The organism is Akkermansia biwaensis (assembly GCF_026072915.1).
Classification (GTDB): domain Bacteria; phylum Verrucomicrobiota; class Verrucomicrobiia; order Verrucomicrobiales; family Akkermansiaceae; genus Akkermansia; species Akkermansia biwaensis.
Genome location: NZ_AP025943.1, coordinates 1,498,994 through 1,556,664, shown reverse-complemented (window position 1 = coordinate 1,556,664; position 57,671 = coordinate 1,498,994). Strand labels below are relative to the sequence as shown.

Below are 57,671 nucleotides of genomic sequence, written 5' to 3'. Positions count from 1 at the left end.
GACTGGTGAACACCCTTTCCGGCGGCCTTCTCGCCCGCCACATGAGGGACGGCCAGCGCAGCTACAACATGGAGGAACCGCTCTCCGCCGTCACCCTCTCCAAACTGGAGCACGTGCTCCAGACCGGCTCCATGCCCCCCACCTCCTATACCATGGTTCACTGGGGCAGCACGCTCACTCCCCTGGAAAAAGCGGCCATGCAGAAGTGGATCAGGGACGAGCGCCTGAAGATCTTCGGCGACATGGTGGGCGAGGAATACGCCATTTCCCCCATCGCACCCATCCCGGACAAGCTGCCCGCAGACCCGGCCAAGGTGGAATTGGGCTACAAGCTGTTCCATGACGTACGGCTCTCCACGGACAATACCGTTTCCTGCGCAACCTGCCATTCCCTGGAAAAGGCAGGCACGGACAACCTGGCCACTTCCACGGGCGTACGCGGCCAGAAGGGCGGCATCAACGCTCCCACAGTCTTTAACGCCGCCTTCCACACCAAGCAGTTCTGGGACGGCCGCGCCGCCAACCTCCAGGAACAGGCCGGCGGTCCTCCCCTGAACCCCGTGGAAATGGGTTACGAACACCCGGACGACTGGAACAAAATAGCCGCCAAGCTGAATGCGGACACCGCCTTTGCCGCGGAGTTCAAGAAGGTCTATCCCCAGGGGTTCACCGGAGAAACTATCACCAACGCCATCGCGGAATATGAAAAAACCCTCATTACGCCGAACAGCCCGTTCGACCGCTACTTGAAGGGTGATGAAAACGCCATCAGCGAGAACGCCAAGAAGGGCTACCGCCTGTTCCTCAAGCTGGGCTGCCAAACGTGCCACACCGGTCCCGCCATGGGCGGCCAATCCTTTGAATACGCCGACCTCAAGGGCGACTTCTTCGGTGGCCGCGCCAAGACCAACGACGACAACGGCCTGATGAACTTCACCAAGAAGGAAACGGACAAGCACAGATTCCGCGTTCCCACCCTTCGCAACGTGGAGCTCACCTGGCCCTACATGCACGACGCCTCCGCCCAGACGCTGGAAGAAGCCATTACCAAAATGTACCACTACCAGCTTGGTTACGACAAGCTGGACAAAACCGAAGTGCGTCTGCTGGTCGCCTTCCTGAAAACCTTGACGGGTGAATATCAGGGCAAGCCCGTCCGGGGTGAAGTATGCCCCGCTCCGTAAGGACCTCTTCCCTCTTTTCCAGCCGCGCCATGAATCGTTCATGGCGCGGCTTTTTTGTTTTCCCGTGCCTCGGAAAACAGGCAGGAGAGCCAGCCGCCGACGTTTCCTGCCCGTAAATGAGAATCGTTCTTAATTTACCCTTTAATTCAAATCTTGTCGGACTTAGTTTTAACTAATGTATAAAACTCTAATAATGAATCAATAAAAAAAATTCATAGTGAAACGGACATATAATATCATTGACTTGTTGTTTGTTAAGACTAACTTTCGTTTCGGATTTGATTCAAAAACATATCATGCCACTCTCCATGCTCAATATCGGCGATATCCGCCACGTCAACAAGATTCACGGCAAGAACGACACCAGGCACTTTCTGGAAAGCCTGGGGTTCGTAGCCGGTACCACGGTCTCCGTCGTCTCGGAATGCGACGGGAACCTGATCGTCAACATCAAGGAATCCAGGATAGCACTCAGCAAATTGCTTGCCAGCAAGATTTTCGTCTCCTGAATTCACATTCCATTCACCACGCACCATCTATGACAACGCAACGTACACTACGGGATGCAGCCATCGGGGATACGGTCACCGTCAGCAAGCTGTCCGGGGCAGGCCACATTAAAAGGCGCATCATGGATATGGGGGTAACCAAAGGCACGCAACTCTTCATCCGCAAAGTAGCGCCCCTGGGAGATCCCATTGAAGTCACCGTCCGCGGCTACGAACTTTCCATCCGCAAATCGGAAGCCGAAAACATTCACATCAGCTAATACCTTCTTCCGCCGCACGTTTCCTGACCTGACAGCAAGACGTCGGATATTCCCATCTCAAGATACAAGGAAACATCCATGGACAACATAACTATCGCTCTTGCCGGCAACCCCAACTGCGGCAAAACCACGCTTTTCAACGCGCTGACAGGCGCCAGCCAATACGTGGGCAACTGGCCCGGCGTGACGGTCGAACGCAAAGCCGGAAAGCTGAACGAGTACCCGGAAATTGAGGTTCAGGACCTTCCGGGCATTTATTCCCTTTCCCCCTACACTCTGGAAGAAGTCATCAGCCGCGACTACCTGGTCCGGGACGAACCGTCCGTTATCGTCGACCTGGTGGACGCGACGAATCTGGAACGCAATCTTTACCTGACTACCCAGCTTCAGGAGCTGGGACGCCCCATCATCGTCGCCCTCAACATGGCGGACTTGATGGCCAGAAGGGGCATCACCATTGACAAGGCCAGGCTGTCCCAAGCGCTCCACTGCCAGGTAGTGGAAATAAGCGCCCTCAAGGGAACCGGGATCAAGGAACTGGTAGAGCTGGCCGTCAAAACGGCCAAAAACCCGGAAGCCAGCCCGGCGCAGCCCGTCCGTTTCGACGATACGGTGGAAAAAGCCCTTTCCCGGATTGCGGAATACCTTTCCTGCGATCCGGATTTGAAGCGCTGGTACGCCATCAAGCTTTTCGAACGGGACCCGAAGGTCGTGGAACATCTCCATCTGGACGGGCAGGCTTCCCAGGCCATCGAGCAAATCATCATTTCCGTGGAAGAAGAAATGGATGACGACAGCGAAAGCATCATCACCAGTGAACGGTACACCGCCATTGCCGCCATCGTCAAGGAAAGCCAGACCAAGAAACACATGGGGCTTTCCGTCAGCGACAAGATAGACAGGATCGTCACCCACCGCATTCTGGCCCTTCCCATTTTCTTCCTGGTCATGTGGGCCGTTTACTATCTTTCCATCAATACGGTGGGCGACTGGGGCACGGGCTGGGCCAACGACACCTTCTTCGGGGAAATCGTCGGCCCCTGGGTGGACGGCTTCATCGGCACGGCCCCGGCAGGGATCGGCCTGGTGGCCTTCATTGCCGTCATTCTCTCCATGATCATGCTGTTCCCGCTTCTCCTGCGCCGGCTGCACGACCTGAATCTCAAGGGGGCATGGATGTATCTGACCATCATTCCCTTTATTCTGGCGTTCATCGTGATGCCCAACGTTGAGGAGGAAGAGGCTTCCGAAGAAAACACCGTGCCCATGGAAGCTCCCGCCGCCATCCCCGCCGACTCCCAAAGCACGGCAGCGGAAGAAGGGGAAACCTCCAATGCTCACACTGCCGTTGCCACAGCAGCCGACGCTCCCGCCGGAGAAGCGGCGGAACCGGCGGAAGAAGGAGAGAAAAGCGATGAAGGAGCCGTCATCGGCACCCTTTCCTCCATCATGGAATTTTACGATTCCTGCGTGAAAGGCCTGACCTCCGCACTGGGAGCCGTTCTCCTGTTCCTCTACAAGCCCCTGATGTGGGTACTGGCTGCGGCCAACGCCGCTCTTCTGGCTCTCTGCCTGTTCAAGCCCGGCGCCAGGAACAAGAACGAATTCGGACCCGTTCCGGACAAGTCCCCCTTCTCCCGCAAGAATCTGGCCCACATTTTCTCCCTTAAAGGGCGCACGGGCGTCGCCTCCTTCTGGGTGCAGTACATCGTGCTCTCCCTCGTCTCCTTCGGCATAGCGCTGCTCGGGACGCTCGCGCTGAACTGCGACCACAAGCTGGTGGACTTCGTCCAGAACGCCATTGTCAACGGGGTGGGCGCCGTGCTCGGCTTCCTGCCTCAAATGGCGGTGCTTTTCCTCTGCATGGCCATCCTTGAAGACTGCGGGTACATGGCGCGCGTAGCGTTCGTCATGGACCGGATTTTCCGCAAATTCGGCCTTTCCGGAAAGTCCTTCATCCCCATGCTCGTTTCCATGGGTTGCGGCGTTCCCGGCATCATGGCCACCCGCACGATTGAAAACGAGAAGGACCGCCGCATGACGATCATCCTGACGACCAATATGCCCTGCGGGGCCAAAATCCCGATCATTGCCGTGCTGGCCTTCGCCTTCTTTCCGGAAGACACGGGCCTCGTCACCACCAGCGCCTACTTCATCGGCTTGGCTTCCATCATCGTCTCCGGCATTATCCTGAAAAAAAGTTCCCTCTTTGCCGGGGACCCCGCGCCCTTCGTGATGGAGCTCCCCGCCTACCATACTCCGGCGGTTTCCAACGTCAGCCTTCGGGCGATCGAACGATGCAAGGCGTTCGTCCAAAAGGCAGGTACGGTTATTTTCCTTGCCTGCGCCCTCATCTGGTTCCTTCAGAGCCATGACTGGAGCATGACCTATCTGGATGAAGACCATGCCGAAGCCACCGCCTCCACGGAGGAAGGTTCCGCCACTCTCCCCATTGAAAAGAGCATGCTGGCGGGCATCGGCGGCGCGGTCTCCCCCGTGTTTGCCCCCCTGGGGTGGGCGCAAGCGGGAAATGACGTGCGCGACTGGAAGCCCACGGTAGCCACGATTACGGGCCTGATCGCCAAGGAAAACGTGGTAGCCACCATGAGCATGCTGTACAGCACAGACATTGAAGAAGAGGAGGAGGAAGCCCCGGCGGAACCGGAATTCAGCCTCTTCACACAGGGCAACGCTCTCAGCGCCCTGACAGTAGCCGCCCTGGACACATGGAATTCCAGCCGGACCCGGGAAGAAGCCGCCTCCGTTCCGGAAGGGGAAGCTCCGGCATCCGCCGCCGATGAACCGTCCGGCAGCGAACAAGCTTCCGCCGCGGCTGAAGAAGAAGCGCTTGATGAAGAGGCTCAGGAAGAAAAAGCCACCGCCGGGGTGCTCCGTGCCGCCAATGCACTGGGGGGCGACTCCATCGTGGCATTCTCCTTCCTCCTCTTCAACCTGCTGTGCGCTCCGTGCTTTGCGGCCATGGGCGCTATGCGCCGGGAAATGAACAGCGCCAAATGGACATGGTTCGCCATTCTCTGGCTCTGTGGCTGGGCCTATTACGTGGCCTTCCTGGTGTACCAGCTGGGCATCCTTGTCCGAGACGGCACGTTCGGCACGGGACAGGTCGTCGCCCTGATCGGCCTGGTGGGAGGCCTTTACCTGATCTTCCGCAAAGCGGCCCCCAAGAAATCAATCCATTAATTCCTATTCATCATGGCTACATATATCATCGGAACCCTGATTTTCCTGGCATTCTGCTATGCCATTTACCGCACCTTTTTCTCCAAGGGGAAATCGTGCTGCGGCGGTTGCTCCGGCTGCTGCCGGTCAAAGGCTCCCTCCTCTGACGGGGAAACCGGCAACAAGCATTCGTGCCATTGCGGTGACCATCACGGCCACCATTAACAGCCTATGAAGTCAGGCGCATCTTCAAGGGTGCGCTTCTCCCGAAAGCCTCCGGAAGATGTTCCGGGGGCTTTTGAATTCAAGGCAGGTCTTCCGCCCCAAATGCTACCCCGGAAGGACAAAAAAGCATTCCCCTGCGAAAAGTCCGCCGGGCAAGCGCCGCCGTCCCGTTTCCGGCAATCTCACATCCAGCCGTGTTCGTAGGCCATCACGGCCACAACTACCATCGCAATGAACAGGAACACGAACCACATGACATTGTGGTGGTGACGGTATTCCACGGCAACCAAGGGTTCCCATTCCTTTTCCACAAAGGAGAAATCGTCCCCGTTCGCAAAACGGTCATACAGCGTTTCCAGCTCTTTTCCCGTCACCCCTTCCGGAGCAGCGAATACGGGCGGACAGCAACCATCCGTCTTGAACACGATTTCACAGTGGTAAATGCCTTCCATTTCCTTATAGGACTGGAGGCAGGCTCCATCGCGGGCGCACACCACATGGCCGGTCGTCCCTTCCTGAAGGCGGCGCAGAGCGGTATCGCGGTCGGTCACTTCGTTATTTGAAATTTCCCATTGCACCTTACTCATTCTGTCAGTTTAGAACGCTTTCCGTGCAAGTCAACATGGTTTTGAACGGTTCGGAACGCCGGAAACGTCATTAATTGTCATAAATCCGCCCGTCCGCAACGTGCTGTCCCTAACATTCTTTTCCATGTTTAATTCACCTAACTTATTGTTAGTCAAACCAAAGAACTTTCAACAGCCCGGCTCCGGTGCTACTCTAACCATCAGCGGCCACAACCAGCCGCGAATAATACGATGATGAACAAGTACGCATTAATCATGATGGGAGCCGGCTGTCTGCTCGCGGCCGCCTGCCAAGCCGCCTCCGTCCGTACGGAACCCGTCCGGAAAGCGCCGGCCGCGGCTTCCGCGGAGGGCCGGTCCTCCGCGGCCCCGGCCGACCAGCAGGACAGGAAAGCCCAGGAACACAGGCGTTTCAAGCGCCTCTCGCTTCCTTTGAGATAACACAGCAAATAAGCAACGCCGCACCCCCTACCTGATTGAGAATGCGACGTTGCCAGGTCATGCAGACCTCTTCAATGCCGGTGCATGCGGGAATCCGCATTCCACATGCAGGGCGGCAGGGAAGCTGGAACCGTTACCGTGGTTTCACAGGCGTGCGGGCACGGCAGCCTAAAAAGTAATCACGCACTGAACGGAAAGGATGTTGGCGGAATTGACGTCATCCCGCCCAGAGGGATTCTTCACGTACTGGTAGGAGGGCTGGATCAGGCAGTACGGCGTGATGGAAAAGCTGTACGTGCATTCCAGAATCATTTCCCGGTCGTGTCCCGGACGCGTTTCCGCAAGCGTATCGGAATCCGGCTTGCTTACGGAAAAACCGACGCCGAAGAAGTTGCCGTCCGCCTCTTTCATACCGGTCATGACTTCAAGCGGTTTCTTGAACACCACCCCGGCGGAAGCCTGGGCTTCCGCCCCGCAGATGTTGCCTGATTCCGCACTGCTCCACCCGGCGCGGGCGAACAGGGCGAAGGGGCTGCTGCCCAGGTCCTGTTCCAGGTTGAACGCCACGCCGCCGTGGTTCCTGCCGGCAGCGTGGAACATGAAGGGCTGCAGACGGTAGGTACCGGTGCCGATGCCGAAGGCCTTTTCATGCGTCCAGCCGATTTCGCCAAGCAGGTTGAAGGATTTTCCCGTCGTGTTGTGGAAGGGGTTGCGCCGCGGCTCATTGTCCATCATGTTGCCGCCTATCTGGAGGAACCAGTTGTCATTGAACTGGTACTGGCCCACGAAACCGAAGTTGGAGTCGCCCAGCGGAAGCACCTGGTTGTTGACGAAGGGAGCCCCGCCGAACTGGCCGAAGGTAGTGTTGGCATACGTGTTGGCGTCAAAGTAGTTGGTCTGGTTGATCATGCCGCCCATGATGACGAGCCGGCCGTCCAGGAAACCCTGGGAAACGAGCAGTTCCGGCAGGTAGAAATAACCGTCTTCAAAAACGTCGCAATTGGCCGGGCCGCTAGCTCCCCAGGAATCGTCCAGGGTGGTGCGGTGGGTGTGCCTGTTGAGGGCCACGGAGCCGGAAAGCTCACTCTTGATCCAGGTGCCCTGGTGGCGGCCGGACTTGAACAATTGCAGCCCGGCCTGGGCGTGCAGCTTGTACCAGCTCTGGCTGGAACCGGAAGTCTCTTCATTGGGGGCGGCGTGATGGCCCTTGGTATAGAGGAACGCCTGTTCCAGCAGGAACTGGAATCCCGCCTTTTCATAAGCTCCCTTGTGCAGATCCGTGAGGGCACGGGTGAGCGCATCGTTCGGGATGGGCGTGCTTTCGTCGCCGTACTCGTCTCCGAACAGATCGATATCGTCCAAAATGGACCCTTTGCCTTCAGCCTCCTCCACGGCCGGAGCGGCGGCGGGAGTGGCTACGGATGCCGTACCGGCCATGCACAAGCCGGAGCAGGCGAACAGGGCGGGTATCATGTAGCTTTTCTTCATAGTAATGCTGTATTTTGAGTCTTCCTCGTCATTGGCAGATGTTCAGCCCTGCCCGGAACCGGAGGAATATTCCTGTTTCCGGTCTGCGGAGGACCGTGTTTCCACGTTTTTGCCGCATGCGCCCCTACAGAATAGGCAGTCTCCGCAGAGCAGGAGGTACCGGGGACGCCGGACCAGCAGGCCGGCAAACTTCCAGTACCGGCAGGCCCGGTGAAGGAAACGGTGATATCCTGTATAAGTCAGGTTCATGCAACGGCCATAAGTTAGTTAAATCTAACTTTCAAGTCAATTCTTTTTCTCAAGTTTGATTCGTCTGTTGAATAAATTTCTTTACTCAGGAGAAAACATAATTTACTTATTGTAAATAATTTATTTTCTATCAGAAATATATTTTCCTCCACCGGAAAAAATTAGTTCAGACTAATTCCACCAAGCCGGGAAAGAAGAATCCGCCACACAAATTCCCTCCGATCATTTGTTTTCCGCAGGCATCAGCACATCTCCGGCGGCCAGCCGGCTCCCCGCGCCTCCCACCACCGGCCGCCTCACCAACAAGAACTCCGGGGCTTTATTTCCGGCATCAACCTTTCCCTGATTCTTCCAGGCGTTTCCGGATTCATGGCGCCGGTCCTGCAGGCATTCTTTTACAACGCCTTCACACTTTACGCCAGCGCACCCGGCGCCAGGCCATGTCTGGCTGCTCTCCAGGCCGGGGAACGCGTGATCCCGCAGAAAGGGATATATTCACGCCCACCACACGAACAAAACGGCTCTTTTTGCGGGAAACCTCCTTTTTCATGGGAGCCTCTCCGGCAATGCCGTTCATCACTTCCCGCATTTCCGGACATGGTCCGTGAGCAACTGGAATCTGGAAATTTCCTCCAGAGACATGATGTGCTCAATGCCGCAGGCCACTTCATCCGCGCGCGGTTCTTCCATATGAAGCACCGTCATCAAGAATTCCTTGACCATGGTATGGCAGGAGATCACGCGGTCGGCTTCATGGCGGCCGGATTTGGTCAAGACAATGGGAGAATACTGCGTATATTCCACTAAGCCACGTTCCTTCAACTGCTTCATGGCCAGGGAGACGGACGGTTTTTTCACGTTCAGGGCCTCCGCAATCTCCCCGACGGTGGCACATCCTTTTTCCAGTTCAATATTGCGCACGGCTTCAATATAGTCTTCCAAGCTGTTACTCAATTCGGGGAAGGCATTCTTTTTATTCATCATCTCAAAATTATTAGATTTACCTAACACAACAATACTTTAAGTTTCAATGAAGTCAATTTCTTCCCGGAGAAATATTAGCTCAGCCAAACTTTTTTTCTTGCAAACACAGTTAGTTTATACTAACTTTTGCATATGGTCAGCCCGATCCCGGAAAAAAACCAAGGGCGGAAACGCTCCTCCGGTTCTCCCAACGGAACCGGCAGTTTCTTCTCCCGCCTTTTTTCCCCTGCACGCTTCTGCTGCTGCCGGGAATGCACACAGAAGTGCTGCGGAAAGGCCTGCACGCCTTCCCGGGAGGAAGCGCAGGAACGGCCAGCCCCTTTGGGGAACGCGTCCAAAAACTGTATGGACTAGTCATCCGGTGCTCTAACACATTATCGCCAAATCCGGACGCGTTCCCCTTCCTTTTTCCCGCCCCAAGGGGTAAATTCTCAGCGGACAGCCCTTGCCGGGCCTTCATATCCCGCAGGCGTATAGCTGCGGACGGTCACCTCACCTTCCGCCGTCAGATCAGCCGCATAGCACGCGGCATGGTGGAAACAGGCTCCCAGGTTGACATACCGGCGCCCTCCCCGGCCGCCGCTCACCAGGCGGCGGTGCAAATGGCCGAAAAAGACCGTCTCCGCTTCAGGAAAGAAACGGTCGGCAAACCGACGCATGCGCGGCATCATCGTCAGCCATGCCAGGAGAATCTGCACGGGCCGCTCCGGAGGCCATGCGGAATGCGCCAGAAAGCGCGCCAGCCTGTTCCTGTAAACCCGGGAACGTGTGTAAATGGGCGGAACCAGAACACTCATGGCGCGGGCCAGCTCCAGACGGCGGCTCAGGTCCGCATCCGCGTCCGGAAAGGCGGCAATCAACTCGCGGGATATACGCTTGTTTTTCAGGTATTCCCACCCCCACGGAGCCACTTCCTTGAACAGGGCATGACCGTGGAGCGCGTAAAAACGGCCGCCCTGCAATTTCAGCAGGCTGAATTCCTCATCGGGGTCATGGTTGCCCGCCAACAGGACGGGCTGCACTCCGGCCTCGGCGCACATGTGCAGAAAACGGGCGCGTTTTTGCAGCCCTTCAGCCTGATAGGGGCTTGCGCGGGTTTCGCTCAAGTCCCCGCATACGACCAGATGGGTACACCCTTCCAACAGGAATTTCAATTCTTCCGGTTCCCTGACCAGGGCCTTGGCATGGCCGAAGTGGATGTCGGAAACAAACCGTACGCGTTCTCCCGGAGAAAGGGAAAGTTCCTTAATCATGAGCGCAGAATGGCGGAGTAAAAAGAATCAGGAAAGGGACCGCTGGCGCAGGATTTCATACAGGCACACGCCCGTAGCCACGGATACGTTCAGGCAGGGCACGGAACCTTTCATGGGAATCCGCAGGAGAAAGTCGCAATTCTCTTCCGTCAGCCGTCTCATGCCTTCCCCTTCCGCGCCCATCACCAGGGCGGCGGGGCCGGTGAAATCCGTTCCGTACAAATCCCGGTCTCCCTTGTCCGACGTGCCGAATATCCAGATGCCGCGGCTCTGGAGCTGCTTCATGGTCCGCGCCAGGTTGGTGACCTGGATGAAGGGGACCTTTTCCGCCGCCCCCACGGAGATGCGCAGCACGGTTTCCGTGATGCCCACGGACTTGTCCCTGGGGGCGATCACCGCGTCCACTCCCGCTCCGTCGGCCGTTCTCAGGATGGCGCCCAGGTTGTGCGGGTCCTGCACGCAGTCAAGGATCAGCAGAAGGGGGTTGGCCGCGCCGTCCAGGATTTCATCCAGCGCATCCTCGCCCAGCGCCCTGACGGCGATTTTTGCCGGAGCGCTGCGGACATGCTTGTTCCGGCGCGCTTCCTGTTCATTCCCTTGGGGTCTCATGCGCATGAATTAGCGTGTTTCCTGCCTTTTTTCCAGACAAATATGCCCCCTGCCCCCATCATTGGGCGTGACTTGCCGCCCCCCCGCATGTTACAGTTCCGTACCATTCAAGATGAAGACGAGCGACTTTTTAGTCATTGGGGCAGGTGTTGCCGGATTAAGTTTCGCCTTGAGAGCTGCGGAACACGGCAGGGTTGCGGTCATAACCAAGGGAAAATTTCTGGATTGCAGTTCCGCGAAGGCGCAGGGCGGCATAGCCGCCGTGTGGGACCATGACGACTCTTTCGAGGACCATGTCGCGGACACGCTGGACGCCGGAGCCGGGCTGTGCAATGAACAAGTCGTCCGCACGATCGTGGAGGAAGGCCCCGGAGCCATCCGGGAACTGCTGGAATGGGGAGTCAACTTCGACCAGGCGACGCAGGGAGAGGATTACGAGCTGGCCCGCGAGGGAGGCCACACCAAACGGCGCATCCTGCACGCCAAGGACGCCACCGGCCTGGAAATCACCTCCAAGCTGCTGGAAGCGGCCAAGCTGCACCCCAACATCGAACTGATGGAAGACCGGTTCGCCATCGACCTGATCACGACGACCAAGCTGGGCCTGGTTACGGAAGACAGGGTGCTGGGCGCCTACGTGCTGGACCGCAATTCCGGGGAAGTGGAGATTTTCCGTTCGGACCGCGTTCTGCTGGCCACGGGCGGCTGCGGCCGCGTGTACCTGTACACCACCAACAACGATTCCGCCACGGGCGACGGCGTAGCTATGGCTTGGCGCGCGGGGGCCACGATTGCCAACATGGAGTTCGTCCAGTTCCATCCCACCTGCTTCTTCAACACGCGCGCGGAAGGCGCGGAAGCCCGTTCTTTCCTCATTTCCGAGGCCGTTCGCGGCGAAGGCGGCGTGCTGATCGGCGCGGACGGCAGGGAGTTCATGCACAAGTACGATCCCCGCAAGTCCCTGGCTCCGCGGGACATCACCGCCCGGGCCGTGGACTCCGAGATGAAAAGGACGGGCAGCATGTGTGTTTACCTGGACATTTCCCACAAACCGGACGGCTTTGTCCAGGAGCGTTTCCCCCTGATTTACGAAACTTGCAACCGCTACGGCATCAACCCCGCCAAAGAGCCCATCCCGGTAGTCCCCGCCGCCCATTTCCAATGCGGCGGAGTGCTGACGGACGTCAACGGCCAGACCACGCTGGACGGCCTTTACGCCGCCGGGGAAACCGGCTGCACCGGGCTGCACGGGGCCAACAGGCTAGCCTCCAATTCCCTGCTGGAATGCGTGGTGGTGGCCAAGCGCGCCCTGAACGCCATGCTGGCCCAGCAGCCCCTGCGGAAAGACGCCCCTACGGGCTACAGCATTCCCGCGTGGCACCACGGAGATACGGCCCTGCCTGATGAACTTTCCGTCATTTACCACAATTGGGATGAAATCCGCCGCCTGATGTGGGATTATGTCTCCATCGTACGGACCAACAAAAGGCTGGACCGCGCCGCAACGCGCCTGCGCATGCTGCACCGGGAGGTGAAGGATTTCTACTGGGGGTACCGCATTACGCCGGATATTCTGGAACTGCGCAACCTGGTAGCCGTGGCCTCCCTGATCGTGGATTGCGCCATGCGCCGCAACGAAAGCCGCGGCCTGAATTTCAACACGGATTATCCCGGTAAGCTGGATCACCGTTTCGTCACTCAACTGCACCGATGGTAAATCACAGGCAGCGTCAACAGGCATCATGGAAGGGTTCCTGCTGGAATCCCTCTCTTGCCGCATGCCTGCTGCCGCTGCTGGCCGCCATGTCGGCGGGCAATGCCCGAGCCGACATCCAGGCCGGACGGACCGCCGCCCGCGCCCTGTCCAGCACGGAACGGCCCAAAGGCCCCGTCGTCATCACCCCCACGCGCCGGGACCCGCTGCCCGGCGTCGTCGTCAAATCTCCTACGGCGACCGGAGCGGGCAAGCGACCGGCGCCCCAGCCGCGCATCCTCCCCCGGACGGCTCCGCAAAGCCCCGGAACCTATCCGTGGCGGCTCAACATCACCGCCACCGTGTTCTGGGTGGGGGAAGACGCCACGGAGCGCAATCCGGTAGCCAACCACAAAAGTTCCTGGGATTCCGCGTGGAAGGAAAGCTTCGGCGGGTTCGACAATCCGGACCCCCTGCACCGCACGATGGATTTCCGGCCCAAGACTTTCATCCCCAGGCAGAATCCCTTTTATGTGGCCCTTCCCTACAACGACGTCTGCAAGGGGGAGCACAAGCCGGAGGCCTCCCGCGTCATCCCCTGGTTCCACCGGGAATTCTCCGGGAAGGGGCAATCCGTCTGCAAGGGAAGATGGGTGCAGATCATCTACAACAAGCGGAGCTGCTTTGCCCAATGGGAGGACTGCGGCCCGTTCACCACGGAGGACTGGCCCTACGTCTTTGGCGACAAGCCCCCCGTCAACACGCACAACAAGGGAGCCGGAATCGACATTTCCCCCGCCGTGCGCGATTATCTGGGCATTCCCGGCGGAACGGCCATTGTCCACTGGCGCTTTGTGGAATTCTACCGCATTCCCCGCGGCCCCTGGTCCAAGTGGGGAGACAACAACCCCTTTGTCAATCCCGATCTGGGTCCGGGCAAAAGGGCCCTCCAGACCAAGGAAGATCGCCTGCGCCAGCAGCAGGAAGCCATCCAGAGGGAATTGATGAAAGACCCCGCAAAACTTAGGAGGCAGCTCCAGGGGTAGATGGGCTTCTTGTCAAGGATACTCCTTTTTCCAAAGAATTGCCCGCCCTTCGTTCCAAACCTCCCCGGCAGAAAATTTTATCAGCCTCCAGGCTTCCAATTTGCCATTGACCTGATATTTTAAATCCATTATCCAAGCTCATGCCTGAGTTCCGTATTCTTTCCATTTTCAACCGGTACCTGCAATACGGCGGAGAAGAAACCATGGCGGCCAAGATTGCAGAAACGCTTTCCCAAAAAGCCCTGGTCAGGGAATACAATTACTCAACGCAGGAATGGCTGGATGCGGGGAAATTCACCGCTCCCTTCCGCGGGCTGAAAAATCGGCACGTTATCCGCCAACTGCGGCTTTTGCAACGGGAATACAAGTTCGACTTCTGGCTGATCCACAATGTTTTCCCCGCCATGTCCCCCGCCGTTTACCGGGAAGCCCGGCGGCTGAACGTTCCCGTCATCCACATGCTCCACAATTACCGTTTCGGCTGCTTGAACGGATTGCTGTTCAGAGAGGGGCGGGAGTGCCGGGAATGCCTGAAAGGCAGTTTTCTGCCCGGCGTCAAAAACCGCTGCTGGCAGGGAAAGCTGATTCCCAGCCTGTATTCCGCCTGCTTTCAGACGGCGGCCAGGAAATCGGGCATTCTGCACAATGCCGCCCGTTTTATCGCCCTTTCCGGCAGGCATGCGGAACTCTTAAAAACCACAGGCATTCCGGAGGAAAAAACTTCCATACTCCCCCTGTTTGTAGAAACGCACCTTCTGCCTTATGTACCGGCGCCGGAAGGGGGGGACATCCTTTTCGTAGGGCGGCTTACACCGGAGAAAGGCCTGATGCCCGTTCTGCAGGCATGGGAACGCCTTGATACGGAACGGCGCCTCGTCATTGCCGGCGACGGTCCCCAGCGCCAGGAGCTGGAAAACTGGGTTAAGGAACATAACGCGCGCAATATCCTCTTTAAAGGGTTTGTTCCATTGGAAGAACAGGAGCAGCTCTGGAACACGGCATCCGCTTCCATCGCCCCGTCCGCCTGGCAGGAAGCGGGAGCCACAACCATTCTGGAATCCCTGGGGCGGGGGCGGCCCGTCATTGCCTTTGCCAAGGGAGCCGCCTGCGACCATCTGGCAAATCCTCTCCACGGATGGCTCATGAATCCGGACGATCCCGGTTCCCTGACCCATACGCTTCAAACCGTCCTGGACACTCCTGCGGCCCGGATCAACGTGATGGGGGAACAGTGCCGGGCTTTCATCCGGGAGTACCGGTCTCCGGAATCCTGGCTGGGCGCTTTCATGGAAATTGCGGAACAAGCAGCGGGGCCGGGCAGCCTCCCGGAAAAGCACACGCAAGAATCATGAATCCATAAGCGCGCGCGCTTCAATCCAGACGTCTTTCCATTTCCGTTCCGCCAGGGCCCCATACAAGGGGTGGCTCCACAACCGGGAGCGCATGGCTGCCGGAGACGCCAGCCCCAGCAAAAACCGCGTCATTTGGGAAGGCCGGGACAAGGCGGACTTTCTTTGACCGGCCAGTTCCATCACCGCCCCGCGGAGCTCCTCCGACCATGGTTCTTCTTTTTCCTCCTCCATCTTCCCGGGCACCGTGCCGCAGCAGGCGGGGCAATGGCCGCAGGACGGCCCGGCCTTTTCAAACCCGAAGTATTCGTCCAGCCTTCTGTTGAGGCAGGCTTCCGCCGTCAGGGCGGAAACGCAGAGTTCCCAGCGTTCCAGCCCATGATGCAGGGCGCCGGTGAAGTACCGCATCAATTCCTCCACAGCCTCATTCACGGGAAATCCTCCCGAATAAAGGAGCAAAGCCGTTTGCCTCTGTTCCACTTTCCATTCACCTGAAAGGGCCAGATCCTCAAGCCGGGCTGCCACCTCTTCCCACGAAATCCCGCATTCAACGGCCAAATCCAGCACTTGCCCTTCGCGGTGGCCATCCAGCCATTGCAGAAAGGCGCTTTCTTCTTCGTCGCGCCCACACAATATTTCCTCCATGCGGAACAAGGGGCGAACCTTGTAGTATTTATACCCGGCCCCCCGTTCCGTCAGGAGGCCCCGACGTTTCAGGTCAAACAGAATCCTGTCCACAACCACATCAGGTAGGTCGTGAACGGCGGAGGCCTCATACAGGGAGATAATATGCTCCCCCTTGGCCGCCAGAGAGGAAAGCAGCCCCTTCACTCCGGATCGGTCCGGTACGGAAGCCCGCAAACGGTTTTCCACTGCCACGCCGTCCCCTGAAGACAGCATCACCAGGCTTGCGGAGGGCAGTCCGTCGCGTCCCGCACGGCCGGATTCCTGAACATAGGCCTCCAGGCTGGACGGCGGATGGTAATGAACGACGGAACGCACGTCCGGCTTGTCGATTCCCATGCCGAATGCGATCGTCGCCACAAGGACGTCCGCCGTTCCCTTCAAAAAATCGTCCTGAACTCCGGCTCGCGTTTCCGGAGGCATGCCCGCATGGTAGGATTTGGCGGCAAATCCGGCACGGCCCAGTTCATAGGACAGGCTTTCCGCATCTTTCCGGGTGCGTGCATAGACCACGGCGGGACGGTGGGCTTCGTTCCTTAAAAATTCAATCACCCGCGCTGTTTTGTCCCGTTCCGGCAGAACTTCCACATGCCGGAGGATATTTTCCCGGTAGGGAGCGGCCCGGAAGACGCATTCCTCCTGCACGTCAAACAGTCCGGACAAATCGCGGCAGACCCGTTCCGTGGCCGTAGCCGTAAGAGCCATGACGCTCCGGAAACCGTATTTTTTAAAGAAATCCGGCAATCCCAGATAATCGGGCCTGAAACTGTGGCCCCATTCGGACAGGCAATGGGCCTCGTCCACAACGAACAGGCCGGGAGAAACATGCTCCAGCGCTTGTTTCATCCATGAAGATTCCAGGGATTCCGGAGCGGCGAACAACAGACGGACGCCGCCTGATTTCAAGGAAGCCATCAAGGCCTCCTTTTCTTCATCACTCAGGGAGGAATCATACCGCGCCGCGGCCACTCCCAGTTTTTCCAGTCCCGATACCTGGTCCCGCATCAGCGCAATGAGGGGGGAAACGACCACAGCCACCCCGTCCATCAGAACTGCGGGAATCTGGTAGCAAAGGCTTTTGCCGGACCCCGTGGGAAGAATGCCGATACAGGAACGGCCGCGCAGGGCGCATTCCATCAGCTCCCGTTGCATGGGGCGGAATTCCCGTTTGCCGAACCGGCGCAACGCATCTTCCAAAGGGGAGAAATACATGGCGGTTATTGTACCATAACGCAGAATCACGGCAAAAGGAATCCTATGACATTGACATGGTGCGTGCGTTCTATATCCTTCACCACTATGAGCTCTCTAAAAACCATCATCGCCGGAACGCTGGTCCTGCTGGCGGCCTCTCCCCTGATGGCGCAGACTGCGTCCGAAAAGAATAAAAAGCCGAACATCCTGTTCATCATTACGGATGACCACGCCTACCAGACGCTGGGCACCAGCAAACAGGATTCCCCCGTTGCCCTGCCCAATTTCAACAAGCTGGCCAAGCAGGGCATGGTCTTTGACCGCAGCTATTGCGCCAATTCCCTATGCGGCCCGTCGCGCGCCTGCATCCTGACCGGGCGGCATTCCCACATGAACGGTTTCGTTTTCAACGGCCAGCATCCTCTGGACGGCTCCCAGCCGACTTATCCGAAAATGCTGCAAAAGGCCGGCTACCAGACGGCCCTGTTCGGGAAATGGCATTTGGAATCCAACCCCACCGGATTTGATACTTGGGAAATTTTCCCCGGCCAGGGCAGCTATTACAATCCTGACTTCATCATCCCCAAGCCGGACGGGAAGGGACGCCAGACGAAGCGCTTTCCCGGATATGCCACGGACGTCGTAACGGACAAGTCCATCCAGTGGCTGGAAAACCGCGACAAGGACAAGCCCTTCCTACTCGTGGTGGGCCACAAGGCTCCCCACCGCGCCTGGTGCCCCGCCCTGCGCCACCTGGGCAAGGTAAACACGTCCAAACTCACGCCACCCGCCAATTTCCACGACGATTACGCCAACCGTCCGGAGTTCCTGAAGAAAAACCAGCAGACCGTCGCCAGACACATGGCGATCTATTCCGATCTCAAGGTTCTCAAGGACCAGGTACCGGAAGAAATGCGCAAGAGCATCGTCTCCCCGGGCTACGGCTGGGATTTGGGGGAACTGGGCCGCATGACGCCGGAAGAACGGAAGAAGTGGACGGATTATTATGCCAAGCGCACCAAGTCCCTGGTGGACGGCATGAAGTCCGGCAAGCTGAAAGATCCTAAAGCCTTCGCCGAATGGAAATGGCACGCATATATGGAAGACTACCTGGGCTGCCTGCTTTCCGTGGACGACAGCATCGGGCGCCTCATGAAATATCTGGACAAGGAAGGCATTTCCAAAGACACGCTGGTCATCTATTGCGGGGACCAGGGCTTTTACATGGGTGAACACGGCATGTACGACAAGCGCTGGATTTTTGAAGAATCACTCCGCATGCCGCTCATCATGAAATGGCCCGGAAAGATTCCCGCGGGCACGCGCAACAACACGATGGTGCAGAACATCGACTATGCCCCCACCATCGTATCCGCGGCCGGGGCCGACACGCCGGAAAACATGAACACGTTCCAGGGCATCTCCCTGCTCCCGACGGCTTTCACCAACAAGAAGCCGGACCAATGGAGGGATGCCATCTACTACTGCTTCTACGAGAATCCCGGCGAACACAACGCTCCGCGCCACGACGGCATCCGGACGGACCGCTACACACTTTCCTACATTTGGACAAGCGACGAATGGATGCTTTTCGACATGCAGAAGGACCCCATGCAGATGAAGAACGTCATTAACGATCCGGCCTACAAAACCACGGCGGAACAGCTCAAGAAGCGCTACCAGGAACTCCGGAAGACCTACAAAGTCCCGGAAAATTGTCCCGGAGGAAAGGGTACGCCCATTCCCAAATTTGACGCCACCTGGTAACAGGGCGGCCTGTCAATCCTCCCTTTCCAAGCGCCGGAATTTTCCGGCGCTTTTTTAGTGCAAAAATGTCATGTCAATTGGCTTATTATCGTTTTTCCCAGCGTAGAAATGATATCCATTGTTCTGAATTGGCACTTCGAGTACCGCAGACAGCTCTGATAAACGTTCTCTTTCTTTTCTCTCTTAACGGAAACATTCCTGCCCGGTTTCACTGGAGCCGATTCTTTATAAACCAGTACCATTGGTTCCATAAAACACCTGGAACAAATTTCCACATGCGTAAAATATCAGTTACATGGACATTTCCCTACCGCCGTAATTTTTCATTTAAAATAAACGGCAATGCTCCCTATCTTTTACTTGAAGCTTTCCGGAATTATTTTTAGATAATGGAATGCGTTCCATGTTTTTAAAAATGATATCCATTGTTCTGAATTGGCACTTCGAGTACCGCAGACAGCTCTGATAAACGTTCTCTTTCTTTTCTCTCTTAACGGAAACATTCCTGCCCGGTTTCACTGGAGCCGATTCTTTATAAACCAGTACCATTGGTTCCATAAAACACCTGGAACAAATTTCCACATGCGTAAAATATCAGTTACATGGACATTTCCCTACCGCCGTAATTTTTCATTTAAAATAAACGGCAATGCTCCCTATCTTTTACTTGAAGCTTTCCGGAATTATTTTTAGATAATGGAATGCGTTCCATGTTTTTAACATTCTTCCTGCTTTTGGGGACGTTTCCCCTTTCAGCCATTGCCCAAGAAAAGAAGCAGGAAGATTCAAGCGCACCTCCTCCTTCCTTCTCCATTTCTCATCTGGAGAATTTAATTCAAAATCACCACTATCAGGAAGCTTCACAACAAATCCGGATTCATTTGCAGCTTGCACAAAACGAATCCGCCTGCCGCATGTTGGACACTTACATGCAGTCCATGAAAAAACTGGATGTCCCTTGGGACATGGATACTTTCTTTGAGGAACAGCTGTCCGTCGCCCGTGATAATCCTTTTGTTCTAAGAAAAATTTCCCAGTTGTACCGCCATGCCATCCACACAGCCTTTCTGGAAAATGGAAAATTAATGCGAACCAGCAAGCGGGCAACTCTGGATACGGAGAAGCGTGACAAGGCCATTTCCAAAATATTGCTTTTCAATGCGGCGGAAACGGCCCGGCAGCAAGGGAATATGGCCTTCAGCGCCGGCTGCCTTCTGGAGTTGGCAAACATGATGGCGGCTTCCTTCGACAGGCCAAGCAACTTGCCTGACTTCCATGATATTCCCATTCCAACCATTCCGGACCAGCAAACCTTTATCCCGCCCTATGTCCCTCCTCCGTTTACTTTATTCAGGGTACCTCCATCTTTTGAACAGGCCGCCAATGATGGAGAAAGGATATTATGGCTTTTCTCGGAAGCAGAGCAACGAGATCCGGAATTGAGGGATGAAGTTTTACTGCAACAAGGAAAATTCCTGCTTGGCGCTTACAATTTCCTGCCCCGTTTCAGGTTGGAAGACATACTCTCCAAGCTGCCTCATGTGATACAAAACGAATATGAGGCCCCCCTTCCGGCGAAAGATCATCAGCTCCGCCTGGTTAAGGAAACCAGCCAAGGCCGCGTCACTTACGTTTTTACATTGCCTGAAGAATGTGATGCTCTGGAATACTTCAATCGAATATCTCCTTTCTCGGAACAAATGGTGGAAGCGGCATCTCTTCTTGTCCGTGAATACGCTTCACGCGGCCAGCAGGAAAAAGCAGAGGAAAAGCTCAAAGGAGCCATAGCTCTCCTTCAATCATCTCCGGACAAACATTCAAACCCGGCGACACTTCGTCATCTGAATAATCTTCTATCCTCCATTACCCAACCCCGTGGCTGCTTTTTGAATAATTATTTCCCCATTCCCGAGAAAGACGGAATCAAATACGCATTCGCCTACAGAAATGCAGACCAGGTGAAATTAAATATTCAGCGTTTAAACCTGATTGACCTGATCAAGGAACATATGCGCGCCTTCCGCTCTCAGCACCATCCACGCGCGAAAATAGAAAAGCTAGATTATTTTTTCTCTAATTCGAACATAATCAATCCTCTAAAAAATACTTCACCTCTAGAAGAATCCGCCGCCAATCCGGTCCCCTCTCTGGAAAAAGATATTTCCCGCCAGTCTTGCAGATTGAATGCGCCTCCCGGCCATCAAGACACCGCAAACATGCTTCTTCTACCGATCACCCGCACAGGCTCCTACCTTGTCCGGGCACAGGTATCCGAAGACTGCATTTCATACCTGCTGGTGAATAATTACTCCATCCAGGCCCATTGCATCCTTACGAAAAAAGGGCTTCTCTGGTACATTTCCCGCACCGGGTCCCATGAACCCATCCCCAGTGCGGACATACATTTGCTATGCGTTGGAAAGGACAACGCCACCAGGAATATTTCAGGCAAGACGGACGCGGAAGGGAAATGGATTCTGCAACCGGCCATGAAGCCAGGGTTCCATTTCATGGGATGGGCGTCTGACCGGAAGGGGAATTCCTGCCCCATTCTTCCCGCTTATTGCTCGGAGCTTTATGAAGGAGCTTTCCCGAGTCCATTTCACAACCATCCGCATCCACCCGATGCCTATAAAAGTTCCTGTCTGGAACCTTCTTTCACGATCACGAGCCAGCCGGCCTACCAACCGGGCCAGACCGTGCATATCAAAGGAATGCGGTGGAAGACATCCGCCACGCATCCTTCTCCATCCCAGACTGCCCGCCAGCGCCTGAAAGTTAAAATCGTCCCCCAGGGAGGACAAGCCATTCTGGAAAAAAACGTCACAACGGATGACTGGGGAGAATTTGAATTGTCGTATGATTTGCCGGATTCGGTCCCCATGGGAATTTACACTATTGAGACAGCTCCGAATTCGTCCCGTTCTCCAGATGAAGAAGAGGGAATCTCCTCCTGGATGCCCAGCAGCTCCTTTATAGTAGGAGATTTCCGCACTCAGCCCTTCAGGGTGAAGGTTTCAGCCTCACCAGATTCCTCCAGAGCAGGATCACCCATCCGGATACACATACATGCGGCCAGCAATGATTATTCCCAGGCAGTTCCAGGCCGGGTACTGATTACTGTACAAAGGAATTTTAGAGATTTCAATTGCTGGCGCCCCGTACCACATCTTTTAAAAGCCATTTTTGGCAATATGGTTCACCACAATATGATTGAACTGTCCTCAAATAAAGGGAAAACGCCCATCGTTTATCAGGAAGAAATGCAATTAAATCCGGAAGGTTCAGCATCTCTCGTTTTCCAACCCGCGGAGAACATTCCCCATCATGAGAATTACAGCGTTTATCACATTTCCGCAGATGTAATTGCAGAGACAGGGAAACACGCTGCCGGGTCAACCATTATCTGTCAACCGGAGAAAGATTTTAATATCTTTTTTTCAGGTGACCGGCAATTCGCAACAACAGGAAAACCATTCACGGTTACTATTACTGCTGCAAGAAGCAATGGAGCCAAAATTCCGTACGCGAAGGGGAAAATAGAATTGCTGCGTGCCAAATTCACACCGGACCGACTGGACAACCCGAACATTTCCGAAGAACCTGTAGCTTGCAGTTCTCTGGAAACGGACATGGACGGACAGGCCACTTTCACGTTCATTCCTCCTGAATCAGGAGAGTATCATCTCCATGCGGCCTTGGAAGACAGCAGCGGGAATATCATTACTTCCCGGCAGCCTCTGCTTTCTGCCGGAAATGGCGCTTCATTCCCCTTCCGAAGCGATTACATCAAGCTGACCGCCGACCGCCTGACATACCAGCCCGGTGATACCGCCAAAATTCTCGTCACGTCTTCCCAACCGGATACGTGGGCCTTGCTTGCCTTGCGCCCATGCTGGAAGGATGAAAGCTGGAAACTGGTTCGTCTCCGGAACCAGCAGGCAATTGTCGAAATACCTGTCCATACGGGAGACATACCCAACATGCATGTAGAAGCCTTTCTACCTGCCATGAATACATTCGCCCGCCATTTCATTGAGCTCTCCATTCCCCCTGCGGATAAAAGGCTTTCCATACAGATCAATTTGGAACATCCGCAAGAGAAGGCAAATACCTCAGGATACGCCACCATCCTCATCCGTGATGAACAGGGAAAAGCAGCTTCCGGCTGCCGTGTCACCGTCGCCCTTTATGATCAACCTCTTTCCAGCCTGCCTCTTCCGTCCCTCACTGCTTTTACGTGGGGACGGTCCAACCGGCTTTGCTGGTATGACGGAGAACATAACACACACATGTACACGAGAAAGGACTACCTGCCGGATCACAGCCTGGATAATCCGGAGCGCCAGCCTTTCAAAAAGGCATCCTGCTATGAACCTCTTTCGGGAAGTCTTCCCGTCATTCCAGAAGGGATTATTTTTCCTGAAGAACGAGGCTTCAGTACGGTGTTCAGGGAATTCGACGGGGAGCATCTCCAATTTTCCTTCCTCCAATCCATGGTCGTTGACGAGCCTTTTACCTGCCGATCCCTGCCGCCGGAGTTTCATCGCATGCTTCCTTCTTGCATTCAATGGCATGCCACTCTGACCACGGATCAAAATGGGAAAATCCGTATTCCTGTAAAATTCCCGGAACATGCCGCCTTCTGGACCATCAGAGCGTGGGCGCGCACCAAGGATCTTAAAACAGGAGAAACTTCTGTGGAAATCCAAACCGGTAAAAACTGACAAGACGGCAAAAAACTTCCGCGGCCCGTTTCCAGGCTGCGGAAGAAAAACCTTTCACAATCAGTACCGGTAAAAGTCCGGCTTGTAGGGGCCTTCCACGGGAACGCCGATGTAATCCGCCTGTTCCGGGCTAAGGACGGTGAGCTTGCAGCCGATCTTGCCCAGGTGCAGGCGGGCGACTTCCTCGTCCAGCACCTTGGGCAGCACTTCCACGCCCACGGAACGGGTTTCACGGGTGTTCCACAGTTCAAGCTGGGCCAGGACCTGGTTGGCGAAGCTGTTGGACATCACAAAGCTGGGATGGCCCGTGGCGCAGCCCAGGTTCACCAGGCGTCCCTCCGCCAGCAGGTACAGGCTGTTGCCGGACGGGAAGGTGTAGCGGTCCACCTGCGGCTTGATGTTCAGATGCCTGATGCCGGGGTAGGTCTGGAGCTTGTGCACCTGGATTTCATTGTCGAAGTGGCCTATGTTGCACACAATGGCCTGGTCCTTCATTTTTTCCATGTGTTCAATGCGGATGATGTTGCAGTTGCCCGTGGTGGTCACGTAAATGTCCGCCCAGCCCAGCGTGTCCTCCACCGTCAGCACGCGGTAGCCTTCCATGGCGGCCTGAAGGGCGCAGATGGGATCGACTTCCGTCACTACCACCTGGGCGCCCATGCCGCGCAGGGATTGCGCGCAACCCTTCCCCACGTCTCCGTAGCCGCAGACCACGGCCACCTTGCCCGCAATCATTACGTCCGTGGCGCGCTTGATGCCGTCCACCAGGGATTCGCGGCAGCCGTACAGGTTGTCGAATTTGGATTTGGTTACGGAGTCGTTCACGTTGATGGCGGGGATCAGAAGCCTGCCGGCGGCCTGCATCTGGTACAGGCGGTGCACGCCCGTGGTCGTTTCCTCGGAAACGCCCTTGAGTTCCGGCAGCCAGCGGTGGAAGATGCCCGGCGTTTCCGCGGAGATTTTTTTCAGCAGCTCCTTGATGACTTGTTCTTCCTCGGATTCGGACGGGGTGTTCACCCAATCACAGCCGTTTTCCATTTCATAGCCGCGGTGGATGAGTAGCGTGGCGTCCCCGCCGTCGTCCACAATCAACTGCGGTCCCAGGCCGCCGGGGAAGTTCATGGCCTTCCAGGTACAGTCCCAGTATTCCTTGAGGGTCTCCCCTTTCCAGGCAAAAACGGGCGTGCCGGATTCGGCGATGGCGGCGGCGGCATGGTCCTGGGTGGAGAAGATGTTGCAGCTTGCCCACCGGACGGAAGCGCCCAGGGCCGTGAGCGTTTCAATGAGTACGGCGGTCTGCACGGTCATGTGCAGGGAGCCCATGATGCGCACTCCGTCCAGAGGCCGGGAAGCGGCGTATTTTTCACGCACGGCCATCAGGCCGGGCATTTCATGTTCGGCGATGTCCAGTTCCTTGCGGCCGAAGCCGGCAAGGCTGATGTCGCGCACCTTGTAGTGTTCCGTTTCTGAAAACATGTGGTCAGTCTGGTGATGGATTAATGGAGGAGGTTTCTCAGGGATGCGAGGCGCGCTTCGTCCAGCGTCTCCCAGGGGAGGTCCGGCTTGGTGAAGTGGCCGTAATGGGTCGTCTGACGGTAGATGGGCCGCAGCAGGTCCAGCTGGGTGACCATGTCCGCAGGTTTGAAAGAGAAGATGCCTTCCAGCGCGTCTTCAATAGCGTTTTCCGCCACTTTTCCGGTGCCGAAGGTGTCCACGCGGATGGATACCGGTGTGGGGTAGCCGATGGCGTAGGCCACCTGAAGCTCGCATTTGTCCGCCAGTCCGGCGGCCACGATGTGCTTGGCCACCCAGCGGCACATGTATGCGGCGGAGCGGTCCACCTTGGACGGGTCCTTGCCGGAGAAGGCGCCGCCGCCGTGACGCCCCATTCCCCCGTACGTGTCAACAATGATCTTGCGCCCCGTCAGGCCGGAATCCCCATGGGGGCCGCCTACCACGAATTTGCCCGTGGGGTTGATGAAGTATTCCGTTTTTTCATCCAGCAGTTCTTCAGGCAGGACGCTTTTGACCAGCTTTTTGCAGTAGTCGGAGATCGTTTCATGGCTTACGTCCTCCGTATGCTGGGTGGAAATGACCACGTTTTCAATATGGGCCGGGTGCCCGTCCTCGCCATAAGCCACGGCCACCTGGGACTTGCAGTCCGGACGCAGCCAGTCCACATGGCCCCGCTTGCGGCGTTTGGCCAGTTCAATAAGAATTCTGTGGGCGAACACGATCGGGGCCGGAAGAAGTTCCGGAGTTTCGTTCGTGGCGAAGCCAAACATGATGCCCTGGTCCCCCGCGCCCTGTTCCGCATGGCCCTTGCCCTCCGCCTCGCGGGCGTCCACGCCCTGTGCAATGTCCGGGGACTGTTCCGTAAGAAGGTTCGTGAAAAAGACGGTGTCCGCATGGAACACGTCGTCATCCTGCCCGTTGCAGTAGCCGATCTCCCGGATGGCCTGGCGGGCGATTTTTTCCGGATTGATGACCGCCTTGGTCGTCAGTTCCCCGGCAATGATGACCATGTTGCTTTTCACCAGGGTTTCGCACGCGACGCGGCTAGTTTTGTCTTGAGCCAGGCAGGCGTCTAAAATAGAGTCGGAAATGTAGTCGGCCACTTTATCCGGGTGGCCTTCTCCTACGGATTCCGAGGTGAAGATGTGAGGGTTGTTTTTACTCATATCGATAAATCGTGATGCGTTGATATATTATTCTGCCATGAAGTCAATCCTAAAAACGCTAAAACTCCTGACAGACCCCACCCGTCTGCGCATCATCAACGTTCTGGACGAAGAATCCCTGAGCGTTGCGGAACTTCAGGAAATTCTCGGCATGGGGCAGAGCCGCATCTCCACCCAGCTGGCCCAGTTGCGGCAGGAAGGGCTGGTGGAAGACACGCGCTCCGGAAAGAACGTCTTTTACACGCTCTCCCTGGCCGACGACCTGCACAACGTAGCGCTGAAGGCCTGTGGGGAACTGCCGGAGGCGGAGGCGGACAAAAAGGCCCTCCAGGTCATTCTGGACAAGCGTAGAAACCGTACGCAGGCCTATTTTGACGAAGTGGTGTGCCGCCTGGGAAAGAATTACGCCCCAGGCCGTTCATGGAAGGCGCTGGCCGGGGCGCTGCTCCGCATCCTGAATTACGACGTTGTCGCCGACCTGGGGGCGGGAGAGGGGTTCGTCTCCCAGCTTATTTCTCCCAGCGCCAAAAGGGTCATTGCGGTGGACAATTCCCCCAGCATGGTGGAACTGGGGCAGGAACTGGCCCGCAAGCACGGCCTGGACAATCTGGAATACCGCCTGGGAGACATTGAATCCCCCCCCATTGAGCCAGGAACGGTGGACCTGGCCCTGCTCAGCCAGGCCCTGCACCATGCGCACAAGCCCGCCAAAGCGCTGGAAGCCGCCTGGAACATCCTTAAACCGGGCGGATGCCTGGTCGTTCTTGACCTGCTCCAGCACGGCCAGGAGGAGGCGCGGGAACTGTATGCGGACCGCTGGCTGGGCTTCACCCCCGCCACCCTGGAGAGCATGCTGAAGGAAGCGGGATTCGGGAACATTCACACGGACATCGTGGACAGGGAGCCGGAACCGCCCCATTTCCAGACCCTGATGGCCGCCGCGTGGAAGGGGGAGAACGGAAACCGTCCGTAACCCGTTTTTTCAGATAAAAAGACTCTGGATCAACGCTTATATTTTGATGAACTAAAAACTACCTTGATTATTTCCGGCTGCCTTCTTGCCGCGGCACTGGGCATCTAGGGGATGGTTTCCTCCCGCGAACCTTCGCCGGAGGAATTGTACCGGCAATACATGGAGTTACCTCCATCCCAGCGGCTTGGCCAGAGAGACAAGCTTCTGCAAAAAGCGGCGCAGGGAGGGCATGTGCCGGCCATGCTCCAAATGACGAAGGATATCTTCATGGACAAAGAGAACCTTTTATCCAACGATTATGAGTTCTGGCTGAAAAAAGCGGCCGATACGGAAGGGGATCCGGCACTTCAAATGGACGGTATTATAATGTTGATCTTCCGGAGGAGGAGCTTTTCAGCTATTTGACTAAAGCCGCCGGGCAGTCTTACGGACCCGCTCTTTGGGAATTGGGCTGCATTTATTCATCATTCAACAATTACAACATTGTACCAGACGAGCAAAGAGCCCTCGCCCTCTTCCGGCAGGCGGCGGATGCCAATAATTCCGATGCCCTTTATCTCCTCTACGCTCTGGACCGGTTGAATATCTTTCCCTTAACAGAAGCAGAAAAGAAAACTGACTTTTACCGACGCTACCGGACGGCGCTCGGCAAGCATGATACGCCGCTGCCCCCCTTTAAAGACATTCATGAGCTGGATTCATTTGAATATGAATTTGTTCTCAAGTTTCTTCTGGAATCCATGGGCACCAATGAAAAAGTAAAATCAACCTTGAAAAATATTAATGAAGAAGCGTTTGAAAATGCTTGCAAAGATGTTTTCTGAAGCCTCGAAGGCTGACTGAACCGGAGACACTTAATTCTCCGGTACCAGCTCATCGGCGGAGCGTTCTTCCGGAAACGGGCGCTTTCCAGACTGCAGGGATTCCCTCAATTCCTGGACGATGGCCGTCGTCCGCTCCACGGACAGGTCCTCCTTGCCTTCAATTTCCTCATCTACCAGGGCTTTCATTTCCTCCAGAAGGAGGTTCGGTTCCAGACGGTAGTTGAGCAATATGCGGAACAGCTCTCTGCCGGCCTCCTGAACGGGAACGGCCGGGAAGTCCTTGACGCTTTTCAGGCTCTTTTCCTCAAAGGAGTTCAGAAGCCCGGCATAACGGCGGAAAGTGCGCTGGAATTCCTCCGGGCATGCAGATACGTCCACGGAGGAAAGATAACGCCGGAAGGCTATTTCCGCGGCCAGGTGGACGGAGGTATCTTCCGCGGATTCCGCCAGCCAGGCCTCCTTCTGCTTCAAGTACACGAGCAGGAGCACCCTTCTCATGGCTTCCCTCTGCCTGCCCGCGGGGCCGTTTTTCAATCTGACCAGATCCAGGTCCAGTTCCGAAGCGCCCGGGCTGGCCACATCCTGGGCCGGGCACACCTCCAGCGCCGCCGCCATCACAACGAAGGGCAGCCATTTCCCCATACATTCCCGGAGGTACGCCATTGCGGTCAGCAATTACACGAAAAACTCCGCAAAAGCAATCCAAATCCAGCCTGTACCGGGCATGCCTCATGCCGTGAGCGGAGATTGACGGGAAAAGCGGGATATGCGAAAGATCACCCTATGCTTTTCGCAGTAGTGATTTTCCTTTCCCTGGTGGTGCTTGGCGTCATTGCAGCGCTGCGCTTCACCAAGGGCGTCATTCCGCTGCGAACTTATGAATCCCGCGAATTGCCGGGATTTCCCGGTCCCGTGGGGCTGATCCGCCGTTTGGACGGCGCGGAAAAACGCCGGAGGAAACTGGCGGAAGCCCGCACACCCGGCGTGGATGAAAACGGACTGATCAGCCTGCCGCCCGCCTGGGAAGGCAAGGTGACCGCGGGACGGATGGCCTGTGTGGCCCATACCTGGGCGCTAAGCATTCTGGTCAAGGAAAACGCGGAAGCGGCAAAAGCCCGCAAAACGGCTATTGCACGCGCCACGATGATTCCCTTTTTCACCGGCCTGGTCCTTCTGGGCATGATAGCGGCAGGCCTGCTGAAATTCCAGATTGCCCTGGCCATAGGCCTGGCATGCTGGGCTTTCTTTACCTTCTCCGCCATTCCTACCCAGTTCCGGGAATGGAAAGCCGCGGAAATGGCCAAATCCGGGCTTAAGGAAGCCGGACTCTGGCCCCAGCTTCCTTCGGACGCCATGGCCATTGAACAGTGCCTGAAAGCGCTGACCTGGTGCCATGTAGCCGGTTTCCGGCGCATCCTGCCCAGGTAGGCGGCGGGGGACGGCGGCATGCTGCATTTTGCCGGATAATCCGGCTTTTGGGAGAAAAAAATCTTGAATCGGCAGGGCGTGTAACCCACTCTTTCACCGTCGTCAAATTTTACTTCTTCTCCCTCTTTCCGCATGAATGAATCAGTCAACCCCATCGTTAAATATTTTTCCGAGTTCAAGATACTAAAAACCGTCTCCAAAGATTTCTGGCTCACGAACGTCGTCCAGTTTTTTGACGGCATGGCCTATTTCTCCATGATCACGGTGTTTGTTCTTTATCTGACGGATTATTGCAGTTTCAACGATGCCGACGCGGCCCTGTGGGTGGGGTTGTATACCCTGTTTATCTCCGCCTTCGTATTTGCAGTGGGTTCCATCTGCGACATCATCGGCATCCGGCGCGCCTACCTGATCGGCTTCATCATCCTCATCACCGGACGCCTCATCATGGGGCTGGGCCCGGATATCTGCCCCACGGTGGATAGCGGACGGCTGGCCGTCATGACGGGCATCCTGATCATGTCGTTCGGCACGGCGTTCATGTCTCCCGTCATTCAGACTTCCATCCGTCGCTTTTCCCCGCTGAATGCGCGTTCCACGGGGTTCAATATCTATTATCTGCTGATGAACATTTCCGCCGTCGTCGCGAACGTGTTCCTGATCGAATTTTTCCGGAAACACTTCGGGGCCGTGGACAGCGGCTTCTGGATCATCAATTTCGGCACGCTGATGGTGCTGCTGGGCTGCATCACCACCCGGTTCATTGATGAAAACAATTTCGCGGAGCCAAGCGAAAAGGAAGCGAACCTCAACGCCCCGCAACGCCGTCCCCTCCAGCTTTTCAGGGAGGTCTGGAAGGAATCCGCCTTCCGCAAGCTGATCCTGTTCCTCGTTCTCACCATGGGTGTGCGCATCGTCTTCACGCTGCAATTCCTGGTCATGCCCAAGTATTATGTGCGCACGCTTTACGATGATTTCGCCATCGGCACCATCAATGCCATCAATCCGGCCATTATCGTTTCAGGCCTCATTCTTCTCATTCCCCTGCTGGGACGCTTCTCCACCGTCAGCCTGATGATCGTGGGCATGTCCATCTCCGCGTTTTCCCTTGTTTTCATGGCTATTCCCATTGAATGGTACTATGTGGTTCCCGGAATTGAAACACGCTCCCAGGCGTATCTGGTGGCCATCGTGGCCCAGATTCTGGTCTTTGCATTCGGAGAATTGCTGTTCTCCCCCCGTTTTTCCGAATATGTGGCACGCGTAGCTCCCAAGGACAAGGTGGCCTCCTACATGTCCCTGGCCGCCCTGCCCATGTTCATCGCCAAGCCCATCAACGGGATCATCGGCGGCCTGCTCGTAGCCTACCTCTGCTATGACGGCATCTGCGCCAAGATGGACACCGGGCACATCGGCTTCTGGTCCTCCCCCGAATTCATGTGGACCATTTACCTCGCCCTGGCCGTCATCAGTCCCATTGCCATCATCATGACCCGCAAGACTATTACTTCCGACCATCCGGAAGAGGATGCGGATTCACCGCCCATTGAAGCCATTGAAACGGAAACAGACCCGGCCGTGACGGCGGAAGAACTTACGGAAGCCAACTCCTGACAGAACGAGACGATGAACCAACACACGCGCGACATCATTCTGGACTCCCTCGTCCTGGTAGCCTTCAGTTCCATCCTCGGCGGCCTCAGCCTGCTGATCTCCAAATCTTTCTCAGGGGAGGACAATCCGGCCCTGGACCTCATCACCGTCATGAAAAAGGCGGAGTCCAAGGAAGTGAATGCCTCCACGGAAAAGGAGGAACGGGAAGCCCGGGAAAAGGGCATGCAGGAATTTGAACAGAATCTGGAAAAAGGGGAAGAACTGGCTAAAAAACAAGGGAAAGCCTTTGTCAACATGACGGACCAGCACGGCAGAACCCCCGTCATGTGGGTGTGCTACGCCAATTACAATAATATTGAAACCACGCTCAAGCTGGAAGCCAAGCGGGCTCCCTATCTGGGAAGACTGTTGCAGGATCCTCGCCTGCAGATCGACCAGAAGGACAAGGACGGCTGGACCGCCCTGCACTGGGCCTCCTGGAGCGGGCTGGACCGCCTGTCCGAAATGCTGATTGAGAAAAAGGCGGACATCAACAACAAGGAGGATAATGGTTTCACGCCCCTGATGCTGGCGGCCATGCGCGGCAATATCCAGGTAGTCGCCCTCCTGCTGGACAAAGGAGCGGACATGAACGCCGTCAACAAATTCGGAAAAACCGCCCTTCAACTCGCGGAAGAGGGGGCCGCAGCCTACCAGGCCAGCTTTGACCTGACCAAAACGAAAGTTGACAAGACTCCGCTTGATATCTTTACGGAGGCGTATGAAAAGGTCGTCTCCGCCACATACCCAGAACACGTTTCCGAATTCATGGAAGCCATGAAAACTGCAGTCGGCCGCCAGGCTTTTACGGAAACCGACTACGTCCTCCAAGTCATCACGCGCAGCCTGATTTCCAGGGAACTGCTCTCGGAGAAAACTGCCGACAAGTTCAAGAAGGAAATCATGGAAGCGGTGGCCGAGCATTCCCAGAAAATCGACGTGCGCGGCGTGGCTTTTGAGTACACCGTGGACCTGCTCCGCAAGGCGGCGGCGAAACAACCGATGTAGAAAAGAATTTCCTGTACGCATACCCGGCCGGCTTCATGGGGAAGTTTTTTCCCGGCTTTCAAAAAGACCCGGCCCACTCCCCTATATCATCCCCCACTCCCCGGCGATGACAGCGATGCCTTCCCGAAAGTGCGGTTCCCACGCCATTTCAGGCCCAGGCAATGAAGGCAGGATGGGACAAAATGTATGGAAATGAGGCGGATGGGGAAGAAAAATTACTGCCAGAGTTTGTTTTAGTGAAAAAGTTCGCTTCCTGTTTTCCCCTAAAGAGACGGCATACCCGCTATTAACAAGGCTGGGAAAATGAAAAGTCCGTGGCCGGAGAATTCCGGTCAAATGATGGGCTCCGTCTTAAAAACAGATATTTACGGCTCTTTTGAATGCTCCATGAGGGATTCAATCATCGCATATACTTTTTCTGCCTGTGGAATGTTTAGCAATCCGTTCATTTTGCCCGTTTCATCCGTCTCATAGGCATTGACTTTTCCTTTGCCGAATAATTTATCCAGACAGGCACTAACACGGGTTCTGCGTGAAATATAGACGCTTCCCAGTAATTCATGGTGCATCTGCAAGGAGATATACGGCTCATCTTTCCAGAGAAACTGTCGTAAATCGTTTTCCTCCGCCAGAAAAACACGTTTGGAAGTGATAAAATAATCAGTCCGGGAAAGCCTTTTTTTCCACCGGGCCGGAGAGAAGACCAACAAGCACCCCATCGGGAAAAAGACAAGAAGCATCAGGAGGAGCGCCCAGAAAATAAAAGAGTATCCAGACTGGGGAACGACCCTGAAAAGCATGGATGCCACCCATGCAGAGGCCAGAATAAATGGCACGCCTATCATCAATTCCATACGGGTCTGCCTGTTAAAAGCATAGGGAATGGGGGCCGTCATCATCAGGAGTTCCTCGCTGGCCACCATCTCTTTCATTACCCTTCCGTAATGGGCGTCAAACAGGATGGAATGGCCTTCGTATTCTTCGTTCCGTACATTCAGCGGCGCAGTATATGAAGAAGCGCTTGAATCATCCTTTTCCTCAGTCACTTTCTCCTTACCCAGACCCGGTTCAAACCATTCCATCATGAAATGGCTGATGGAATACGGCTGAATGGGAAAGATAAAAACCAGAATAAAGAAGACGATGCATGATAAGTAGGAAGGCAAGAAAAGAGACGCATCCAGGCTCACCCCTCCCCACCGTTGCAAGGCATGCTGCGACAGGAGATTGACCAGCCACAACGTGCCATAAATAACATGCGGCAGAATAAGAATAATGACGCTTGTCATTCTGACGAGCCTGTTCAACCCTCCTACATATTTTCCACGGTTTTGCTCCGGAACATTTTTATTCTTTATCTGCTGAAAAAGGGATAGAAAGACGCCCGGCCACGTGCATAGCCAATACCAAACTTCATTAATAATGAAAAATACAAGAAGCTGAAAAAGCAGAGCCGCTCTCCAGTTTGCCGAAAAGGTGTTGACTTGCGCAAACGCACAGGCAAACACGGCTAAAGACACGATATAAATAATGGCTGTACGAACCACTTTTTTATTCATAAATAATTTGCATTAAATTAGATGAGGAATGTTTCATTAAGCAAGAAAGCCTCTCCCTTTTATTCATTGCATTTCTTAATAATCAGTTAAATTTTTTATCCATTCCAGAAAATCATCCATCCCATCCGAAAGCACCTTCAGCGCCACCACTTCCTTTGGTCCCGTATAAGAATTATTGCGTCCTGTAAACGGAACGGGCTCCCCCCGGTCTTCACTGAGAAATATTTCTGTCAGATCATTCAACCTGATTCTCATATCCGCACAAAAACCTACCTTTTTAAAAAATATAAGATTTATATCAAAAATAATGGATAGCTCCTCTCGAGACAATTCGTGGTAATAAAGACAGAAACTCTTCACCCGTTTTTCATAGAAATTCCTGAGCTGCTCCAACGATATTTTCTTTTCTTCGTAAGCGGAAACGAATCTTTTGAGCTCCTGCTGAAGTTGCGAAACCTCACTCCTTAATCTTACAGCCTTTTTAAAAGGTCCTTCCTGTATGCTCCTTATTTCAGGTTGTTTTCCCATATCTTCTACCTCAGCCGCTGCGCAAATGCTCCATGCCAGCAAAGGACACAGGCTGATGATGATTACTTTTGTTTTCATACCGTTTATTTTCTCAAGAGGCAGGCCCAAGCCCGAAGACCTTATCCATAAATCCGAAGATCTTGCAACTTTCATTTAATCCAAGAGGTAAGTGGAACTGTCCCAATTATGCGCCATCCATGCTGTCTTTGAATATTTCCATCCATTCCAGGAAATTATCCATCCCGTCGGAAAACACTTTTAACGCCACCACCTCTTTCGGCCCCGTGTAGGATTTATTGCCCCAAACATATCCGTCGCCCTGGTCTTCATCTATGAATATTTGTGTCAAATCATTCAACCTGACTCTCATATCCCATAAGAAACCTGTATTCATAGAAAATCTAGAAGGTATATCGAGAAGAACGGCCAGTTCCTCCCTGGATAACTTATGGTAATAAAGACAGAAACTCTTCACCCGTTTTTCATAGAAATTCCTGAGCTGCTCCAACGATATTTTCTTTTCTTCGTAAGCGGAAACGAATCTTTTGAGCTCCTGCTGCAGTTGCGAAACCTCATTCCTTACTTTTACAGCCTTTTTAACAGGTCCTTCCTGCATGCTCCTTCTTTCAGGCTGTTTACTTATATCTTTTACATCCTCCGCCGCGCAAATGCTCCATGCCAGAAGAGAACACAGGCTGATGATGATTACTTTTGTTTTCATATCATTTATTTTCTTAATTGGTAAACTTTCTGAATTTTCATATACTTTTCCTGTTCCCGCTTTTTCTTTTTTACGGTCTCAGACAATTCCTTATTGATTGCACTCTTACCATTTTCAAATGTATTAAATGCACAGATGTTTGATCATCAATATATTTATATGAGCAAAATCAATTCAGAAAGGAATTCAGATTATTCCATAGAAGAGAATCCGGCCAAGGATTCCGGCCAAGGATAACGGATACTTGGCCTTTGTTGCCTCTCCATACAGAAAATCAACATTCCTTTTTACTGTTATTTTAATACAATGTATAATTTTTCATTACAAGTTCAATCAGAGAACGATTGCTCTTTTTCTACAGAATCACTGCTATCTCTTGCCGCCCGTGATTCCGCCATCCGTCACTTTGCTCTTGACGCTTCCACGGCACCTTTCTACGATTCGCCACGTACAATGGTTAGAGCATTGCGCAACGGCATCATGCTGATTTCCCTTCTGCTGGTTATTATCGGCGGAGCGGGCATCGTTTCCGTGTGCCCGTGCCATGCGGAGATTTTCCTGTTCTCCTGTTCCTGCCATGAAAAGGCAGTCGATTGCGGCTGTGGCCGCCATGATTCCAGCTCCACGGATTCCATTCCCGCGGCAGACCATCGGTGCGAACACGGTCAACTGGAGATTGACGATCCAGTCGTTCCGGCCGTTTCTTCCCCGGTTTCCCTTCCCTGCATCGTCTGGCAAGTATTGCCGGATTTCCATCAGCTGGCCCACGTTCTTCTTTTGACAAGCCAGACGGCAAAGCCCCCTGCGCCAGTCCCTCCCGACCCGCTGGCGGACGACGGCATGGGACATGCGGGTTTTCAACGCCCCCTTCTGATTTAGAGAGGATTTTTTTCAGGAACACCTTTTTTTGGCGGTGTTTCCGTTTTGCGTCTGTTTTTTGAATCCGGACGTTCCCTTTTTTCCGCGGAATCGTCTTCCGCATTGTCCAACTCAAATTGGACTCCCTTGTTTACCCATCTCTTTCACTACATGAAATCCATACCATTTTATTCCGGGCTGGGCCTGCTGGCTCTCCTGGCATCATGCAGCGTTTACAAGAACGCCCCCATTGACCTGAACGCAGAGGAAGCCGCGTGGAGACAGGAGTCCGGGGCCATCGGCCGCAATACTGCCGTCACCCAGGTCCAGGCGCGCCAGATAGGCCTGATTCTGAATCCGGACCTGAACAAGGCGCGCCTGAAGCTGGCTTCCAGCAAGGAGGCAGCCAAACAAGCGGGCTGGTGGAATGATCCCTCCTTTTCCTGGGACATTGAACAAGTCCTGCAGGAGAATACGCTCAACATGTCCGGCAGCCTGGGCTTCACGATTCCCGTAACTGGCCTTCCCGCCCTGGAGAAGAAGGTGGCGGAACAGTACAAGGAAGCGGATTTCTGGATGCTGCGGCAGGCGGAACTGGATTTTCTCCGTTCCCTGGACCAGGCCTGGAGCAAGCTGGCCGTTACGCAACGCCGCAAGTCCGTGATTCAGGACCGCCTGGCCGTGCTGAAGAAGGAGAACGGCATGATCGAAAAGCTGATCGGCGCGGGAGAAGTTGAGTTTTCCTCACGCCAGGTGGCCTCCCAGCGCATGAACGACGCCATCCGGGAATTCCAGAATGTCACGGAGGCGGAACTGGAGCAGCAGATGGAACTGGTCAAGCTGATGGGCATGCACCCTTCCAGCGCTCCAAGGCTCCGCTTCCTCACCGGACAGGGCTTCAGCCTTCCCGCCGCCGTAGCCGCCCCGTCTCCCGCCGCACTGATGGAGTCTCCCAAGGTAAAAGCCCAAATGGCCACTTATGCCACTACGGAAACCCTGCTAAAGACGGAAATCCGCAGGCAGTATCCGGAACTGGAACTGGGGCCGTCCTTCACCCGCGACGATGAGGAGAAGGAAGTAGGAGGGGAAATAGGTTTCAATATTCCCCTCTGGAACCGCAACCGCAAGGCCATTGCGGAGGCGCGCGGCGTACGGAATACGGCCCGTCTGGAAACCGTCCAGCTTTGGAAAACGGAGTTGTTCAATGCCCGCCAGCTTGAGGCCACCCAGCAGATGGTGATCCGCCACTGCCGGACGGAGCTTCAGCGCATGGAGTCCTTTTCTTCTTCCGTCCAGACCATGGAGAAGCTGCACGGCATTGGGGAAGCCTCTCTGCTGGAACTGGCGGAAAACCGCCACCAGCTTTACGAAAGCCGCCTGGCATTCCTGGATAGTCTGGACAAGCTGCTGGGTATTCAGGCACAGCTGCGCTACATCACCCACGCCAATCTTCAATCAAAATAGTTCATTCACCTCCATCAACCATTTTTACAAACATGAAACGTCTTTATTTTTCCATCATTCTGGGGATTGCCCCCGTTTTCGGTCTCAGCCCTGTTCTCGGCGCCCAGGAGGCTTCCGCAGAACACAACCACGCCGACGGCACTCCCTGCACGGCAGACCACGGCCATGACGAACACCAGCACAAGGAGGGGGAAACCTGCACGGACGACCACGGCCACAAGGAACATATTCATCCGGACGGCTCCGTCTGCACCAGCGACCACGGCCATGAAGGCCACCAGCATGCGGAAGGGGAGGCCTGCACAGACGACCATGGCCACAAGGAGCATATTCATCCGGACGGCGCCGTCTGCACCGGCGACCACAACCATGAAGGCCACCAGCATGCGGAAGGGGAGGCCTGCACAGACGACCATGATCACGATCACGGCAAGCTCTCAGCAGGAGGAGCCGGCGTCCTGGCGGATATGATTCCCCTGCACGTGGATGAAAAAGCCCGCCATTCCCTGGACATGCGCTTTGAGAAGGTGACCGCCGTGCCCCACGGGGCGGAAAAGACCCTGCACGGCCAGATGGTCATTCCTCCGCACGCCGTGAATACCTACGCCCTGCCCGCAGCGGGCCGGGTCACGTTCCACGTGAAATCCGCCCAGCAGGTGCGCAAGGGCCAGCTCCTGTATACGCTGGCCTCTCCGGATATTGTGGAGATGGAGGGAGCAGCCGCCCAGGCCAAAGCGGAACTGAACCGCGGCATTGCAGACCTGGCCGCCCTCAAGGAACGCCGGGACACACTGGAAAAGATAGGGACCAAGAACAGCGAGCTGAACACCACCATCCGGTTCAAGGAAACGGAGGAAGAGAGCCTGAAAGCCGCCCTGAAGGCCAGTGAAAACAAATTGAAACTGGCAACCGCTTCCGGAGAGCTGAAAGACAATCTGCTTTACGTGTACGCCGCCGCAGACGGCTCCGTGCAGTCCGTGGACATGACCCAGGGGGCCTGGGGGGAACAGGGCGCTCCCGCGCTCGTGATGACCAACAAGGGGGAGCTGGAATTCGCCACCACTATTTACGGGGCGGACCCCGTTCATTACGCCAAGGCCCAGCTTGCGCTGACCCGGGGAAAGAATACGGAGCTGCTGGACGGTTCTCTGAGGGTGGCGGACCAGGTGGACCCCGCCACGCAGTCACGCGCCCTGTATTTTACGCCGGACCGCCTGCCGGAAGGCACGCATGCCGGACAGCTTGCACGGCTGGACCTGTATTCCCGCGATTCCGCTACGGACGGCTTTATTCCCGTACCGAACAGCGCCGTGGTGAAAGTGGGAGTGAATGACGTGGTGTTTATCAAGACGGGAGAGGACGCCTTTGTCATGAAGAAGGTGCAGATACTGCCCGCCCGCCAGGGAAAGACGCCCGTGAAGGGTCTGATTCCCGGCCAGACCATCGTCACGAAGGGGGGATATGAGCTGAAGTATATTCTGCCCGCGGAAGGTTCAGGCAGCAAAAAAGCGGCCGGGCATTTCCATGCGGACGGACAGTTCCACGAAGGAGAGCACTGAATAATGACCAAAGACGAAAGATTAAAGAGAGAATGAATCAGTGCATGGTTTTCGAAATATTTTCCCCGATCCTTAATCATCAGCATTCAATCACCAAGAGTTTATGAATTTTCTCATTTCATTCTGCCTGAATAACAGAATCACCGTGATTCTGCTGACGCTCGCCCTGGCGGTGATCAGCATTTTCGTGGTGAAGAATATTCCGGTGGACGTGTTCCCGGAGTTGAAGGTGCCGCGCGTCACCATCCAGACGGAAGCCCCCGGCCTGACGGCGGAGGAAGTGGAGCAGTATATCACCATTCCCATTGAGTCCGCCATGAACGGCACGGCCGGGGTGAAGGGGGTGCGCTCTTCATCCGGCAGCGGCCTTTCCTTCGTGTGGGTGGATTTCGACTGGGACAAGGATATTTACCAGGCGCGCCAGATCGTGGCGGAACGTCTGGCCGCGGTTCGGGACACCCTGCCGGAGAATACATCCCCGGAACTGGCCCCCATCGTTTCCGTGACGGGGGAGATTATGCTGATTGCCCTGACGGGGGACAAGGATACTTCCACGCTGGATATGCGGCAGCTTGCGGAGTACAAGCTGCGCACGCGCCTGCTGGCTATTCCCGGCGTGGGCCAGGTGACGGTGCTGGGCGGCCGCCTGCCGGAATACCAGGTGGTTTACAACCCCAACAGACTGAAGCTGGCCGGGGTTGATCTTTCCAACCTGAAAACGGCCATTGAAGAGTCGCAGTCTTCCGTGCCCGCCGGGTATCTGGAAGACGTGGCCGGGCAGGAGCTTCCCATTCAGCAGGATACCCGCACGGCCAATATCGAACAGCTCAACCGCGCCCTGGTTCCGGGGCATCCTTCCGGCATTCTACGACTTCAGGACGTGGCAGAGGTGAAGATCGACGGAGCTCCGCGGCGCGGCGACGCCGGATTCATGGGAGAGGATGCCGTGGTGCTTTCCGTGCAGAAGGTGCCCGGAGCCAATACGCTGGCACTGACGCAAGCCGTGGATGCGGCCATGAAGGAGTTCAGCCAGAGCCAGCTTCCCAAGGGAATGAAGCTGCACACCAGCGCGTACCGCCAGGCGGATTTCATCGAGATGTCCCTGGAGAATGGCACGGAAACGCTGCTCATAGCGGGCGCCGTCGTCATGATCGTGATTTTCCTGACTCTGCTGAACCTGCGGACGGCGATTATTACGCTGATTTCCATGCCCCTGTCCGTCCTGTTCGGGATGATGATGTTTCCGGTTTTCGGGCTGGCGATCAATATCATGACGCTGGGCGGCCTGGCCGTGGCCGTGGGGGATGTGGTGGATAACGCCATCATTTTCGTGGAAATAGCGTGGCGGCATTTGAACCGGAACGCCGCCCTGCCTGAAGAACAGCGAAAGAGCAAGTATGAAGTGCTGATGGAGGCCAAGGGAGAGATCGTGGGGTCCATTTCCTTCTCCTCCGTGATCATCCTGCTGGTGTTTACCCCGGTTCTTTTCCTGTCCGGGCTGGAAGGCCAGTTTTTCCGCCCCCTGGGCATTTCCTACATGCTGGCCCTGCTTTCCTCCCTCATCGTAGCCGTCACCATCACGCCGGTGCTGTGCTACATGTGGTTCAAGAAGAGCAAGAACGCCGCTACCCTGGAGAGCGGGGATTCCTTCAGCTCCCGCCTCATCAAGCGCATTTACACGCCCGTACTGGAGTTCTGCCTGCGTTTTTCCAAGACGGTCTGCGCCATCATGGCGGCCATCACCCTGCTGGCCCTGTGGCTGGGCTCCACTTTCGGCACGAGCTTCCTGCCTCCGTTTAACGAAGATTGCTATACGGTGTTCGTCAGCACGGTGCCGGGAACGTCCCTGGACGAAACGGAGCGCATTTCCCGCAAGGTGATGAAGGATATAGAACACATCCCCGGCGTGCTGAGCGTTACCCAGCGCACGGGGCGTGCTGAGAACGACGAGCACGCGGAACCTGTCAGCGCCTCCGAGCTGCTTGTCCGGGTGGACCTGAACAAGGACCAGAAGGAATTGCGCGCCGCCATCAAGAAGTGCATTGACGATATTCCCGGTACCAGTTCCATGATCGGCTACCCGCTGGCCCACCGCATCAGTTCCGCCTTGTCCGGTTCCAATTCCGAAATCGCGATCAACATTTACGGAACGGAACTGCCCCAGCTACGGCTGGCGGCACAGAAGGCCAAGGAGATTTTGGCTTCCCTGCCGGAAGTGGCCGACGCACGCGCCAACCGGGAGATTATGGTGGATACCATTCGCGTGCAGTACGACCAGGAGGCCCTGGCCTCCCACGGCCTGACCATGGCCAATGCCGCGGAACAGGTTTCCACAGCCATGAACGGCCAGAAGCTGGGAGAGGTGATCAAGAATCAGGATCACTGGAATATCGTTCTCCGCATCGACCCCAAGCTGAAGACGTCCATGGAGGATGTCAAGAGTCTGGAACTTATTTCCCCGGACAAAAAGACCGTGCGCCTGGACGACGTGGCCCAGGTGTACCGGGAGGAGGTTTCCAACCTGATTCTGAGAGACAATACGATGCGGAAAGCCATGATTTCCTGCAATCCCTCCCCCAATTCCAATCTGGGGGATCTGGCGAAGGCATGCCGGGAGAAGCTGGACCCGGTCATGAACGCCATGGGCTGCACCGTTGATTATGACGGCACCATCAAGGCGAGGGAGTCGGCCTCCGAACGGCTTTACGTGCTGGGAGCCATCGTGATGGTGCTGATCGTGCTGCTCCTGTCCTCCGCCCTGGGAAGCGTGCGCCGCGCCATGCTGACGCTGGTGAATATTCCTCTGTGCCTGGTGGGCGGCATTGTGGCCGTTTTCCTGGCGTCTCCGGGCACCCTGTCCTCCCTGTTCGGCGCCACGTATATTCCGCCCATTCTGTCCGTGGCTTCCATCGTCGGGTTCGTGACCGTCATCGGCTTTGCCATCCGCAGCGGCCTGATTCTGCTCAACAGGTACCGGGCCCTGGAACACAGGGGAATGGAGCCTGTGGAAGCCATCCGGGAAGGATCGCGTGAGCGCGTGGTTCCCATCATCATGACATCCCTGACCACGGTTCTGGGCCTGCTGCCGCTGATCTGGGCCATTGACAAGCCCGGGGGTGAACTGCTCGGCCCCCTGGCCATCGTGCAGTTCGGCGGACTGGTCTCAGCCACCATCCTGAACCTGCTCATTATTCCGGCTACGGCCAAATTGTTTTCCCGCTGGATTTCGGCCCGAAGGAAAGAACTGGAATCCAAGTCCTGACCAGACGGGATTCCGGACGGCGGAACCGGGGAATAGACAAAGACCCGGTTCCGCCCTTTACAATAACAGACGTAACAAGTCCTTGCATTTCCGGATCATAAGGAGCACACATGGTTTTATCATTCCCTCCATATGACCAAACGGAGATCCACCAGAGAGCATTTGCTCAATACGGGAGCCATGATCGCCAGCGAATCCGGATTACGCGGCCTTACCGTACGAGGCCTGTCCCTGCGTGCAGGAACCAATCCGGGGAGTTTCGTCTATCATTTCGGAAACCGCGACGCCTTTTTGAATGAATTGCTGGAACGCTGGTATGAGCCCCTGTTTACCGGCGTCAGGACGCATGCCAATGTTCATTTGCCCTCCTTAAAAAAGCTGGAGATTATTTTAGAGGATATTATGGATTTCCTCCTTCTCCACGGAGAGTTTATCGCCCAGCTGGTGCTGGACGCCCTGGCAGGAGAAAAAGAGGCGATCCGCTTTATTTCCGGGCTGCATACGCGGCATCCTTTCGTGCTGCTGGAGACCATTCAGGCGGCCCAGGAGGAAGGGTCCATCGTGAGCGGGAATCCCATGAACGTTCTTATTTATCTGGTTTGCTGCGGCGGCGCTCCTTTCATTCTTTCCGGCCAGCTCCAGGTACACGATTCCCAGGCGGCCCGTCCCGTTCTGGAGTTACTGGGGTCCATTCTCAGTGATCCGGACAGCGCCAGACAGCGCATGCACTGGGCCCTGAACGGCATCCGCGAGGGAGAACGCACTTGAGCATCCACGCCAAACCTCTTCCTTTACGCCAGTAAGGCGGCCTAAAAGGGAAGATGCCTCCCGGAATGCCGCAATGATGGGCCGGCTCTGCTTTCCGGTTTCCGTCTTTTCGATTTCCCTGAAAAATACGCGGCCCGTAAACAAGTACGTTTACGGGCCGCTTTCAATCATTCCGCAAAAAAGAGAGAGTTACCTCGGCCGGTGAGGCCGATGGTAGGGACGAGGAGGAGGGGGCGGCGGATGGTGATGATTCCAGTCATTGCGGTACCTGTCCTTGTCACGGTCGTGCTGGACAGCCGCACCAATGGCCGCCCCGGCAGCCAGGGCGCCCACGCCAATGGCGGCAGCGCCTCCGGGGGTTACTGCCGTATTCCCGTAGCTGTCCGTCGTGCATGACGGCAGCAGGGAAAGGGACAGTCCCGCCAGCGGAAGAAGCCAGAAAGATTTCATGTACTTGTTCATGGTTCGGAAAATGGTTTAATGAATCATGGGCCATCAGATCCACACCCGTAAAGCGCGGACAAGGTTCCCTTTTTGTCTAAATATGTCACGCACCCGTCAACAACGGACCGTCAGCCGGACATCAGAACACAAAAAACCGCATGCACGGCATTACTGCGGCATGCGGTCCGGTGAAGCTGTATTCTTAAAGGGAAGGTTTTATTTTTTGTCCGCAACGGGCTCAATCCTTACGGGACTCTGGACATCAAAAAGAGCCTTGCGGCGCACATAGCCATTCCGCTGCAAATCGAGCACAAACGCACTGGACGGGAATTTCTCGGCCAGTTCACGGTAGAAGGTTCCGGCCGCAACGCTGTCCTTTCCAGCCCTGGCGATATCGCCCAGGCACATGGTGGCAAAAGCGGAAAACGTGGGATCACCGGAATCAACCACGGAACGGAACAGGCTTGCCGCCTGGTCCGCCTTACCACCGTTCATCAGACGGCAGGCCAGCGTAACGGATGCCTGGGCTTTCCATTCTTCCGTGGGAGCGGAATCAATGAACTCCTTCATTTTGGAGATGCCTTCCTCTTCCTTTCCGGCATTCCACAGGGCGACTGCCTGCAGATAGGAAGCCGTGACGGCGGCTCGCGAGTCATCAAAGTCAGCCATGACCTGCTGAAGGCCCTGTTCATTCAGGGAAATCTCTCCGGTGGCCGGAGATTCAGGCATGGCGGCCACCAGGGCGGCTCCAGCCTTTTTCTCCATGGATTCCTGCATGCCGTTGTAAATGATCCAGCCGGCGGCGCCAAGAATGCACAGCAGCACGATTAAGGCAATCTTGCCGTAATGCTCATCCAGAAATTGCTCATGTTTGGCCGGTCCGACGGAAATTTCCGCAAAAGCGCTTCCATCCCCCATGGGCATATTGTCCATGGCCCGCTTAATATCCTTGATATCCATAGTACGTTGAAGAGGGTTCTACAGTGTTGCGCCGACCAAATCAATCAGCTTTTTACTTATCTTCGCCATGTTCCAGGAGCTGGAGGGAATCTCTCAGCCCCAGATTCCGGTAAATCTGGCGGGTGGCGCGGCTCTGGTTGAGCGTGTAAAAATGGATGCCGTCCACGCCGGCGTCCAGCAGTTCCGCGCATTGGCTGGAAGCATACTGGATGCCCACTTCCTGTATGGCTTCCGCATTGCCCCCGGCGCGCTTCAGGGCCTTGAGCAGCCGGGCGGGGAAGCAGGTGCCTCCGGATAGTTCCGCCATGCGGTTCATGCCGGACAGGCTGGTGACGGGCATGATGCCAGCCAGAACAGGCACCTTGATTCCGGCCAGCAGACAGCGTTCCCGGTAATCCAGGAAACAGTGGTTGTCAAAAAACAGCTGGGTGCAGATATAGTCCGCTCCGGCGTCCACCTTGGCTTTAAGAAAGTCCATTTCCCGCAGACGGTTGGGGGTGGAGGGGTGGCCTTCAGGGAAGCCCGCCACGCCAATGGCAAAACCGTCCGGGTCCGGATGGCGGCCGGATTCATTGTATTCACGGATACACGCCACCAGATCCGCCGCATATCTGAAGGCATCCGCCGAACGGTCATAATGTTCCACGCCGCGGGGGGGATCGCCGCGCAGGGCCAGCACCGCGCGCACTCCCGCCTGGGCGTACCGGTCCAGAATGTTCCATATTTCCTCCCGGCTGTGCCCTACGCAGGTGAGGTGGGGCACCGTGGGAATGCGGGATTCATTCTGGATGCGCAAGACGACTTCATGCGTCAGTTCCCTGGTGGAGCCGCCCGCGCCATACGTCACGCTGACAAAACTGGGCCGGTAGGGCTCCAGTTCACGAATAGTCTGGTACAAGGCGGCTGCCGCCTGTTCGTTTTTGGGCGGAAAGAATTCAAAGGACAGGGTGGGACCGGCGTCCGACTGCAATCTTTCTTTCAAGTGCACGTCTTTTCTTTTTTGCTTGGATGCATCCGGCGGGGCGGATCAGGGTTCCATGGGAACAACAAAAGGCTCGGGCGCCGGGGAGGCGGGCGCGGCAGCGGGAGCGCCGTCGGCAGGGGTCGCATTGTTTTCGTCCAGCTCAGGCAGACCGGCATGCCAGCTTGCAGGGGGAATAATCACCTCATCCCCTGGTTTGAGAGGTTCCTTGTCGTTGCTGTCAAAGAGCTTGTTTCGTTTCACATAGGACTGGTAGGTCTTGCCGTCCGGATCAACGCCATCCACGATCAGCGCGGCGAAGATGCCCCCGCGGCGGCGGATGCCCAGTTCCTGGCCCACCGTCAATTCCGGCTTGCCGATCGCCTGAAACAACACGAGGTTCGCTTCACGGATGTATTCCGTCACCCGGCCCACCTGCTCGGCGTCCCTGATGTCGTTGAGCCACTGAAGCTGGGGATCCCCTTTTTCCAAATTCCGCCGTACCAAAAGGGCACGTTCTTGTTCCGCTACATCCTGGCGGCGGCGCAGGTCTTCATTTTCCTTTTTCATCCGTTCCAGTTCCGCCGTTGCATGGGCCAGTTCCTCAACCATCACGGGGTCCGCCACCACCGCCGGCTGCATGGACGCCGGAGCGGCCTGCGTGGGCATGGGCAGATAAGGAGAGGGAGCATTCGCGGCAGGCGCCGAAGAAGAGACGGCAAGCTGCTGCTGTTGCTGGAGAACGTCCATTCTTCCGGAAAGATTCACGTATATCAGTCCCAGCACAGCCAGGGCCACTACCAGAAGCACCAGAATAACGATACGGAAATTGCTCATAGGTCAGGAGGGAGGAGTTAAATTAATAGGAATAGTTAAGATAGAACTGGAATTGGCCGCCGCGGTCAATAGCATTGTTTTTCTGAACCGGAATTGCGTAGTCCACGGCCAGCGGACCGATGGGCAGGTTCAGGCGAAGGCCGATGCCGTAGTCGGAAACGATTTTGGAGGTGCCGAAGTCAAAGGCGTCTCCATTTACGAAGCCGATGTCGTAAAAGACGGCGATGCGGACTTCCTCAATGACCGGGATGGAGTATTCAAACTGGCAGAAGAAGGAGGAACGGCCGCCCATGGTTTCGTCACCGCTGAGGGCGGGGTTGTAAGGAGCCACGTCGCGGAAGCGGAAGCCGCGCATGTTGTACGGGCCACCCAGGTAGAGGCGTTCGAAGATAGGTACGTCATGATCTCCGTAGGAGTCCACGGTGGCGACACCGGCATTGATGCTGAAAATGGTGTCTCCACGCAGGTTCCAGTAATAGGCGCCGTTGATGCCGAAGTTGTAGGTATGCACGTCGCCGCCCAGACCGGAATAACCGGCCAGCACCTCAAATTTGCCGCCCTTGCGCGGGAATATCTGGGCGTCGCGGGTGTCAATGGTGTAGGAGAATTCCACATGGCTGCGCAGGTAGTCCCCGTCCTGGAGCCAGAAGAAGATGGGGGCGTTCCCTTTGGCGTCAATCCGGTACTGTTCCAGGCGGTATTCCAGCTTCACATAGTCCAGTTCGCCGATCGGCTTGCGCAGGGAAACGGCGAATCCGTAGTTTTGCTGGTCGTAGTAGTCGGAGTAGTAGGAGGAGTTGCTGTAGAAGATTTCCGTGCCGAAGGCGAGCTTGCGGTGCAGGAACCAGGGGTCCACCCAGGAGATGCTGGCATCCTGCGTTTCAAAACCGACGCGCGTGTTGATGGCGAAGCGCTGGCCGCCGCCCACGAATGAGGACCAGTCGTACATGTCGAAGTTGGACTGGGTAATCCCCGCAAACAGGTACACGCTTTCAATGGAGGAGAACGCCACGCCGATGTTCAGGGAACCGGTGCGTTTTTCCGCCACTTCAATATTGACGTCCCGGTAGCCGGGGCGGGTGGAGCCCACCTGGGCTACGTCTACCAGGTCAAAGTAGTTCAAATTCTGGAGGCGCTTCTGAGCGGTATCCAGGTCCACAGAATTCATCGGGTCATTGGACTGGAGGGGAAGTTCCTGGCGGATGACGTAGTCCTTCGTGCGGTTGTTGCCAATGACGCGGATGTTGCCCACGCAGTAGGGATTGCCTTCCGACACATGGTAAACGATGTTGATCTGCCCGTAGCCGGTCTTGGGGTCAATGCCCACTTCCTGGATGTCCGGACGAACCGTGGCATCCGCATAACCGCGGGAACCGTAATAGCGGCGAATCATGGTCACGTCGTCGGCCACCTTCTGGGCGGAGTAGGTGTCTCCGTTGTACATGCTCAGGCCGGGCACGAGTTCCTGGGAAGTGAATACCTTGGTGGGTCCGAACGCCACCTGGTTGACCTTGTAGCGGCGGCCTTCGGAGATCGTGATCTTCATGGTGAGCTTCTGCTCGTTGCCCTTGCCGGAATCAAAGTATTCCACCTTTTCCAACTTGACGCGCAGATAACCCTTGTTGCGGTAATAAGTCACCAATTCAGCCAGGTCGTCCTCCAGTTGTTCGCGGTCAATACGGCCGGATTTGGTGATCCAGGTCAGCCAGCCCTTTTCCTTGGTCTTCATCACCTGGCGCAGGTCCTTGGAACTGACATGCTCGTTGCCGACGAAATCAATGTTGATGATGTTGGCTTTTTTGCCTTCATTGATATTGAAGATCACGTCCACAAAGCCGGGCCGTTCCGTTTTCTGGTAAAAATAGGAGACCTGCACGTCCGGATACCGGGATTCCTGATAGTAGGTGCGCAGTTTGGTGATGGCGCTGCTGAGCGCTTTGTCACTGAGGGCTTCCCCACCCTTTAACCCGCATTCTTCGGAAAGGTCCCGGCTGTCGAAGGCGGTATTGCCCTGAAAACCGACGCCGCCCAGCAGGTTCTGGGCCGCCATTTCAAATACCACGCTGACACCGTCTCCGGAGGGGTCCACGGCAACCGTCGTATTGCCCCCTACCAGACCGCTTTCCAGCAGGCGCTCCAGGTCCTTGTTCACCACATCCGGGGAGTATTTGGTGCCCGGCTGCGTAGCCAGCAGGTTTTTCAGGCGGTCTTCCGAGACGGTTTTGCCGCTGCTTCTGTAGCGCACGGAAACGCTTTTGACGGGTTTGCCTTCATACGCCTGGTCGCCGGGCAGAATACCTGTTTCCGGCCCCAGTTCGCGGGCCACCTGCTCCGGGGTCATCACGGAGCCGTAACCGCCCCTGTTGAGAGTAGTTTTGTCCTGGGACAAGGCGGACGAACACGCCAGAAGAAGAGGAGAAACAATCAGGAAAACGGGACGAATCATGAGAGCGGAACTTAATACTTGGGATATAAAGGACTTTTCCCCGTACATAGTCAAGACGACATTCCGCGTAGAACGCAGTTGCCGCGCATTTTACTTGTTGCGCCCTCATGCGCCGAAATGGCAATTGTGTCATTCCTGTGCAATAGCTTGCACTTAAGATAGCCTCTCATTACATTTACCGCCGCCCGTGTCCTGACGCCGCCCTGATGCCGGAAGCCGGGATAAACCACTTTCATTCTAACACTGACCGTATTATTTATGGAAATCAACGTTGATATTCAACCGGACTGCACAGCCACGCTGAAAGCTTCCATTCCCGCAGAAACCACGGCCGCGCGCCGCGCCTCCATTGTGGATTCCTACGCCGGCAAGGCCAAGCTGCCCGGCTTCCGCCCCGGCAAGACTCCCAAGTCCATTATTGAAAAGCGCTTCAAGAAGGAGATTGAGGAAGAGCTGCTCGACACCCTGTTTGAAACGGCCTGCTCCACGGCTCTGGAACAGAACCCCAAGCTGAAAGTTCTCAATTTCGGCAAGCCGGAACAGTCCATCGACGAACAGGGCAATTACACCGCCACCAGCACGATGACCGTGGTGCCCGAATTTGAATTGCCGGAGTACAAGGGAATTGAAGTGAAGGTTCCCTCCTCCGAAGTAACGGAAGCGGACGTGGAGGAATCCCTCAACTCCCTGGCCGAACAGATTGCGGAATTTGTTCCCGTGGACCGTGCCGCCAAGATGGACGACGTAGCGATTATCGATTTCAAGACCACGCTGGAAGACAAGCCCGTAGCGGAAGCCGTCGGCAAGCCGGTGGGCTTCCTGGAAGGCCGCGAAAACCAGTGGATGAAGGTGGAAGACGACCAGTTCCTGCCCGGCTTCGCCTCCGCCCTGGAAGGATTGAAGGCCGGTAACAGCAAGGATATCACCGTGGTCATTCCGGATACTTTCCCGATTGCGGAATTGCGCGGCAAGGATCTTGTTTTCCACACCACCGTGAAGGAAGTGCGCGAGAAGGAGCTCCCGGCCATTGACGACGAATTCGCCGCCAAGGTGCTGCCCGGCAAGACGTTGGAAGAACTCAAGGCCGCCGTGAAGGAAAATATCGCCCAGCGCAAGACCCTCCAGATCGACGAAGCCAAAGCCGACCAGATCACGGAAAAGCTGGCCGACATGCTTGATTTCAACCTGCCGGAAGCCGTCGTGGAACGGGAAGTGTACGGCATCCTCCAGCAGAAGCTCCAGCAGGCCATGTACAGCGGCAATCCCCCGGCCGACATGGACAAGTTTGTGGAAGACGCCCGCGAGGAAGCCAGAAACGAAGCCCGGCGCAACCTGAAGGTTTTCTTCATGCTCCAGGAAGTGGCGCAGGTGGAAAAGATCTCCGTCACGGAAATGGAACTCTATAATGAAGTGGCACGTCAGGCCCGCCAGCAGAAAAAGGCGCTCAAGGCTTATATCCGGGAAATCCAGCGGGAAGGCCGCGTGCACGGCATCAGAATGAGCCTGCTGACAGCCAAGGTTCTGGACTTCCTGACGAAAGAAGCCAAAGTAACCGTAGACGAGCAATAACCCTCCTCTGCACAAGAAACCTTACCAGGGGGAGTTGGAGCGAATGCCCGACTCCCCCGTTTTGTATCCGCCAGAAGGGGAACTATATCGAATATAAAACATCGAACCTGCAACAATCATATGTTTCAACCCCACTCTTCCAACCCGGAAACCGTGAAGTCCTATTACGTTCCCATGGTGGTGGAACAGGACGGCCGCGGAGAACGCGCCTTTGACATTTATTCCCGCCTTCTCAAGGACCGCGTCATTTTCATCGGCTCCGCCATTGACGACGACGTGGCGAATTCTGTGATCGCCCAGCTTCTGTTCCTCCAGATGGCCGATCCCAAGAAGGATATCCACGTGTATATCAATTCCCCGGGCGGCTCCGTCACCGCGGGCCTGGCCATTTACGACACGATGCAGTTCGTTTCCTGCGACGTGAATACGTATTGCCTGGGCATCGCCGCTTCCATGGGTTCCGTCCTGCTGGCGGCCGGCACGCCCGGCAAACGCTTCTGCCTGCCGAATTCCCATGTGATGATCCACCAGGTTTCCGGCGGCGCCCAGGGAACCGCTTCTGACGTGGAACGTACCATCGGATTCATGTTCAACTTGAAAAAACGCCTCAACGGCATCCTGGCCAAGCACACCGGCAAGACGGAAAAGCAAATTGAGAAAGACGCCGACCGCGATAATTACATGACCGCGGAAGAAGCCGCAGCCTATGGGCTGGTGGACAAGGTGCTGACCCATCACGAGGACGGACAGGAAAACAAGAAGAAAGGCAAGGCCTGAATCCTGCCGGCTGCCCCTACTCTCTCAATATCAGATTATGTCCGGTACCAACCCCAATATTCCAGCCTGTTCCTGCTGCGGCAAGCCGGGGAACAAGGTGGACAAGCTCATTCAAATCGCGGAAGATTTCTACATCTGCAACAATTGCGTTGAGATTTGCGTCAACATGATTGTGAAGGACAACGGCCTTCCGCTTGCCACCCGTTTCATCCGCGGCATCCTGAACATGGAGCCTTCCGCCTATGCCATGTGCCAGGCGGAAGCCCGGAAGGCCGCAGCAACGGAAATGCTGCGCGAGACAGGCGCCCCGGCGGCCTCCTATGAAGGCCCCCTGCCCACCCCGGAGGAAATGTGCGCCACGCTCAACCAGTACGTCATCGGCCAGGATCATGCCAAGAAGGTGCTTTCCGTAGCCGTGTACAATCACTACATGCGCCTGCGCCAGAATTCCATAACACTGGAGGACAAGTCCCTGGACGATGTGGAAATCGAGAAGTCCAACATCCTGCTCGCCGGCCCCACCGGTTCCGGCAAGACGCTGCTGGCAAAGACTCTGGCGAAGATGCTGAACGTCCCTTTCTGCATTGTGGACGCCACCACGCTGACGGAAGCCGGCTATGTGGGTGAAGACGTGGAAAATATCATCCTGCGCCTGCTCCAGGCAGCCAATTTTGACGTAGCCAAGGCGGAACAGGGCATTATTTACGTGGACGAAATCGACAAGATCGGCCGCAAGACCCAGAACGTTTCCGTCACGCGGGACGTTTCCGGGGAAGGCGTGCAGCAGGCCCTGCTGAAGATCATTGAAGGGACCATCTGCAACGTGCCCCCCACCGGTGGGCGCAAGCACCCCCAGCAGGAGTATATCCGCGTCAACACGGAAAAAATCCTCTTCATCGTGGGAGGGGCTTTCGTCGGCCTGGAGGATATCATCCGCAAGCGTCTCGGCGCCAGCCAGATGGGATTCGGAGCCATCACGGAACAGCGCGGCAGCAAGGAATACTCGGAAGAGGAGATTCTCGCCCAGGCCATGCCGGAAGACCTTTTCTCTTTCGGCATGATTCCGGAACTGGTGGGCCGCCTGCCCATTTTCTGCCCGCTTTCCAAGCTGGACGAAAACCAGCTGGTCCGCCTGCTGACGGAACCGAAAAACGCCCTGGTCAAGCAGTATTCCAAGCTGCTCGCCATGTACGGAGCCAAACTGGACGTACATCCGGACGCCTTGAAAGCCATGGCTGCGGAAGCGATGGAGCGCGGCACCGGAGCCCGGGCCCTGCGCGCCATCTTCGAGAACCTCATGCTGGACATCATGTACAAGGTTCCCAGCATGAAAAACGCGGATTCCGTAACCATTACCAGGAAAACAGTCACTGACAAGGAACCGGCCCAGATACGGCAGGCGTCCTGATCCCGCTTCCCACACCCCAGCCATGCCGGATACTCTCACCGTCCTGGGAATAGAATCCTCCTGCGATGAAACGGCGGTCGCCGTGCTGCGTTCTTCCGGGGAGGAAGAAGCGCCGGATATCCTCTCCTCCGTCATTTCCTCCCAAATCGCCATTCACCGCCAGCATGGCGGAGTGGTTCCGGAACTGGCCTCCCGCAACCATTCCGCGGACCTTCCCGGCGTCATCCGCTCCGCGTGCCGGGAAGCCGGCGTCACCCCGGCGGACATTGACGTATTCGGAGCCACCGCGGGCCCCGGCCTGGTTGCCGCCCTGCTGGTAGGCAACAGCACGGCCAAGGCCCTGGCGCTGGCAACAGGCAAGCCTTTCGTCTCCGTCAATCATCTGGAAGGGCATCTTCTCTCCCCCTTTGTCAAACGGCCGAAAGGCCCCGTGCCGCATTTGGGGATGGTCGTTTCCGGCGGCCACACCCTTTTTGTGGACGTCCGGGGAGTGGGGGACTACCGCCTGCTGGGCCGTTCTCTGGACGATGCCGCCGGAGAAGCGTTCGACAAGGTAGGCAAAATGCTCGGACTGCCCTATCCCGGCGGCCCGGAAATAGACCGCATGGCCGCCCGGGGAAATCCGGAGGCCTTTTCCTTCCCGCGCGCGCTGATAAAGGAAGCCACGGCCAACGTTTCCTTTTCCGGCCTGAAAACGGCCGTTCTCTACAAGCTGCCCAAGCTGACGGAAAGCGGCAATCCCCACGACCTGGCGGAACAAACTCTCTGCGACCTTTGCGCCTCTTTCCAGAGGGCGGTTACGGATGTGCTGATCCGCAAGGCCCTGTATGCCCTGCGCCTTTCCGGCCACCGCACCCTTTCCGTTTCCGGAGGCGTCTCCTGCAACAGGGAGCTGCGCACGCGCCTGCAGGAAATCTGCGCACGCGAAGGCGTGGAACTTATCCTTCCGGATTTTGACCTGACGACGGACAATGCCGCCATGATTGCCTATGTAGCCTGCCTCAAGGCGCGCCGGGGTCTCTTCCATTCTCTGGATGAAGACGTTGACCCCAACCTGAAACTGACGGAAGACCTGAACAGATCCAAGTATTCAACGCATTCCTGATCAGCATATTGGAAACTCATGCCACATTATTGCGGCATACAGGCGAAAAAATGTTCACGTTTTCATTGACATCCGGTATTTAAAAGCGTAATCTAGCGACCGCTTTTCGTCAGGCAACACGGGAGGATGCTATCTATCCGCTAGAACCGCAGGTTTGGGCGGAGTTACAACTCTCTTAGAGCGGCGAAAGGCGGAAGAAGTCTATGCTTCTGTAGCTCAGGGGTAGAGCGCATCCTTGGTAAGGATGAGGTCGCGGGTTCAATTCCCGCCAGAAGCTCCATCTTCAAGCTAGACCCATAGCAGCCCAAACCTAAACATATCATTATGGCTAAAGAGCAATTCCAGCGCAACAAGCCCCACGTGAACGTGGGCACCATCGGTCACGTTGACCACGGCAAAACCTCCCTTACCGCCGCCATTACTTCAGTGCTCGCTAAGAAGGGTTTCGCCGAAGCACGCGGCTATGACCAGATCGACGCCGCTCCCGAAGAACGCGAACGCGGCATCACCATCTCCACGGCACACGTTGAATACGAAACGGACAAGCGTCACTACGCTCACGTTGACTGCCCCGGACACGCCGACTATGTGAAGAACATGATCACCGGCGCTGCCCAGATGGACGGCGCCATCCTCGTGGTTGCCGCTTCCGACGGCCCGATGCCGCAGACCCGTGAACACATCCTTCTTGCCCGTCAGGTAGGCGTTCCCGCCATCGTCGTTTACATGAACAAGTGCGACCTGGTGGACGACCCCGAACTGATCGAACTCGTGGAAATGGAAGTCCGCGAACTTCTGAACGAATACGAATTCCCGGGCGACGACACCCCCATCATCAAGGGTTCCGCCGTTAAGGCTCTGGAAGGCGACGCCGCTGCCGAACAGTCCATCATGGACCTCATGGAAGCCGTTGACGCTTACATTCCCCAGCCGGAACGCCCCGTTGACCAGCCCTTCCTGATGCCCGTGGAAGACGTGTTCTCCATCTCCGGCCGCGGTACCGTGGCCACCGGCCGTATCGAACGCGGCATCGTGAAGAAGATGGAAGAAGTGGAAATCATCGGCATCCGCGATACCCAGAAGACCTCCGTTACGGACATCGAAATGTTCCGCAAGCTGCTTGACGAAGGCCAGGCCGGCGACAACGTGGGTCTGCTGCTCCGCGGCGTGAAGAAGGAAGACATCGAACGCGGCCAGGTGATCATCAAGCCCGGCACCGTGAAGCCCCACAAAAACTTCAAGGCTGAAGTTTACGTCCTGACCAAGGAAGAAGGCGGCCGTCACACTCCGTTCTTCAACAACTATCGCCCGCAGTTCTACTTCCGCACGACGGACGTGACCGGTTGCTGCACCCTTCCCGAAGGCGTGGAAATGGTGATGCCTGGTGACAACGTCAACCTGGAAGTTCAGCTCATCACCCCGATCGCCATGGAAAAAGCCATGCGCTTCGCTATCCGCGAAGGCGGCCGCACCGTAGGTGCCGGTCGTATCAGCGAAATCCTTGACTAAGTCCCTTCTGGACTAGTAGAGGAATCTACACATCCGGTTTGAATGAGGGGGCCTCCCCGCGGGGTCCCCTCATTCTCCCACGAAAGAAGAAAACCAACAGGTCAGTAGTTCAATCGGTAGAGCGTCGGTCTCCAAAACCGAAAGTTGGGGGTTCGAGTCCCTCCTGACCTGCCACTTCTTTCCAAATACATCACCCCACCTTGAAGCATGTTTCGCAAGATTTCTCAATTCATCGCCGAAGTTAAGGGCGAGCTTAAGAAGACCACCTGGCCCTGGGAAAGCGATCCCAAGGTGAAAGGGTTCAAAAAATTCCGCGAACTCTGGGGTTCCACTCTTGTCGTCCTGATTGCCATGGTCTTCCTTGGCGCGTTTGTCGCATCGTTCGACATCTTCCTCCACAGCGTGGTCAACTACCTCATCAAGTTGGCAGTCTAGTTTTATCCCCTACTTTCTTTTTCCGATCATGCCCAGTACCCCAGAGCCTCACGAACAATGGTACGTGCTTCATGTCCTCTCCGGACAGGAAAACAGCGTTCGTGACCGCATCATCCGCAAGGCCAAGGACGCCGAACTTTCCGACTTCATCTACCGGGTGGAAGTCCCCACCGAACTTATCTCCGAAGTCCGCAACGGCAAAAAGACGGAACGCCACAGCAAGCTGTTCCCCGGGTACGTTTACGCCAACATGTATCTGCTGGAAGCCGACGGCTCCCTGAACAAGGACCTCTGGTACTTCATTCAGCAGATTGACGGCGTCATCAGCATTGCCGGTTCCCGCAACGCCCCCCTCCCCATGCGCAAGCGCGAAGTGGAGGACCTGCTGCCCCTGCTGGACGCGGAAGCCGTCGCGGCCCGTCCCAAGGTGGAATTCGCCGTCGGTGACCCGGTGCGCGTCTGCGAAGGCCCGTTCCAGAGCCAGGAAGGCACCATCGAGGAAATCGATCCGGAAAAAGGCAAACTGCGTGTCAGCGTTTCCATCTTCGGCCGCGCCACTCCGGTGGACCTGGAATACTGGCAGGTTGAAAAGGCCTGAAGCTTTTCCCGCAACATTCCCGCCGTTCATTTTCTCCGCTAACAAAGCAAAACCATGGCAAAAGAAATAACCAAAATCATCAAGCTCCAGATCAACGCCGGAGCCGCTAACCCCTCCCCGCCCGTGGGTCCGGCACTTGGTCAGGCCGGTGTAAACATCATGGCATTCTGCAAGGAGTTCAACGCCGCCACGCAAAAGCAGGCCGGCGACCTCCTGCCGACCGTCATCACGGTTTACAAGGACAAGTCATTCTCTTTCATCACCAAGCAGCCCCCGGGCAGCGTGCTTCTCAAGAAAGCCGCCGGCATTGCCTCCGGATCCGGCGAACCGAACAAGAAAAAGGTTGCCACCCTTTCCAAGGCCAAGCTGATGGAAGTTGTCAACACCAAACTCCCTGACCTCAACACGAAAGATCCCGAAAGCGCCGCCCGCATCCTTGCCGGACAGGCACGCCAGATGGGCATCGAAGTTGAAGGTATGTAACACTCACCGCAGGAGGATTAACCAATCCGAACGCACTGCCAAATACACACATGTCTACCAAACGCAGCAAGCGATATCAAGAAGCAGCCAAGCTTGTTACTCCTAACAAGAACTACAGCATCTCCGAAGCCGTGGAAACCATGAAGTCCTTCCCGGCGCCGAAGTTTGACCCGACTGTCACCGTTTCCTTCCACCTGACCGTGGACCCCCGCAAATCCGACCAGATGGTCCGCGGAAGCGTCTCCCTGCCCAACGGCACGGGCAAGAACGTCCGCGTCCTCGTCTTCGCCCAGGGCGACGCCGCCAAGGCCGCCCAGGAAGCCGGAGCCGAATACGTGGGTTTTGAAGACCTCATCAAGAAGGTCCAGGACGGTTTCGTTGACTTTGACACGGCCATTGCCACCCCCGACGCCATGACGGAGGTTCGCAAGGTTGCCCGTGTACTGGGTCCGCGCGGCTTGATGCCCAACCCGAAAACCGGTACGGTTACGGACGACACGGCCAAGGCCGTGAAGGAAGTGAAGGCAGGCCGCGTCGACTACAAGGTTGACAAGAATGCCAACATCTCCGCCGCTGTAGGCAAGCTGTCCTTCTCCAACGAAAGCATCTGCGAAAACATCGCCGCTCTGGTTGATTCCGTCATCAAAGCACGCCCGGCTTCCGCCAAGGGCGCCTATGTGGAATCCGTCACCGTTTCATGCGCCATGTGCCCCGGTCTCCCGGTTGACACCGCTTCCATCGCCAAACTGTAACCCGAACCGATTTAGCACATCATGAATCCTGACAAGCGTATCATCATTGACGACCTGACCGCCCGCGTCAACGCCTCTCCGTTCCTGATCGTTGTGGACTACACCGCGATCACCGTGCCCGAGTTCACCAATCTGCGTTCCGCCCTGGCCGCCTCCGGCGCCCAGTGCCACGTGGCCAAGAACAATTTCATGCGCACGGCCCTGACGGATGCCGGCCTGCCGGACATCGGCGAACACCTCGTCGGCCAGACCGCCTTCATCACCGGAGCATCCGACGTGGCTGGCGCCGCTAAAGCCATCAATACCTTCAACAAGGCTTCCAAGAAGGCCGAATACAAGGTAGCCATTCTGGACGGGGCAGTCCTCACTGCCGACCAGATCCGCGCCATCGGCGACCTGCCTCCCCGCGACCAGCTGCTGGCCAAGCTCCTTGGCACCATCAATGCTGCCGGTTCCGCTCTTGCCCGAGTCATTCAGGCATATGTGGACAAGGAAAACGGCGGCAGCGAAGAACCCGCTGCTTAATACTAACCCCTTGACCGGACGGCCCGGTTGCACTTTAGCCAAAATGCGTGAAAACCGGGCCCGACCTCTCCTAGAGGTTCCTTGTCGGAACTCCGGCCGGAGAACTGAAATGCCAAGTGGCTCTTGGCGCGACTAGAACCAAAAAAG

At 56.1% G+C, this 57,671-nt stretch carries 49 protein-coding genes and 2 tRNA genes (1 of these 51 cut by a window edge); 34 read left to right on the top strand and 17 right to left on the bottom strand.

All coding sequences use genetic code 11. The annotated features are described in order from the left end of the window. From OQH67_RS06380 to OQH67_RS06360, 5 genes are all read left to right on the top strand, one after another. Positions 1 to 1,184, top strand: partial view of a cytochrome c peroxidase gene (locus OQH67_RS06380; protein WP_067570610.1) — the 3' portion only. Its footprint begins 196 nt before the window's first position; only the last 1,184 of its 1,380 coding nucleotides appear in the window; the start codon falls outside the window, past its left edge; the stop codon is at positions 1,182 to 1,184. Positions 1,185 to 1,480: 296 nt separating this feature from the next. Next, positions 1,481 to 1,693, top strand: a complete 213-nt coding sequence (locus OQH67_RS06375) for a FeoA family protein (RefSeq protein ID WP_197457112.1) — start codon at positions 1,481 to 1,483, stop codon at positions 1,691 to 1,693. Between the two features lie 29 nt (positions 1,694 to 1,722). After that, positions 1,723 to 1,953 carry a FeoA family protein gene (locus OQH67_RS06370; protein WP_215434171.1) on the top strand — a complete coding sequence of 77 codons (231 nt, stop codon included), beginning with the start codon at positions 1,723 to 1,725 and terminating at the stop codon, positions 1,951 to 1,953. A gap of 78 nt (positions 1,954 to 2,031) precedes the next feature. Further along, the gene (locus OQH67_RS06365) at positions 2,032 to 5,154 is read left to right on the top strand and encodes a ferrous iron transporter B (protein ID WP_251828188.1); all 3,123 of its coding nucleotides are present in this window, start codon (positions 2,032 to 2,034) and stop codon (positions 5,152 to 5,154) included. Between the two features lie 12 nt (positions 5,155 to 5,166). After that, a complete protein-coding gene (locus tag OQH67_RS06360; RefSeq protein ID WP_067570616.1) occupies positions 5,167 to 5,358 on the top strand; it encodes a FeoB-associated Cys-rich membrane protein in 192 nt (63 codons plus the stop codon). A gap of 182 nt (positions 5,359 to 5,540) precedes the next feature. Here OQH67_RS06360 and OQH67_RS06355 read toward each other — a convergent pair whose 3' ends face one another. Continuing rightward, positions 5,541 to 5,945: a hypothetical protein gene (locus OQH67_RS06355; protein WP_067570618.1), complete on the bottom strand. Its 405-nt coding sequence runs from the start codon at positions 5,943 to 5,945 to the stop codon at positions 5,541 to 5,543. A gap of 231 nt (positions 5,946 to 6,176) precedes the next feature. Here OQH67_RS06355 and OQH67_RS06350 point away from each other — a divergent pair, with 231 nt between their 5' ends. Continuing rightward, complete coding sequence (locus OQH67_RS06350) at positions 6,177 to 6,386, top strand: hypothetical protein (protein WP_215434173.1); 210 nt, start codon at positions 6,177 to 6,179, stop codon at positions 6,384 to 6,386. 168 nt (positions 6,387 to 6,554) lie between these two features. Here OQH67_RS06350 and OQH67_RS06345 read toward each other — a convergent pair whose 3' ends face one another. From OQH67_RS06345 to rlmB, 4 genes are all read right to left on the bottom strand, one after another. Further along, positions 6,555 to 7,874, bottom strand: a complete 1,320-nt coding sequence (locus tag OQH67_RS06345) for a carbohydrate porin (RefSeq protein WP_215434175.1) — start codon at positions 7,872 to 7,874, stop codon at positions 6,555 to 6,557. Between the two features lie 825 nt (positions 7,875 to 8,699). Next, entirely contained in the window at positions 8,700 to 9,077 is a 378-nt protein-coding gene (locus OQH67_RS06340) for a metal-dependent transcriptional regulator (RefSeq protein ID WP_215459042.1), read from the bottom strand. A 461-nt stretch (positions 9,078 to 9,538) separates the two neighbouring features. Next, positions 9,539 to 10,360, bottom strand: coding sequence for a metallophosphoesterase (locus tag OQH67_RS06335; protein ID WP_215434180.1), 822 nt, complete (start codon positions 10,358 to 10,360; stop codon positions 9,539 to 9,541). 27 nt (positions 10,361 to 10,387) lie between these two features. After that, the gene (gene rlmB, locus OQH67_RS06330; RefSeq protein WP_067570661.1) at positions 10,388 to 10,975 is read right to left on the bottom strand and encodes a 23S rRNA (guanosine(2251)-2'-O)-methyltransferase RlmB; all 588 of its coding nucleotides are present in this window, start codon (positions 10,973 to 10,975) and stop codon (positions 10,388 to 10,390) included. Between the two features lie 106 nt (positions 10,976 to 11,081). Here rlmB and nadB point away from each other — a divergent pair, with 106 nt between their 5' ends. From nadB to OQH67_RS06315, 3 genes are all read left to right on the top strand, one after another. Further along, positions 11,082 to 12,686, top strand: coding sequence for an L-aspartate oxidase (nadB, locus tag OQH67_RS06325; RefSeq protein WP_067570663.1), 1,605 nt, complete (start codon positions 11,082 to 11,084; stop codon positions 12,684 to 12,686). Next, a complete protein-coding gene (locus OQH67_RS06320; protein WP_215434181.1) occupies positions 12,680 to 13,708 on the top strand; it encodes a hypothetical protein in 1,029 nt (342 codons plus the stop codon). The genes nadB and OQH67_RS06320 overlap by 7 nt, the downstream gene beginning before the upstream one ends. A 140-nt stretch (positions 13,709 to 13,848) precedes the next feature. Then, positions 13,849 to 15,060, top strand: coding sequence for a glycosyltransferase family 4 protein (locus OQH67_RS06315; RefSeq protein WP_215434182.1), 1,212 nt, complete (start codon positions 13,849 to 13,851; stop codon positions 15,058 to 15,060). Here OQH67_RS06315 and OQH67_RS06310 read toward each other — a convergent pair. Next, entirely contained in the window at positions 15,055 to 16,983 is a 1,929-nt protein-coding gene (locus OQH67_RS06310) for a RecQ family ATP-dependent DNA helicase (RefSeq protein ID WP_215434183.1), read from the bottom strand. The two genes, OQH67_RS06315 and OQH67_RS06310, sit on opposite strands and share 6 nt — an antisense overlap. A 57-nt stretch (positions 16,984 to 17,040) precedes the next feature. Between OQH67_RS06310 and OQH67_RS06305 the strand changes: the two genes are divergently transcribed. Then, positions 17,041 to 18,702, top strand: coding sequence for a sulfatase family protein (locus OQH67_RS06305; protein ID WP_215434184.1), 1,662 nt, complete (start codon positions 17,041 to 17,043; stop codon positions 18,700 to 18,702). 701 nt (positions 18,703 to 19,403) lie between these two features. Next, entirely contained in the window at positions 19,404 to 23,429 is a 4,026-nt protein-coding gene (locus tag OQH67_RS06300) for an MG2 domain-containing protein (protein ID WP_215720007.1), read from the top strand. Between the two features lie 60 nt (positions 23,430 to 23,489). Here OQH67_RS06300 and ahcY read toward each other — a convergent pair whose 3' ends face one another. After that, the gene (gene ahcY, locus OQH67_RS06295) at positions 23,490 to 24,905 is read right to left on the bottom strand and encodes an adenosylhomocysteinase (protein ID WP_215434186.1); all 1,416 of its coding nucleotides are present in this window, start codon (positions 24,903 to 24,905) and stop codon (positions 23,490 to 23,492) included. 20 nt (positions 24,906 to 24,925) lie between these two features. Continuing rightward, positions 24,926 to 26,110, bottom strand: a complete 1,185-nt coding sequence (metK, locus tag OQH67_RS06290; protein WP_215434187.1) for a methionine adenosyltransferase — start codon at positions 26,108 to 26,110, stop codon at positions 24,926 to 24,928. Between the two features lie 37 nt (positions 26,111 to 26,147). Here metK and OQH67_RS06285 point away from each other — a divergent pair, with 37 nt between their 5' ends. The 3 genes from OQH67_RS06285 (at position 26,148) to OQH67_RS06275 (ending at position 27,907) form a co-directional block, all read left to right on the top strand. Next, positions 26,148 to 27,083 (top strand): ArsR/SmtB family transcription factor, encoded by a 936-nt coding sequence (locus OQH67_RS06285; RefSeq protein WP_215434188.1) that lies wholly within the window; start codon positions 26,148 to 26,150, stop codon positions 27,081 to 27,083. Positions 27,084 to 27,242: 159 nt separating this feature from the next. After that, the gene (locus OQH67_RS06280; protein WP_215434189.1) at positions 27,243 to 27,488 is read left to right on the top strand and encodes a hypothetical protein; all 246 of its coding nucleotides are present in this window, start codon (positions 27,243 to 27,245) and stop codon (positions 27,486 to 27,488) included. Then, a complete protein-coding gene (locus OQH67_RS06275; protein WP_215434191.1) occupies positions 27,485 to 27,907 on the top strand; it encodes an SEL1-like repeat protein in 423 nt (140 codons plus the stop codon). The genes OQH67_RS06280 and OQH67_RS06275 overlap by 4 nt, the downstream gene beginning before the upstream one ends. A gap of 30 nt (positions 27,908 to 27,937) precedes the next feature. Here OQH67_RS06275 and OQH67_RS06270 read toward each other — a convergent pair whose 3' ends face one another. Beyond that, positions 27,938 to 28,549, bottom strand: a complete 612-nt coding sequence (locus tag OQH67_RS06270; RefSeq protein ID WP_215434192.1) for a hypothetical protein — start codon at positions 28,547 to 28,549, stop codon at positions 27,938 to 27,940. 141 nt (positions 28,550 to 28,690) lie between these two features. On the opposite strand from OQH67_RS06270, the gene OQH67_RS06265 reads away from it, so the two are divergent. From OQH67_RS06265 to OQH67_RS06255, 3 genes are all read left to right on the top strand, one after another. Beyond that, on the top strand, positions 28,691 to 29,335 hold the full coding sequence (locus OQH67_RS06265) for a hypothetical protein (protein ID WP_215434193.1): 645 nt from the start codon (positions 28,691 to 28,693) through the stop codon (positions 29,333 to 29,335). A gap of 132 nt (positions 29,336 to 29,467) precedes the next feature. Further along, the gene (locus OQH67_RS06260) at positions 29,468 to 30,949 is read left to right on the top strand and encodes an MFS transporter (RefSeq protein ID WP_215434194.1); all 1,482 of its coding nucleotides are present in this window, start codon (positions 29,468 to 29,470) and stop codon (positions 30,947 to 30,949) included. A 12-nt stretch (positions 30,950 to 30,961) separates the two neighbouring features. Beyond that, positions 30,962 to 31,996: an ankyrin repeat domain-containing protein gene (locus OQH67_RS06255; protein WP_215434195.1), complete on the top strand. Its 1,035-nt coding sequence runs from the start codon at positions 30,962 to 30,964 to the stop codon at positions 31,994 to 31,996. A gap of 365 nt (positions 31,997 to 32,361) precedes the next feature. On the opposite strand, the gene OQH67_RS06250 is transcribed toward OQH67_RS06255, so the two are convergent. The 3 genes from OQH67_RS06250 to OQH67_RS06240 all read right to left on the bottom strand — a co-directional run bounded on the left by OQH67_RS06250 (position 32,362) and on the right by OQH67_RS06240 (position 34,804). Then, the gene (locus OQH67_RS06250) at positions 32,362 to 33,555 is read right to left on the bottom strand and encodes a hypothetical protein (RefSeq protein WP_215434196.1); all 1,194 of its coding nucleotides are present in this window, start codon (positions 33,553 to 33,555) and stop codon (positions 32,362 to 32,364) included. Positions 33,556 to 33,630: 75 nt separating this feature from the next. Beyond that, on the bottom strand, positions 33,631 to 34,236 hold the full coding sequence (locus tag OQH67_RS06245) for a hypothetical protein (protein ID WP_215434197.1): 606 nt from the start codon (positions 34,234 to 34,236) through the stop codon (positions 33,631 to 33,633). Positions 34,237 to 34,267: 31 nt separating this feature from the next. Then, a complete protein-coding gene (locus OQH67_RS06240) occupies positions 34,268 to 34,804 on the bottom strand; it encodes a hypothetical protein (protein WP_215434198.1) in 537 nt (178 codons plus the stop codon). Between the two features lie 453 nt (positions 34,805 to 35,257). Here OQH67_RS06240 and OQH67_RS06235 point away from each other — a divergent pair, with 453 nt between their 5' ends. The 5 genes from OQH67_RS06235 (at position 35,258) to OQH67_RS06215 (ending at position 42,715) form a co-directional block, all read left to right on the top strand. Next, positions 35,258 to 35,683: a hypothetical protein gene (locus tag OQH67_RS06235; RefSeq protein WP_215434199.1), complete on the top strand. Its 426-nt coding sequence runs from the start codon at positions 35,258 to 35,260 to the stop codon at positions 35,681 to 35,683. 150 nt (positions 35,684 to 35,833) lie between these two features. Then, complete coding sequence (locus OQH67_RS06230; protein WP_215434200.1) at positions 35,834 to 37,126, top strand: TolC family protein; 1,293 nt, start codon at positions 35,834 to 35,836, stop codon at positions 37,124 to 37,126. A 32-nt stretch (positions 37,127 to 37,158) separates the two neighbouring features. Then, positions 37,159 to 38,685 (top strand): hypothetical protein, encoded by a 1,527-nt coding sequence (locus tag OQH67_RS06225; RefSeq protein ID WP_215434201.1) that lies wholly within the window; start codon positions 37,159 to 37,161, stop codon positions 38,683 to 38,685. Positions 38,686 to 38,788: 103 nt separating this feature from the next. Beyond that, positions 38,789 to 41,947, top strand: coding sequence for an efflux RND transporter permease subunit (locus OQH67_RS06220; protein ID WP_215434202.1), 3,159 nt, complete (start codon positions 38,789 to 38,791; stop codon positions 41,945 to 41,947). A 132-nt stretch (positions 41,948 to 42,079) separates the two neighbouring features. Next, positions 42,080 to 42,715 carry a TetR/AcrR family transcriptional regulator gene (locus OQH67_RS06215; RefSeq protein ID WP_215434203.1) on the top strand — a complete coding sequence of 212 codons (636 nt, stop codon included), beginning with the start codon at positions 42,080 to 42,082 and terminating at the stop codon, positions 42,713 to 42,715. A gap of 189 nt (positions 42,716 to 42,904) precedes the next feature. On the opposite strand, the gene OQH67_RS06210 is transcribed toward OQH67_RS06215, so the two are convergent. The 5 genes from OQH67_RS06210 to bamA all read right to left on the bottom strand — a co-directional run bounded on the left by OQH67_RS06210 (position 42,905) and on the right by bamA (position 48,363). Further along, positions 42,905 to 43,177: a hypothetical protein gene (locus OQH67_RS06210; protein ID WP_215434204.1), complete on the bottom strand. Its 273-nt coding sequence runs from the start codon at positions 43,175 to 43,177 to the stop codon at positions 42,905 to 42,907. 198 nt (positions 43,178 to 43,375) lie between these two features. Continuing rightward, a complete protein-coding gene (locus OQH67_RS06205; protein WP_215434205.1) occupies positions 43,376 to 44,092 on the bottom strand; it encodes a tetratricopeptide repeat protein in 717 nt (238 codons plus the stop codon). 79 nt (positions 44,093 to 44,171) lie between these two features. Beyond that, positions 44,172 to 45,107, bottom strand: a complete 936-nt coding sequence (gene metF, locus OQH67_RS06200) for a methylenetetrahydrofolate reductase [NAD(P)H] (RefSeq protein WP_215434206.1) — start codon at positions 45,105 to 45,107, stop codon at positions 44,172 to 44,174. 39 nt (positions 45,108 to 45,146) lie between these two features. Then, complete coding sequence (locus OQH67_RS06195; RefSeq protein ID WP_215434208.1) at positions 45,147 to 45,917, bottom strand: hypothetical protein; 771 nt, start codon at positions 45,915 to 45,917, stop codon at positions 45,147 to 45,149. 22 nt (positions 45,918 to 45,939) lie between these two features. After that, on the bottom strand, positions 45,940 to 48,363 hold the full coding sequence (gene bamA / locus OQH67_RS06190; RefSeq protein WP_215434210.1) for an outer membrane protein assembly factor BamA: 2,424 nt from the start codon (positions 48,361 to 48,363) through the stop codon (positions 45,940 to 45,942). A gap of 258 nt (positions 48,364 to 48,621) precedes the next feature. On the opposite strand from bamA, the gene tig reads away from it, so the two are divergent. From tig to rplJ, 12 genes are all read left to right on the top strand, one after another. Then, entirely contained in the window at positions 48,622 to 49,932 is a 1,311-nt protein-coding gene (gene tig, locus OQH67_RS06185) for a trigger factor (RefSeq protein WP_215434215.1), read from the top strand. Between the two features lie 120 nt (positions 49,933 to 50,052). Then, complete coding sequence (locus OQH67_RS06180; protein ID WP_067570709.1) at positions 50,053 to 50,709, top strand: ATP-dependent Clp protease proteolytic subunit; 657 nt, start codon at positions 50,053 to 50,055, stop codon at positions 50,707 to 50,709. Between the two features lie 37 nt (positions 50,710 to 50,746). Beyond that, a complete protein-coding gene (clpX, locus tag OQH67_RS06175; protein WP_215434219.1) occupies positions 50,747 to 52,117 on the top strand; it encodes an ATP-dependent Clp protease ATP-binding subunit ClpX in 1,371 nt (456 codons plus the stop codon). Between the two features lie 22 nt (positions 52,118 to 52,139). Continuing rightward, positions 52,140 to 53,222 (top strand): tRNA (adenosine(37)-N6)-threonylcarbamoyltransferase complex transferase subunit TsaD, encoded by a 1,083-nt coding sequence (gene tsaD, locus OQH67_RS06170; RefSeq protein WP_215434221.1) that lies wholly within the window; start codon positions 52,140 to 52,142, stop codon positions 53,220 to 53,222. A 205-nt stretch (positions 53,223 to 53,427) separates the two neighbouring features. After that, positions 53,428 to 53,502: transfer RNA gene (locus OQH67_RS06165), tRNA-Thr, on the top strand. A 44-nt stretch (positions 53,503 to 53,546) separates the two neighbouring features. Then, positions 53,547 to 54,731 carry an elongation factor Tu gene (gene tuf / locus OQH67_RS06160; protein WP_067570716.1) on the top strand — a complete coding sequence of 395 codons (1,185 nt, stop codon included), beginning with the start codon at positions 53,547 to 53,549 and terminating at the stop codon, positions 54,729 to 54,731. 98 nt (positions 54,732 to 54,829) lie between these two features. After that, positions 54,830 to 54,905, top strand: a tRNA-Trp gene (locus OQH67_RS06155). A gap of 33 nt (positions 54,906 to 54,938) precedes the next feature. Continuing rightward, positions 54,939 to 55,166, top strand: a complete 228-nt coding sequence (locus tag OQH67_RS06150; protein ID WP_067570718.1) for a preprotein translocase subunit SecE — start codon at positions 54,939 to 54,941, stop codon at positions 55,164 to 55,166. 28 nt (positions 55,167 to 55,194) lie between these two features. Then, positions 55,195 to 55,764, top strand: a complete 570-nt coding sequence (gene nusG, locus OQH67_RS06145) for a transcription termination/antitermination protein NusG (RefSeq protein WP_067570720.1) — start codon at positions 55,195 to 55,197, stop codon at positions 55,762 to 55,764. 54 nt (positions 55,765 to 55,818) lie between these two features. Then, the gene (gene rplK, locus OQH67_RS06140; protein ID WP_067570722.1) at positions 55,819 to 56,247 is read left to right on the top strand and encodes a 50S ribosomal protein L11; all 429 of its coding nucleotides are present in this window, start codon (positions 55,819 to 55,821) and stop codon (positions 56,245 to 56,247) included. Between the two features lie 50 nt (positions 56,248 to 56,297). Continuing rightward, complete coding sequence (gene rplA / locus OQH67_RS06135; RefSeq protein ID WP_067570723.1) at positions 56,298 to 56,999, top strand: 50S ribosomal protein L1; 702 nt, start codon at positions 56,298 to 56,300, stop codon at positions 56,997 to 56,999. A 21-nt stretch (positions 57,000 to 57,020) separates the two neighbouring features. Further along, positions 57,021 to 57,524 carry a 50S ribosomal protein L10 gene (gene rplJ, locus OQH67_RS06130; protein ID WP_067570725.1) on the top strand — a complete coding sequence of 168 codons (504 nt, stop codon included), beginning with the start codon at positions 57,021 to 57,023 and terminating at the stop codon, positions 57,522 to 57,524. Positions 57,525 to 57,671: the final 147 nt, after the last annotated feature.

Bases quoted from the DNA above. Each gene is read 5' to 3' on its own strand.
- OQH67_RS06375 (WP_197457112.1), top strand. From the start codon at position 1,481: ATGCCACTCTCCATGCTCAATATCGGCGATATCCGCCACGTCAACAAG.
- OQH67_RS06370 (WP_215434171.1), top strand. From the start codon at position 1,723: ATGACAACGCAACGTACACTACGGGATGCAGCCATCGGGGATACGGTC.
- OQH67_RS06365 (WP_251828188.1), top strand. From the start codon at position 2,032: ATGGACAACATAACTATCGCTCTTGCCGGCAACCCCAACTGCGGCAAA.
- OQH67_RS06360 (WP_067570616.1), top strand. From the start codon at position 5,167: ATGGCTACATATATCATCGGAACCCTGATTTTCCTGGCATTCTGCTAT.
- OQH67_RS06355 (WP_067570618.1), bottom strand. From the start codon at position 5,945: ATGAGTAAGGTGCAATGGGAAATTTCAAATAACGAAGTGACCGACCGC.
- OQH67_RS06350 (WP_215434173.1), top strand. From the start codon at position 6,177: ATGATGAACAAGTACGCATTAATCATGATGGGAGCCGGCTGTCTGCTC.
- OQH67_RS06345 (WP_215434175.1), bottom strand. From the start codon at position 7,874: ATGAAGAAAAGCTACATGATACCCGCCCTGTTCGCCTGCTCCGGCTTG.
- OQH67_RS06335 (WP_215434180.1), bottom strand. From the start codon at position 10,360: ATGATTAAGGAACTTTCCCTTTCTCCGGGAGAACGCGTACGGTTTGTT.
- rlmB (WP_067570661.1), bottom strand. From the start codon at position 10,975: ATGCGCATGAGACCCCAAGGGAATGAACAGGAAGCGCGCCGGAACAAG.
- nadB (WP_067570663.1), top strand. From the start codon at position 11,082: ATGAAGACGAGCGACTTTTTAGTCATTGGGGCAGGTGTTGCCGGATTA.
- OQH67_RS06320 (WP_215434181.1), top strand. From the start codon at position 12,680: ATGGTAAATCACAGGCAGCGTCAACAGGCATCATGGAAGGGTTCCTGC.
- OQH67_RS06315 (WP_215434182.1), top strand. From the start codon at position 13,849: ATGCCTGAGTTCCGTATTCTTTCCATTTTCAACCGGTACCTGCAATAC.
- OQH67_RS06305 (WP_215434184.1), top strand. From the start codon at position 17,041: ATGAGCTCTCTAAAAACCATCATCGCCGGAACGCTGGTCCTGCTGGCG.
- OQH67_RS06300 (WP_215720007.1), top strand. From the start codon at position 19,404: ATGCGTTCCATGTTTTTAACATTCTTCCTGCTTTTGGGGACGTTTCCC.
- ahcY (WP_215434186.1), bottom strand. From the start codon at position 24,905: ATGTTTTCAGAAACGGAACACTACAAGGTGCGCGACATCAGCCTTGCC.
- metK (WP_215434187.1), bottom strand. From the start codon at position 26,110: ATGAGTAAAAACAACCCTCACATCTTCACCTCGGAATCCGTAGGAGAA.
- OQH67_RS06285 (WP_215434188.1), top strand. From the start codon at position 26,148: ATGAAGTCAATCCTAAAAACGCTAAAACTCCTGACAGACCCCACCCGT.
- OQH67_RS06280 (WP_215434189.1), top strand. From the start codon at position 27,243: ATGGAGTTACCTCCATCCCAGCGGCTTGGCCAGAGAGACAAGCTTCTG.
- OQH67_RS06270 (WP_215434192.1), bottom strand. From the start codon at position 28,549: ATGGGGAAATGGCTGCCCTTCGTTGTGATGGCGGCGGCGCTGGAGGTG.
- OQH67_RS06265 (WP_215434193.1), top strand. From the start codon at position 28,691: ATGCTTTTCGCAGTAGTGATTTTCCTTTCCCTGGTGGTGCTTGGCGTC.
- OQH67_RS06260 (WP_215434194.1), top strand. From the start codon at position 29,468: ATGAATGAATCAGTCAACCCCATCGTTAAATATTTTTCCGAGTTCAAG.
- OQH67_RS06255 (WP_215434195.1), top strand. From the start codon at position 30,962: ATGAACCAACACACGCGCGACATCATTCTGGACTCCCTCGTCCTGGTA.
- OQH67_RS06250 (WP_215434196.1), bottom strand. From the start codon at position 33,555: ATGAATAAAAAAGTGGTTCGTACAGCCATTATTTATATCGTGTCTTTA.
- OQH67_RS06245 (WP_215434197.1), bottom strand. From the start codon at position 34,236: ATGAAAGTTGCAAGATCTTCGGATTTATGGATAAGGTCTTCGGGCTTG.
- OQH67_RS06240 (WP_215434198.1), bottom strand. From the start codon at position 34,804: ATGAAAACAAAAGTAATCATCATCAGCCTGTGTTCTCTTCTGGCATGG.
- OQH67_RS06235 (WP_215434199.1), top strand. From the start codon at position 35,258: ATGGTTAGAGCATTGCGCAACGGCATCATGCTGATTTCCCTTCTGCTG.
- OQH67_RS06230 (WP_215434200.1), top strand. From the start codon at position 35,834: ATGAAATCCATACCATTTTATTCCGGGCTGGGCCTGCTGGCTCTCCTG.
- OQH67_RS06225 (WP_215434201.1), top strand. From the start codon at position 37,159: ATGAAACGTCTTTATTTTTCCATCATTCTGGGGATTGCCCCCGTTTTC.
- OQH67_RS06220 (WP_215434202.1), top strand. From the start codon at position 38,789: ATGAATTTTCTCATTTCATTCTGCCTGAATAACAGAATCACCGTGATT.
- OQH67_RS06215 (WP_215434203.1), top strand. From the start codon at position 42,080: ATGACCAAACGGAGATCCACCAGAGAGCATTTGCTCAATACGGGAGCC.
- OQH67_RS06210 (WP_215434204.1), bottom strand. From the start codon at position 43,177: ATGAACAAGTACATGAAATCTTTCTGGCTTCTTCCGCTGGCGGGACTG.
- OQH67_RS06205 (WP_215434205.1), bottom strand. From the start codon at position 44,092: ATGGACAATATGCCCATGGGGGATGGAAGCGCTTTTGCGGAAATTTCC.
- OQH67_RS06195 (WP_215434208.1), bottom strand. From the start codon at position 45,917: ATGAGCAATTTCCGTATCGTTATTCTGGTGCTTCTGGTAGTGGCCCTG.
- bamA (WP_215434210.1), bottom strand. From the start codon at position 48,363: ATGATTCGTCCCGTTTTCCTGATTGTTTCTCCTCTTCTTCTGGCGTGT.
- tig (WP_215434215.1), top strand. From the start codon at position 48,622: ATGGAAATCAACGTTGATATTCAACCGGACTGCACAGCCACGCTGAAA.
- OQH67_RS06180 (WP_067570709.1), top strand. From the start codon at position 50,053: ATGTTTCAACCCCACTCTTCCAACCCGGAAACCGTGAAGTCCTATTAC.
- clpX (WP_215434219.1), top strand. From the start codon at position 50,747: ATGTCCGGTACCAACCCCAATATTCCAGCCTGTTCCTGCTGCGGCAAG.
- tsaD (WP_215434221.1), top strand. From the start codon at position 52,140: ATGCCGGATACTCTCACCGTCCTGGGAATAGAATCCTCCTGCGATGAA.
- tuf (WP_067570716.1), top strand. From the start codon at position 53,547: ATGGCTAAAGAGCAATTCCAGCGCAACAAGCCCCACGTGAACGTGGGC.
- OQH67_RS06150 (WP_067570718.1), top strand. From the start codon at position 54,939: ATGTTTCGCAAGATTTCTCAATTCATCGCCGAAGTTAAGGGCGAGCTT.
- nusG (WP_067570720.1), top strand. From the start codon at position 55,195: ATGCCCAGTACCCCAGAGCCTCACGAACAATGGTACGTGCTTCATGTC.
- rplK (WP_067570722.1), top strand. From the start codon at position 55,819: ATGGCAAAAGAAATAACCAAAATCATCAAGCTCCAGATCAACGCCGGA.
- rplA (WP_067570723.1), top strand. From the start codon at position 56,298: ATGTCTACCAAACGCAGCAAGCGATATCAAGAAGCAGCCAAGCTTGTT.
- rplJ (WP_067570725.1), top strand. From the start codon at position 57,021: ATGAATCCTGACAAGCGTATCATCATTGACGACCTGACCGCCCGCGTC.